This window comes from Micromonospora cabrerizensis, assembly GCF_022230955.1.
GTDB classification, from domain to species: Bacteria; Actinomycetota; Actinomycetes; order Mycobacteriales; family Micromonosporaceae; genus Micromonospora; species Micromonospora cabrerizensis.
Genome location: NZ_JAKKFI010000070.1, coordinates 1 through 41,793 on the forward strand (window position 1 = coordinate 1; position 41,793 = coordinate 41,793).

The following is a 41,793-nucleotide window of genomic DNA, read 5'->3' on the forward strand; positions in this document are numbered from 1 at the left end:
GCCGGCCCGGCCCCGGTCTGCGTAGACCGGCACCCCGGCGGCGGAGAGCGCCAACACGTCCCGGTAGACGGTCCGCTCGGAAACCCCCAGCTCCCGCGCCAGCCCACCCGCCGTCACCGACCCCCGCGCCTGCAACAACAGGAGCAGCGACATCAGTCGGGAGGCCCGCCCCCGCCCATCCTGGCCGCCCCCGCCCCACCGCCCCCCGCCGCCCACCCGCCCCCTGCCGTACGCGGCGCCCCCCCCCGCCCCCCCGGCGTCGGCCCCCCCACCCGCCGCCCGCCGCACCGCCTCCGCGGCGGCCACGCCGGGCGACGACGCCGGGCCCGCCGGCTCGGCGGCGCCCACGCCGGAGGCGTCACTCCAGCTGTCCCAGGCCTGGGCGCCCGAGGTGACCTCGACGCCCTGCACCACAGTGACGAAACCGGCGGTACGCGACAGGGTGTGCCGGGCGGCGCTGAGGTACAGCAGTTTCGCCCCCGCGCCCAGCTCCCCGGTCGACGGGGCGAACGGGGCCGCGAACGAGCCGAGCAGCGCCGCGCCGACACTGCCCAGCGTGGTGGCCTCGTCCACCGCTGGCGGGTCGAAGCGCACCAGGTCACCGGGCTTCAGGTCGGGGCGGCCCTTGAGGGTCAGCGTCCACGCCCGACGCCGCGGCGCGGCCGTGCCGCCGGCCTCGGTGGCCGCGTACGGGTCGGTGTCCTGGCTGCCGTTCTCGGTGCAGGCGAGCAGGCCGGTGGCGAGTGTGAGGGGCTTGGGCTCCCCCTCCGGGTAGGGGATCGGCCGCTTGCCGACGTGCACGGTGCCGTCCCGGATCAGCAGCATTCCGCGCCCGTACGCGTTGAGCGACTGCTGCAACGCGCCGCCGATCCGTTCCAGCGCGGCGCGGTGCAGCAGGCCGGCACCGAAGGTGACCCGCTCGTCGCCGGCCGCCTCGGTGGCGCCCCGGGTCATCGTGCCGTCCGGGTTGGCGCCCCAGGTGGCGATGTCCACTCTGGTGCGGTCGGCGACGGCCCGGATCGCGGCGCTGAAGGTCGCCGCCTCGAACCGCTCGGCGACCCGTTGACCGAGCCGGGCGTACGCCCGCTCGACGAGGGTCAGCTCGGTGTCGTAGGTCCGCTCGCCGGTGAGCCGGCGTACCTTCGTCACCCGCAGCACGGCGACCAGCGCCTGGGTCAGCTCGGCCGGCGTCGGGCCGGCGTTGACGCCCACCAGGTTGGTGAAGAACGCGCCGACGGAGGTGTTGGCGTCACGCCAGTACAGGTGCAGCTTCGCCACCAGCGGCGGTTGCCCCTCGGCGGTGCGCAGCGCGGCGAAGTGCTCGTCGATCAGCCCCTGCACGGTGATCGTGTACGCGCCGGGCCCCAACCCGTCGGGCAGCGCCGCGTCGATGGCCGCGTAGTAGTCGGCGCTGGACAGCGTGAGCGCCGCGTCCTGGCTCAGCCCGGTCGGGGTCTCCCGGTGGAAGGTCAGCGTCCACCCGGCGTCGTTGCCGACCGCGCCCTGGCGGACCTGACCGGTCTGGAACGGCGTGAGCGTCATCGCAGCACCCTCCGCAGCTTCTTGTCGAGCAGGTAGCGGTAGCGCAGCCGGCCGGGGCCCAGCTCGGATTCGACGCGCTGGGCGGGTGGGCGGCGACGCCAGACGAACTCGTTGATCGGCGGCGGCCCGAACTGGTCCGCCGCGCGGTCGGCGCGCCGCCAGGCCAGAGCGATGGACGAGCCGTAGTCGCCGGAGCCGCGTACCGTCCCGGCGTGCAGCAGCCAGCCGAGCACCACCACCTCGACGGCGATCGGGGTGGACCCGGTGGCGACCGACGGGCCGGCGTCGGGGCAGATCCGGCGCAGACCGGCGGCCAGCGGCACCGAGCCGAGGATCCGGGTGCCCTGGCGGACCACCAGTCGCAGCGGCACCCGGCCGACCAGTGCCGGTGGCGGGGGCACGGCCGGGGGCGCGGGTCGGGGTGCCAGGTCGTCGGCGGAGCTGCTGACCACCGCGAGGGGGTCGGTGTTCAGCCACTGCCGGGCCAGGCCGGTGGGCAGGATCAGCACCGCGTGGACACCGGCGCCCAGCTCGACGCGGTGCGGGAGGCCGGCGGTGAGGCCCTGCCGTACCTCGGTGAACCCGTCGGGCACCTCGACGGGTGTGTCCGGCAGCAGGTAGCGGTCGATCGGGAACGGTGGCATCAGTTTCCCAACCCGTCGGCGAGCGCGCCGACTCCGATGCTGGCCACGTCGAGCAGCTTGCCGAGCAGGCTGGGACGGGGCACGTGGACGAGGGTGATGGTGGTGTCCAGGACGTCGCGGCGGGCGGCGGACGCGTTGAAGGTCAGCGTCTGCACCTGCATGTCGGTGCGGATGGTCATCGAGGTGACCAGGATCAGCCCACCGAACTTCCCCCCGGAGTACGCCGCGAGGGCGGTGCCGCGTTTGCTCGCCTCGGCCATGGTCTCCAGGGCGAACTTCCAGGCGTAGCGCTCCGGCCCGACCAGCACCCCGGTCAGCGTGATGGTGTCGTCGTGGGTGGCCACGATGGCCTTGTGCGCGGTGGACCCGATCGGCGGCAGGTGGTAGGTCTGGGCCAGGGAGATGGCGGTGACGGCCCAGATCGGAATGGGCAGGATCCCGTCGCTGATGATCGCGGACGGCACCGTGCCGTACCGCATGAAACTGGTGCTGGCCATGCTCAGCGCCCTCCGGTGGGTGGCAGCGGCACCGGCGGACCGGTGGGTTCGACGGCCAGGCCCAGGTCGCGCAGGGCCTGGGTGATCTCGCGGACCTCGCCGGCGGCGCTGGTGACCCGCAGCCGCAGCCGGCGGTCCTCCAGTGCGCGGCTGATCCGCGCGGGCCGGGTGGACGCCGAGCCCCGCCGGTTGATCCGGTCGATCTCGGCGGCGGCGTCCTCCATCCGGGAGATCGCGTCGACGATCCGCGGGTCCGGGGTGAAACCGGGGTCGTCGCGTTGCAGCCGGGCGATGGCGTCGCGGAAGTCGGCGGCGTCGCGGCGCAGGTTGGTGACGAGGTTGTCGGTGAGCGCGCTGACCCCGCTGACGCTGGAGGCCCGGTGCGACTTGTCGTCGATGAGCCACACCCAGCCGTCGTGGCCGATGCCGACCAGGTCGGTGCCGGCGACCTTGACGTTGGCGTCGGGGCCCTTGAGGAACAGCTCGATGCTGCTCAGCGAGAACGCGGCGCCGTACTCGCCGAGCACGCCCCGGCCGTAGGTGACCATGTCGTGGCGCAGGTACGCCCGGAAGCCGGGGCCGTCGTCGGCGCGGCCGCCCCGGTCGCGGAAGCGCCGCCACAGGGTCGTCAGGGCCTCCGGGTTGTGCAGGGCGAGCTGCTGGGTGAGCCAGACGTCGCCGCCCTCGACCACGGCCCGCAGGTGCGGGTCGGCGATGCGGCCCAGGGCTTCGGCCAGTCGTGCCTCGCTGACCTGCAGGCCGCGCGAGCGGGCCTTGCCGAGGTCGTCGACGGCGGTGCGCAGCCGGGCCAGTTCGTCGGGCGTGAGCCGGCCGCCGAGGCGGGTCTCCAGGTCCGCGATGGCCGCCAGCTTGCTGGCCCCGGACTCGGCGCCCACCGCGTGCCAGAGCGCCGTCGGTTCCAGCGCGGCGGCCCGGCGCAGCGCGGTCTTCTGGTCCTCCGGCAGGGCCCGGAACGCGGCGGCGACGATCTCGGTGGGCTCGGTGTGCCGCCCGGCCGCGCCGCCTCCGCCGGCTGAGTCGAACTCGCGCAGCAGCGAGTCGGCGTACACGGCGGAGTCGTCGGCCAACCGCAGCGGCGCGTCCCCGACGATGCCGTCGCGGGGTCGGCTCAGCTCCCGCATCTCCGTGTTGAGCTGGTCGAAGTACCCGGCGAGGGTGGCGACCCGCTCCCCCTCGGGCAGGGTGCCGCCCTCCAGCACGTGGTCGAGGATGGTGGCGATGTTGTCCCGCAGCACGGCGATGCGCTCCAGCCGGTCGACCGCGTTGTTCAGGTGCAGGTCGGCGACGTCGTCGATCATGCTCCGGACGAGGTGCTCCAGCAGCCGTCGGGAGCGCACCTCGCCGGCCTCGCTGTGCGCGGCGACGGTCCGGATGAAGCGGCGCAGCCGCGGGTTCGCGTCGGCGGCGGCGTGCACGGCGGCGGCGTCCAGGAACCGGCCGGCACGGAACCGGCGTGGCCCGGTCACGGCCGGACCACCGGCACGCGCGGACCGGCGGCAGCGCCACCGGGCTGGGAGTCCAGCACCATGAGGATGAACCGGGCGCCCTCGGGGCCACCGACCGCGCCGCTGAGCATCGCCTCGCGCTCCACGTACGCGAGCACCGGCTCCATCAGCTTCTGCACGACCCGTTCCAGCACCTCGTTGAGCAGGATCTCGGTGAGGAAACCCTGGAGCAGGTCACGGGACGCGGCCTCGATGATCTGCCGGGTGACCCGCCGCACCACGTACCCTCGGGCGGCGCGCAGCCCGGCGCGGACGCCGAAGCGCAGGGCGACCCGGCCTCCGCGCACGGCCGCGCCGCCGATGGTGCCGGCCTCCGGGATGAGCGACAACGCCAGCCCGAGGTACGCGGCGAACAGCTCGACCTCGACCTCGGTGCGGGTGAGCACCAGCTCCGGGTCGAGCATCGCGGAGTAGAGGCGCTCGCGCTGGTGTGCGTGTGCCACGTCGACGGCGGCGACGGCCACCCCGACCACGAAGCCCAGCGGCGGGCAGAGCAGCGACAGCGCGATGATCCCCACCATGATGCCGAACGCGCTCAGCGCCTCCCGGCCCAGCTCGGTGGCGAACAGGTCGTCGACGCCGGTGGCGTAGTAGAGGTTGCCGCCGAAGAACTCGCCGATCTGCTGGTGGGTGACCAGGTGGATGCCCTGCAGAGCGAAGCGTCCACGGGGGATGGTCGCCGACGGGATGTGCTCGCTGATCCGGCTGGAGCGGAACGCGAACCGGGCGTCGGTGCGGGAGCGGCCGAGCATCTCGGTGTTGTTGCGCCGCATGTCCTGCAACACCCGCCACAGCTCGTCGCGGATCGCCGACCGGTTGCCGGCGAAGCGGGCCAGCACGTCGGGCAGGTCGGTGATCTGCTTGACCAGCGGGTCGATGCCCTCGGCCTCGCCGCGTTGGATGACCAGCGCCTGCTCGATCTCCGCGAGGGTCCAGAGCACCGCGTGCGAGTCGCGGATCCGGGTGGTGCCGTCCCGTTCGACGATCTCGCCGGCCGCGCCGGGGCTGCTCAGGGCGGCCTCGGTGGCGAGGAACGCGGTGGAGATGGCGCGGGCGGCCCCGTACCAGGCGGTCGACGGGTTGGCCATGCTCACCGTGGCGAGGGTGCCGCCGCCGACGTCGGTGTGTTCGGCCGTCCACCGAACGGCCTCGTGGCGGCGCAGCCGCTCGCGCAGCCCCTGCAGCTCGGCGTAGTCGCTGAGCTGGGAGACGATCAACCGCTCGAAGATCGGCGCGTACTGGTCGAAGTGGGCGATCCGGGCGTCGATGCCGGTGCGCGAACTGAGCAGCAGTTGCACGAGCATCGCCTGGCTGCCGACGACGAAGAGCTGCCCGACCGCTCCCTTGATCGCACCACTGAGCGCCTGGACGAAGTGCAGGTTCCAGGACGCGGACGTGTCGATCCAGCCGCCCTGGATGCGGGCGAAGTGCTCGGGCTGGCTGTAGCGGCCCATCACCAGCTGGGCGAGGTGATCCAGGCGGGGCACGACCCCGGCCAGGTGGCGCAGGAACTGCACGGCGGGCGAGGCGACCGGCCGGAAGTCCAGCGGGCCGAGCCCTCCGGAGCCCTCCGGCACGGGCCGGGTGAACGCCTCGCGCTCCGAGGCGCCGACCAGCAGGCTGATCGCCGCCGCCCGGCCGCGCAGCATGGCGGCGGCCTGGAGGCAGAAGTTCGCCGGGTAGCGGCAGGCGTCGCCCATCTGGAGCCGGAACGCGATGTCGTCCATCAACCGGCGCAGCTCGTCGCCGTCCGGGCCGAGTGCGGCCAGCTCCGGTTCACCGTTGAACGGGGCGCAGGCCCGCATCTCGGAGTGTTCACCGGCGACGGCCGGAAACCGTCGACCCTCGACGCCGGGCGGGGCGCTGGGGCTGCTCGGGTCGAAGACGAACCCGCCCCGTCGGGCGCCGCCGCCGTCCCCACCGGTGCCACCGCCGCCCGGCCCGGTGCCGGTGCCGGTGGGGCCGCCGGGTCCGCCGCCGGTTCCCGGGCCGGTGCCACCGCCCACACCGGAGCCGCCACCGGTGCCCGTTCCCGGGCCGGTGCCGTCGCCGATGCCGCCGCCGGGGGGCGCGTTCGGGTCCGGTGGGGCCGCCGGGTGCTGCTCGACGCTGATCGGCAGGAGGTTGGCCGTACCGGTCCAGTGCAGGTTCTTGTCGGTCTCCTCGGTGCCCACCAGCAGCAGGGAGACCCCACCGATGCTGATCACGACGAGGCAGGTCGGCACCGCACCGCCCACCGAGGCGAGGATCGCGTCGACCCGACGGGTCACCTCGGCGTCGACGGCCCGCTCGATCTGCGCCTGGTACTCGTCCACACTGGTGGTCTCGCCGCGCGGCTGGGCGGTCCGCAACCGTTGCCGGATGTCGGCGCTGAGCTCCTCGTCCACCATCGCCACCAGGGCGCTCCGGTCGGCGACCAGCCGCCGCGCCACAGTGCCGGGCTGCGGGCTGGGCACCCGCTCCTCCACCTCGAAGTGCGGCTGCGGGGAGGCCCGCAACACCGTCTCGCCGAACCGCTCGAACGTGAGGACCGACCACGGGGTGGTGTTCACCATGACCGCCCAGACCGGGCGCCCGTCCGAGCCGATCACCCGGGCGATCAGACCCTGCGGGGTGCCCGGCGGCAGACCGCCGTGCTGACGTACCGCCTCACGGCCCAGCTCGGCGAGGTGACTGGCCAGGTGGGTGGCCGGGCGCAGCAGCCACTGGTAGGTCACCGAGGGCGGCACGTCGCCGTCCACGGGCACCTCGGCGGCGTCACCACCCTCGTCATAGGACGGCACCCGGTAGACGGCCAGCAGGTGCCGCATCCGCTGCGGGTCCCACACCTCGGCCGCCGGCCGGCTCAGCGGCGCGGCCACCCCGGCCGGTAGCCCCGGGTCCAGCCGCGCCGCAGTGATCACCTCGTCGATGCGCCGGCGCAGCCGGGCCTCGAAGGCCCGCCGGTCGTCCGGGGACACCCGCTCGCCGCCCGCGCCCGTCCAGCGGAACACCGGCGGGTTGGGGCGTACCTCCAGGTAGCCGCCGCGGGGCGCGACCACCTCGCGGCGGGAGCGTTCCAGCGCGCGGGCCAGGGCCGCGCCGAGCGCGGCCGTCACCGCCTCCGGCCGCTCGGTCACCGACCGGGCGTCCAGCCGGATCCGCACCGGCACGTGCACCGAGATGGCCACCGTCAGACCTGCCCGTCCAGGTGCTCGGCGAGGCGGGCCAGCGCGAGGTCGGCGAGCGCGTCGGCGTCGACCGCGCCGCCGGCCACGACCACCTCGATCTCCACCGGGAAGTGGTACGCGATGACCGCGCGGTCGTCCTCGGCCACCTGCGCGGCCTCCGCCTCGCTGCCGGCGGCCGGCAGCACCAACTCACCCGCGTGCACCAGGGCCAGCCCGGTACGGGTGACCCGGGCGGCACGGCCAGCACCGGTCGTCATCTGCTACCTCCGGTTGATCGTCGGCGGGCTGTCGTCCTGCCCGGTCAGGGCAGCACGGACTGGTCGCCGGTCTTCGGGTCGACGGTGGCGGCCAGGCTGAAGCCGCTGAAGGTCGCGGCCGGGGCGCCGGAGATGGTGGCGGTGGTCGGCGTGGCGCTGGTGATCATGCAGTCGCGCAGGACGAAGGACGAGAACGCCCAGTCGTCACCGGTGTGCTCCAGCAGCGCGATGTCGAACAGGTCGCCGTCGAGGGCCAGCTTGGTGAGCCGGCCGGCGACGTCCCCGATCGCCTTGACGGTCATCGTGAAGTTCATCGACACCGGCGCGTGGATGACACCCAGGTGGGTGACCTCGCACGAGTGCAGGGCCTCGACGTTGAGCGAGAAGGACGGGCTGAACGAGTCGATGGGGCTGATCAGCACCGTCTCGGTGCCCTTGGTGTACTGCACCGCGAGGCGGGTCTTCCACTCCATGGTCTGGTTCCTCCGGGTCAGAACTTGGCCACGAGCGTGACCAGCAGGCGGCTCACGGCCGGGCCGTACGTGACGGTGACGACCAGGTCGACGGTGCGGTCGGCCCGGGCGGCGGTGACGATCGAGGTGTCGGTGGCGGTACGCGCGACCTCGGGGATGGCGAGGATGTCCAGCACCGGGATCTCGATGCGGTAGTCGTCGATCACCGCCTGCCGCTTGAGTGGGCCGAGGATGCCGTCGACCTGGGTCTTCAGCAGCGTCATGCCCGGCTTGGTGATCCGTGCGTCGCCGACCAGACCGATCAGGCCGGCGCGCAGCATGAACTCGATCTGGTCGAGGGTGCGCACCAGGTCGACGTGCAGCAGGCTCGCGTCGGAGGTGAACAGCCGCCCGTCGGCGAAGTGCAGGCTCTCCCCGGTGATCAGCGTCGGGTCGATGATCGGCGTGAGGTTGGCCTCGGACAGGCCCTTGATCTCGGCCGGGCTGTACTGCTTGGCCACCGGGACGGCGACCCCGCGGATCTTCTTCAGCACGATGCTGTGGTGCACCGGCAGCCCGGCCACGGCGGCCATCGCGGCGGTGGCCGCGTCACCGTCCGCGCCCCGGGCGGCGATCATCACCATCCGGCTGGTGCTGCTCTTGAGCGGGTTCGCGGCGGTGGTGATGTCCGCGACGTAGGTGGAGCCCTTCTCGGTGGCCGGGTTCACCATGGCGAACCCGAGCCGACGCTGGCCGGCCGCGGACATCGTCTCCACGTGCGCCTTGAGCGCGTGCAACCCGGTGGGGGCACCCGCACCGGCGGGGTTGCCGACGCCCGACTCGTTGGCCAGCGACACCATGGTCACGTCGTCGGCGGCCTCCAGACCGCCGAGCGCGGCGGCGTAGTCGTCGCCGGCGACCTTGACCCCGTACACCTTGGCCGGGCGCGGGTCCTGCAGGAACGCCAGTTCCAGGGAGTTGTAGAGGGCGTTGCGCACCACGTTGCCGGCCTGCCGGCGGGCGAAGTTGGTGACCGCGTCGTCGAGGGTCTCGATCCGGACCGGAGTGTTCGCGGGCGCCGAACCGCCGTCGGCCGTGGCCGGCGCCTTGCCCACCACGGCGATGACGCCCGGTGAGCGCTGGGCCAGCGGCGCCGGTGGTGGCACGATCCGGACCTCGATGAACGGGAATGCTGCTGTCGGTGCCACGGGTCCTCCCGGACGAAGTTGCTGCTGCGGTCGTGTGCGGCTGGCCAGCCGTTGAGGTGGTTGGTGCGGTTGCCGGCCGCTGGGCTGGCGGCGGCCGGGAGTGTCAGGTCGGCACGGCGGCGAGCCCGATGCCGCTGCGGGCGAGCCACTGGCCGGCCCGGGCGAACCGGGCGGCCCGCTTCTGAGCGTCGGTGCCGGTGTCGCCGCCAGGCCAGCCGTCGTCGTCGAACGTCTCGACGGGGACCACCCAGACGGCGACCACCCGGTGTCGTCGCCGGACGTCGTCGGGCGCGGGCACGTCCAGGCCCAGCTCCTCGGCTCGGGCCCGCACCAGGCGGGTCTCGACGAGCAGGTCGGCCAGGGAGAAGCCCTGATCGCGGATCAGCACGGCGGCGGCGAACGGCAGCGGACGCGGGGTGGGCGGGGCGGCTGACGGCGCCGCGTAGCGCAGCTTCACGGTGGCCCCCGCGGCCTGCCCGCGCATCCGCGTCACCAGGTCGCCGGCGTTCGCGGCGCCGACACCCGCCAGCAACCGGTCCAGGTGCGCGTCGGTGAACGCGGCCGGCTGGTGCAGTCCCGCCCGCAGTCGGGCCACCAGCCGGCTCCGGCGCTCGGTCTCCAGTTGCGCCGGGTCGGCCGGCAACGCGCCCAGGTCGGCGACGATCTGCGGGTCCACGTCGAAGGCGGGCACCGCCACGTCGAGGTCCTCGACCCGGTCGCGGGCGGCGCTGGTGCGCACCACCAGGCTGCCCCGCCACAACGCGTCGATACGCAGCGCCGCACCACCGAGCCCGTGCAGGCGTACGCGCAGCTCGGTGCGCGTGGTGCCGCCCGAGCCCAGCCACTCCCCCTCGGCCACCGTGACGGGAGCGGCGGCGAAGCCGAGGGTCAGCTCGTCGAAGACCGCCGCGTACGGCGGCGCGACCGGCATCGCCTCGGTGTCGTACGCGGCCTCGACCAGGTGCGCCAGCGACGCGTCATCGAAGAGCGCGGCGCGGGTGCCCGGATCGGCCAGCCGCACCAGCACCCCGTCGACGAAGTCCACCGCACGGCCTCCCCGCTGCCCGTGCCGGTGCACCCTGCCCCGGCTCGCACGAGGATCGCGAAGGGCCCGTCACCGGACCGTCACCGCCACCGTCACCGTTCCCCGCCACCGCCGACACTGTCGGGAACTGAGCACCCACACCGCTCTCCGCAGCCTTGAAGCGTCCTCGACGGCGGCAGCCCGCGGCGCGGTTGGAGGTGGGCCGTGAGACACCTTCGGCGAGGGCCGACTAACGGTTCGGGGGCGGCGCGTCGTCCAGGACGACGCGGAGAGGGTGCGCGGCGCTGGTGGCGAGGTTGCCGAGCACGGCGAGCAGCAGGGCGTACTGACCGGCCGGCTCGTCGGCCAGCAGCTGACCGGCATCGTTGACCAGCAGGGTGAGCGGGCCGGCGTCCAGCCGGTCACGGAGCACGTCGGAGAGGGCGTCCCAGGTGCTGCCCAGGTGGGCCGGCAGGGCCAGCGCACCGGCAAACGCGGCGAAGAGCGCGGGCCGGGTTCGGGCTGCCGCACCGGACAGCACCGCCGCGCCGGGCACCTCCCGGGGGGCATCGCGGTAGACGGTCAGCCAGTCGGGCAGCCGACCGTCGTCCGTGTCGTCCATCACGTGTCTCCTGGTCTGACCCGGGCGACGACGCCGAGGGCCGACCGGCCGCAGCCGGCCGGCCCCGGGTCGGTCAGAGCCGGTAGAAGTCGGTGTAGTGGTTGGGTGAGAACCAGGTGACCCCCGTGCCGCGATTCACCACGATCCGGTACGCGTCCCGGGCGGCGCCCTGGGTGCGGGGGTACACGTCGTACTCGTGGTAGGTGGCGTTGGTCGGCAGTTGACCCTCGTAGTTGTAGAAACGACCACCGGCGAAGTTGGACAGGCCGCCGCTCCACGAGTACCAGGCTCGGCTGGTCGGGAAACCCTTGGCGGACCAGCCCGATCGGGCGGTACGCGCGTCCGCGCAGCGGCTGACGGTGCAGGAGCTGTAGACCGCCGCCGAGGCAGAGTCGCTCAACCGGGGGGCCACCACGGACGGGCCGACCAGCGCGGCGGCGACCATGGTGAGGAGCAGGGCGAGAGTGGTGGTACGCCGGCGGATCGCGCCGAGCGTGGCCAGCGGGGACACGAGGGTGGACACAGGCTGCCTCCAGACCATCCGAGCCATCGATCCGCATCAGTGTCGGATCGAGCCCAGTCTCACCGTTGTCGGCCGACGACGACAGCCCTCTCGCCCCAACTGCGCCACAATGCTCGGTGAACCCCGGACGACCCTTCCCCTGCTCTCTCCGTACCCGATGCCGGTGGCCCCGGCGGACGAACCCGGCGGGTGCGGTCCCGGCGGTGACGGCGTGGCTCCGGGCAAATCGGTCATCGGTTGTTAGCGTGGAACGCGGATCCGCGACCGTGGAGGGGTGCCATGACGGACGCCCCCGATGGGAGGCCGAGGCCCGCGGACCAGCTTCGGCGTCGGGGCGTTCGGGGGCTGACCATCGCCCGCGACGCGAGCGTCCGCGGTTGGCGGTGGTGGGCGCGGCACTGGGATCGACTGGTCGCCGCCCTCCAGGACGAGGCGCCCGTCGGCTCCGGCGCCGCCCCGTCGCCCGCCGGGCCCCTCGTGGAACAGCGCGACGCTCCCCGGCTGATCGCGGTCCCGGCACGCGGGTACGTGTACTCGTTCCACATTCGCGCCACCTTCGCCTGGTCGTCGCCGACGAGCCTGCGCTCCGAGGTGCTGAGCTGGTACGTGCAGTACTTCCAGCCCAACGCGATCCAGCGGCTGACCCGGATCGCCGCCGACGCCGCCCGGAATCTGCCGCCGCATCGCGCGGCTGACCTGGAGGTGGCGTTGCGACAGGCACTCACCGACGAGCCGGAGTGGTCCTACCAGCGAGGTGACATCGTCATCACCTGCCGCCCCGACGCCGCCGTCCGGCTCGACGAGCGGATCATGCCGGCGCTCCAACCGCACGTCGACCGGCTGCTGCAACTGGAGTACCAGTTCGACGAGCAGGTGCGCAAAGCCCGGTACGCCGAGGAACTGAGCCGCCGGTGGGCGACACTCCTGAGCACCCACGCGGATGACCAGGACGTCGCCGACGCCCGCGACGACATGCTCACCACGCAGCGGGAGGCCGCCCGCTGGATCACCGAGCTCCTGCGCCGCCACGCCGAACACCCGCAGGAAGCGACCGCATCCCCGATCCCACCCCAGAGCCGCCCCTCAGGGTCACGTGATGGTGAGTAGCTGGCCATGCTGAACGGGACGGAGCCTGGCCGGCCGGTTCTCCGTCTAACCGCCGAAGCTCAGCGCCTGCCGCAGATCCACGTCCAGGCTCTCGTTGTACTGCGAATCGGGCTCAGCCCCGCCAGCGCTGAGGACGGTGCTGAAGAAGCATCTGGCGCCAACGGCGAGGATCACGCCGAAGATATCCGTGTCATCGAGACCGTGACCGCGCAGGCCCGCGACGTCGGCCTCCGTGATGGAGTTCGCATCGGCCGCGACCTTTCCGGCGAAGTTGACGACTGCGACCTCCTGCGCGGAGAGACCGGCGTCGCCGTGGTCTGACGCGATGGCGGCGACGGTCGACGCGTCGAAGAACTTGTCACGTAGGACCTTCCCGTGAGCCAGGCCGCAGTAGGAGGATTTCAGGGCCCGGGCCGCGGCGAGGGTCGCCAACTCATAGCGGCGCAGCTCCATCCCGGCCTTCACCGCGCCGTTGAGCTGCTGCCATGCCAGGTACGCCGCCGGGCTGTGGGCGAACAACCTGGTGTAGTTGGGCAGGTACCCCATCGCCTCGGTGTCCGTGTCGAACATCCGCTCGGTGTCCGGCGACTGCTCTGCCTGTTGTAGGAAACTCATCCGACTCCTCCCCCTGCTTGACCCGGACCGTACGCCCGTTGGGACTGCTGACGCTGTCGGGAAACCGGCCATGCACGGGGTGCCCGACGATTAGGGCCAGAGGGCCGAACCATCGGGGACCCACGTGCACAATCAGAGCCGGGAGAGGATTTCCGCCTTCTTGGTCGTCCATTGGCGTCGGCCGTCGTACCGGCACCCTCACCCCGCGGGCACCTCCGGCGTCGCCGTCGACCGGTCGGCCAGAGCCTGCCGCAGCGTCGCGGACTGCTCCACCGAACCCCCGCGCACCGCGAGACTCCGCCGAGCCGCGCGGTAGTACCCGTCACGGGCCTCGTCGACGCGGGTCAGCATCTCCGCCACGTCCGATGGCGCCTCGACAAGTTCCCGGGCCAGCCGTTCGACCTGCCAGATCGCGTCCCGCCAGCTGGCGGCGGCGGCGACCGTCGGTTCGTCGCCGAGCAGCAGCAGGTTCTCCCAGACGATGGTGCGCCGAGCGTCCGCCTCGGCCAACCGGGCCAGCCCTTCCTCACGCTCAATGGGGTGGCTTCGCGAACCCGGCCGGTGGTCGGCCGTCAGTCGCAGCGCCACCGCGTGACTCTCCTTGAGGGCGTGCGCGTAGTCGACGTACGCGTCGAGCCGCCGCTCGTCCCAGCGGACGCTCTGGCTGCGCCGCCAACGGGCACGGTCGGCCAGCGAGGTGGCGAGGATCGTGCCCAGGGTGCCAACGAGGACGCCGAGGAGCGTCGGAAGCTGCGTCAGAAGCGTGCTCACGCCGCCCAGGCTCTCAGCACCAGGCAACCTTCGTCAGCTCTGCCGACCGCATCAGTCCGGCGGGTCGCGAGGATGGCAAGGGTTTCCTGGCGTATCCGGTCGGCCTCGTGCACCAGCCGTCGGTGAGCGAAGCGGACCACCAGGATCCCGATGCTCGCCAATTGGGCATCGCGGCGCAGGTCAATCTCACGCTGACGTGGGTCGCCATGGGTGGTGGCCCCGTCGAGTTCGATGTTGACCCGCTCCCGCTCGGCGAACATATCGAGGTACACCGTGCGCCGCCTAACTCGGACCGGCATCTGTCGGCGGAACGCCGGCATCCCCGGACCGGTGAACACGTGTTCGTGTCCCCAAATTTCCAGCGGGCTTCGGCAGCCGTCGGCGAGCCGCGTCAGCAGTGTCCGGAACGCCGCCCGGTCTGTCAGCTTCGGCGTGCTCTCCAAGGCCACTCCGAGCCGCTCGGGGGTCGTCAGCCATTGGTTGACCGCCCGGATCACCGGTGCCCGCCGCTCAACGGGCGGCATTGTCGGCCAGGAGTCGACGAGCGCCTGCTCCAGGCGGGTGACCGTCAGTCCCTGTCGCACGACCACGTGCGGCGGCTCCATGAGCAGGCCGCGCCGGCGATGCACGACCACCCCGGGTCGGGTGCGCAAATTGGCCGACGCCGGCGTGCTCAGGTGTACGAGGTCGCCCACAGCCGGCGGACGCAGCCCCCAAACGCCGAGCGCGCTGAGGTGACTGAGCGCACCGAAGCCGCCAGCCCAGGCGAGGGCCGCGCGATGACCCAGAGTCGGGTCGAGCCGACTGATGGCAGGAGTGCCGGACCGGCCACCGACGAGATGTGCAGCCACGAACACCTCGGGCAGCACCCGCACCAACTCGCTGTCGCGGCAAGCCGACTGCAACGTCCACGATGGCACCACTTGTCGGGCGGCCCTGAGCGTCACCAGCCCTCCGCCAAGCTCCACCAGCTCCCACAGCACCGAGTTCACACCAAGACCGTTCAGCCGCAGCCCAACCCTTCGCAACCACGCTGTCCCGCCCTCTGTGGACAGCAGGCAGATTGTGGACGACGCCCGGCCGCGCCGACTCTGTGCTAGCCGAGATGATGATCGGTGGCAGTTCAGCAGTTCGGTGCGCGGCGTGTCGAGCTGCTCAGCTGCCAACGATCAAGGCGGGCAGGCTCAGCTGCCAACGATCAGGGCGAGCAGGTCACGACGGCACGTCGCGGCGGCGGAAGCCTGCCACGCCGGCGGCGAGCAGGGCCGCGGCCACCGCCGTCAGCACCACCAGTGGCAGCGCCGCCGGGTCCACGGCGGGCACGGACGGCACATGGGTGTACGGCGAGACGTTGAGCGCGGCCTGGGGCAGCTTGAGCACCGCCCCGAGCTGCCCGAGCAGCAGGAAGACCAGCAGGGCCGTCCAGGACAGCACCACCGACCAGCGGGGCAGCAGCCCGAACAGGGTGGTCACCACCCCGGCGACCACGAGCAGGGCGGGCAGGCGCAGCAGCGCGGCGCCGCCCAGCTCGACGGCCTGGCCGAGCGGGTCGTCGGTGACGAGGCCGTAGCCGAGGCCGGTGGTCACGCCGGCGAGCAGCAGCAACGCGACCGCGCCGAGCGCCGCGGCGAGCACCTGGGTGCCGAGCCACCGGGTACGGCTGACCGCCGTGGCGAGGGCGGCTTCCAGGACGCCGTCGGTTTCGTCGCCGCGGACCCGGAGCAGGGCCTGCACCACGTACGCGCCGATGGTCAGGGCGAAGAGGCCGAGCATCGCGGCCAGGTACGCGTCGAGGAGGTTGGCTCCGCCGCCCATCGCGTTGATCGCCTCGGCGGCGGCCGGGTTCTGGTCGATCATGGCGTTGAACTCGTCGCCGGCGATGCCCATGGAGAAGCCGAGTACGGCCACCCCGACCGCCCAGCCGAGCAGCGTGCCGCGTTGCATACGCCAGGCCAGCCCGGCGGGGCTGAGCAGTTGCGGCGCACCGCTCGCCGGCCCGCGTCGGGGGGCGATCAGCCCGGCGCCCAGGTCGCGGCGCTCGGCGAGGGCGTACGCCAGTGCCACCCCGGCCAGCAGCAGCGCGACGGGTAGGGCGAGGACCCACCAGCGTTCACCGCCGAAGGCCCGCACCTGGTTGCCCCAGCCGAGCGGGGAGATCCATGAGGGCCAGGCGCTCTGCACCCGGGTGCCGTCGGCGCTCTGCTCGCCGAGCACGTCACCTGCGGCGCGCAGCACGAAGGAGAGCCCGACGGCGGCGGCGGCGAGCGCGTTGGCGCCCCGGGAGGTGACGGAGAGCTGGGCGGTGACGGCGGCGATCGCCGTGAAGGCGACCCCGACGCCGCCGATGGCGGCGGCTGCGGCGAGGGAGCCGGCCGGCGGTAGGCCGGCGCCGACCAGCGCGAGCGCGAGCAGCCCGGCGGCCAGCACGTTGGCGGCGACGATGACGAGCAGCGCGGCGGTCAGCGGGGCGTACCGGCCGACCACGGATGCGCCGAGCAGTTCCGCTCGGCCGGTCTCCTCGTTCTGCCGGGTGTGCCGGGTCACCGCGAAGGTGCTCAGCAGGGCGACGATCAGGGCCAGCGTCACGTACGTCTCGGCGACCACCACGGCGCCGAGGTCGGTGCCGGCGATGGGGCCGTTGAAGGCGCGGGCGACCAGGCTGGACGCGGACGTGGTGGCGTACCCCTGGCGGGCCGCCTGGTCCGGGTAGATGCCGGCGACGCTGCCGGCGAGGGCGTAGCCGAGCAGGGGTGTGCCGAGGACCCAGATGGCGAGGCGGATCCGGTCGCGGCGCAGCACGAGCCGGGCCAGCAGCGCGGTGCCGGTCAGCGCTCTCACCGGGCACCGGCCTGCGGGGCACCGGCATCCGAGGCGGCGGGAGCGCTGGCACCGGCGGTGGGGTCGTCGCCGTAGTGGCGCAGGAAGAGCTGTTCCAGGGTCGGTGGGGTGCTGGTGAGGGCGCGGACGCCGAAGCGGATGAGCTGGCCGAGCAGCGCGTCGAGGTGCGCGGGGTCGACCTCCAGGTGGGTACGCCCGTCGACCTCGTGCACGTCGTGCACGCCGGGCAGCGTGTCCAGGCCGGTGACCGGCCGCGCGGTCTCGACGGTCACCGCCGTGCGGGTGAGGTGACGCAGCTCGGCGAGGGTGCCGGACTCGACGGTGCGGCCCTCACGGATGATGCTGACCCGGTCGCAGAGCGCCTCGACCTCGGCGAGCACGTGGCTGGACAGCAGCACGGTGGCGCCGGCCTGCTTGACCCGCCGGACCTCGTCCTGGAACACCGCCTCCATCAGCGGGTCGAGGCCGGAGGTCGGCTCGTCGAGCACGTACAGCTCCACGGTGGAGGCGAAGGCGGCGACGATGGCGACCTTCTGCCGGTTGCCCTTGGAGTACGTGCGGCAGCGGCGGGTCGGGTCGAGGTCGAAGCGTTGCAGCAGCTCGTCGCGACGACGCCGGTCGAGGCCGCCGCGCAGCTTGCCGAGCAGGTCGATGGCCTCCCCGCCGGTGAGGTTGGGCCAGAGGTTGACGTCGCCGGGCACGTACGCCAGTCGGCGGTGCAGGCGGACCGCGTCGCGCCACGGGTCGGCGTCGAGCACCCGCGCGTCGCCGGAGTCACGGTGCAGCAGCCCGAGCAGGATCCGGATGGTGGTGGACTTTCCGGAGCCGTTGGGCCCGAGGAAGCCGTGCACCTCCCCCTGCTCGACCCGCAGATCCAGCCCGTCGAGTGCCCGGATCGCGCCGAACGTCTTGACCAGGTTGCCGATCGAGATGACGGGCATCGCCCCTCCTGCCGTTGGCTGCGTCGACCGATCCCACTGTACTGACCAACGGTCAGTTGAATCAACGGTGATAGTGCCCACCGGTCAGGGCGTCGTTAGGCTGGCCGGCATGACCGCCGATCCCGCGGACGACACCCGCACCCGGATCCTGCGCGCCGCGCTCGACCTGTTCGCCGAGCACGGCTACCAGCGCACGTCACTGCGCCAGATCGGCGAGCGGCTGCGGCTGACCAAGACCGCGATCCTGTACCACTTCCCGGCCAAGGAGAACCTGCTCGCCGCCCTGGTCGAGCCATTGCTGGCCGATCTGGAGAGGCTGCTCGACGCCGCACAGGGACAGCCGACCGAACAGGCCCGGTGGACGGTGCTGGAGGGCTGGGTGGACGTCATACTCGCCCATCGCCGACCGCTCGGCATGCTCTACCACGACATCGCGCTGGTCGGTCGGGGCGACACGTACCACCGGTTGATCACCATCGCGATGCGGGCGAACGACCTCATCGCGGGGCCGGACGCCGGACGTCGCGAGCGGGTCCGGGCGGTGCAGGCGGTCGCCGCGTGCAGCGATCCGGTCGTCTTCTTCACCGACGTGTCCGACGAGGTGCTGCGCGCCGACATGCTCGACGGCGTACGCCGACTGCTGACCGCACCGCCCGCGGACGCCGCAGGCCCGCCAGCGGCGGACCCGGCAGGCACGGCCGCGCGCCGCGCGGTTCCGGCGGACCCGGCCCTGGCCGAGGCGAGCCGGCCGGACGCGGCGCCGGGCAGCGAGGTGGTGACCCGTCGGCGGCGACCGGGCCGGCCGCGCGCGCTGGGTCGGGAGCAGGTCGAGGCGGCCCGGCGGATGCACGCGGCGGGCACCCACTCGGTGGACGCCATCGCCGCCACGCTGGGTGTCTCGCGGGCCACCGTCTACCGCCACCTGGACGAGCAGCAATGAGACGGTTTTAGCGACGGTTTCGAGACGGTTGTGAGGGGGCTCAGGCCGCCAGGGTGGCGTAGCGGCCGTTGCGGTCCAGCAGGCTGTCGTGGGTGCCGGCCTCGACGATCCGGCCGTGGTCGAGCACCGCGATCTGGTCGGCGTCGCGGACGGTGGAGAGCCGGTGCGCGATGGTGATGGTGGTCCGCCCCTCGGCCAGCACGTCGAACGCGCGCTGCACGGCCCGCTCGGTCTCGGTGTCCAGTGCGCTGGTGGCCTCGTCGAGGACGAGGATGCGGGGGTCGCGCAGCAACGTGCGGGCGATGGCGAGCCGCTGCTTCTCGCCGCCGGAGAAGCGGTGGCCGCGGGAGCCGACGGTGGTGTCGTACCCGTCGGGCAGCCCGGCGATCAGGTCGTGGATCTGGGCGGCGCGGGCGGCGTCCTCGATCTCGGTGTCGGTGGCGTCCGGTCGGGCGTAACGCAGGTTCTCCCGAACGGTGGTGTGCAGCAGGTACGTCTCCTGGCTGACCACGCCGACGATCGCGGCCAGGTCGGCCAGTCGTAGGTCACGCAGGTCGACGCCGTCGACGGTGACCCGGCCGGCGGTCGGGTCGTGCAGGCGGCTGACCAGCCCGGCGAGCGTGCTCTTGCCGGAGCCGGTCTCACCGACCAGGGCCAGGCTGGTGCCAGCGGGCACGTCCAGGGTGACCCCGGCGAGTGCCGCGGTGTCGCTGCCCGGGTAGCCGAAGGTAACGTCCTCCAGGCGCAGGTGGCCGCGCACCAGGGCGGGGTCGAGGCGAACCGGCTCGGTGGGGTCGGCCACGTCGACGGGCAGGTCCAGGTATTCGAAGATCCGGGCGAACAGCGCCAGCGACGCGGTGAGCGAGACGCCCACGTTGAGCAGACCCATCAGCGGCCGGAACAGGCCGCCCTGCAGGGCGGTGAACGCGACCAGGGTGCCGATGCTCAGCGTGCCGGCGGTGCCGGGCAGGCCCGCGGCGAGGTAGATGACCGCCGGTACGGCGGCGAAGATGATGCTCATCGAGGCCATCCGCCAGCGGCCGGCCAACTCGCTGCGCAGTTCCAGGTCCACCAGGCGGGCCGACGAGGCGGTGAACCGGTCGACCAGCGCGGGGCCGGTGCCGAGGGTCTTGGCCAGCTGCACGCCGCTGATCGAGAGCCCCTCCTCGACGGTGACGTTGAGGTCGGCCAGCTCGCGTTGCCGTTGGGCGGTGATCTCGCGGCGCATCCGGGCGACCCGCCGGGTCAGCCAGATGGCGGGCGGCAGCACCACGAGCGAGACCAGGGAGAGCTGCCAGGAGAGCGCGACCATCGCGACCACGGTGGCGACCACGGTGGTGAGGTTGGCCGCGACGGCGGTGGCGGTGGAGGTGACCACCGACTGCATGCCGCCGATGTCGTTGGTGATGCGGGACTGCACCTCGCCGGTGCGGGTGCGGGTGAAGAAGCCGAGCGACTGACGCTGGAGGTGGCTGAAGACGTCGGTGCGCAGCCGGTGCATGACCTGCTGCCCGACCTGGGTGGAGATCCAGGTCTGCACGACGCCGAGGGCGGAGGTCACCGCGGCCACGGCCACCATGCCGACGACCAGCCAGACCAGCAGGGTCACGTCGCCCTGCGGCAGCGCGCGGTCGATCACGGCACGCAGCAGGAAGGGGGTGGCCATCGCGATGATCGAGGAGACCACGATGATCGCGGTGACGGCGGCCAGCGCGGGCCGGTGGGGGGTGAACAGGCGGCCGATGCGACGCAGCGACACCTGGCGGGCCTGCGTCTTCTCTTCGGCGGTGACGGTGTGGTGGCCGCGGTCGCGGCCTCTCGGGGTGGGTTCCAAGGGGCACTACCTTTCCTTCGGACATGCTGAGGTTACCTCAACATGAGGGAACAACCGCATCGGCTGCTACGGTATTCCGGTGATCGAGCACACGTCCGACGGCGCGGACGACGAGAGCCTGGCCGAGACGTTCTGGGCCGTGGCGTCCCGTCTGCGCCGGCAGACCCGGGAGTCCTTGGCGCCCTGGGACATCACCCCCAGCCAGTCCCGGGCCCTCGGTGTCCTGGGCCGGCACGGCGAGGTCCGACCCGGCACGCTCGCCGAGCACCTGCACATCGCACCCCGCTCGGCCACCGAGGTCGTCGACGACCTCCAGACCCGAGGGCTCGTCGAGCGCCGGCCCGACCCGGCCGACCGGCGGGCGACGCTGGTCGCGCTCACCGAGGAGGGCAACCGCGTCAGCGCCGCCATCCGGGCCGCCCGCCGCGCCGAGGCCGACCGCTTCTTCGGCCACCTCAACGACACCGACCGCGCCGACCTGGCCCGCATCCTGCGCACCCTGCGCGCCTGACGGGTTTGCCCCCCGCGCCCACGGGTAGCCAGCGCCCCCGTCCGGCCGGCGGGACCGGCCGGCACCGGTCGGGGGCGAGGTGACGGGAGGCCCGGCTGATGTGCGGGATCAGCGGGGAGGCGCGATTCGACGGTCGGTCGCCCGACGCGGCGGCGGTCACCCGGATGACCGAGGCGATGCGCTCACGGGGCCCGGACGACGAGGGCTTGTTCGCCGACGGCTGGGTGACCCTCGGGCACCGCCGGTTGACCATCATCGACCTGTCCGACGCGGGCGGGCAGCCGATGGTCCGCGACGACCTGGGCCTGGCGTTGGTCTTCAACGGCTGCATCTACAACTACCCCGAGCTGCGCGAGGAACTGCGCAACGCCGGGTACGCCTTTCACTCCACCAGCGACACCGAGGTGATCCTGGTGGCGTACGCGCACTGGGGTGAACGGTTCGTCGACCACCTGGTCGGCATGTTTGCCATCGGGCTGGTCGACCGGGTGCGGCGGCGGCTGATCCTGGCCCGCGACCGGCTCGGCATCAAACCGCTCTACCTCGCTGAGACACCCGGGCGGCTGCGGTTCGCCTCCACCCTGCCCGCGCTGTTGCGGGCCGGCGACGTCGACACCGGCATCGACCCGGTGGCGCTGCACCACTACCTGTCCTGGCACTCTATCGTGCCCGCGCCGCGGACGGTACTGCGTGGCGTGCGCAAGCTGCCGCCGGCCACCCTGCGGGTGATCGAGGCGGACGGGCGCAGCCGCGAGGAGGTCTACTGGCGGCCCGACTACGTGCGGGAGCCCACCGACACGGGGATGGACGCCGCCGACTGGAAGGCCGCCATCGGGGACGCGCTGCGCGCGGCGGTACGCCGACGGCTGGTCGCCGACGTGCCGGTCGGCGTGCTGCTCTCCGGCGGACTGGACTCCAGCCTCATCGTGGCGCTACTGGCAGAGGCCGGGCAGCAGCACCTGCGGACGTTCAGCATCGGCTTCGACAGCCGCGACGGCGAGTCCGGCGACGAGTTCCACTACTCCGACCTGGTGGCCCGCGCGTACGACACCGACCACCAGCGGATCCGGCTGGCCGACGACGACCTGGTGCCCGCCGTACGGCAGGCCGTGCTGGCGATGACCGAACCGATGGGCAGTCACGACGTGGTCGCCTTCCACCTGCTCTCCGAGCAGGTGGCGCGGCACGTGAAGGTGGCGCAGTCCGGGCAGGGCGCCGACGAGGTGTTCGCCGGCTACGGCTACCACCAGCCGCTCACCGAGGCGCCTCGGCACAGTGCCGCCGAGACGTTCGCCGCCGCGTTCTTCGACCGCGACCACGACGAGCTGCGCGGCATCGTCGGCCCGGCGTACGCGCTGGAGCACGACGTCAGCCGCGAGCTGCTCACCGAACACCTCGCCGCGCCCGGGGCACAGACCGCGTTGGACGCCGTGCTGCGCCTGGACACCCACCTGATGCTCCCCGACGACCCGGTCAAGCGGGTGGACAGCATGAGCATGGCGTGGGGGTTGGAGGTGCGTACTCCCTTCCTCGACCAGGACCTGGTCACCCTGGCCGCGCACTGCCCACCGGAGCACAAGGTCGCCCAGAGCGGCAAGGGCGTGCTCAAGGAGGTCGCCCGGGAGGTGCTGCCGGCCGAGGTGATCGACCGTCGCAAGGGCTACTTCCCGGTGCCGGCGCTGCGCAACGTGGACGGCCCGGTGCGCCACCTGGTGGCCGAGGCGTTGCAGGCGCCGGCCGCGCGCGAGCGGGGGCTGTTCCGCCCGGAGTACGTGGCTCAGCTGCTGGCCGAGCCGGACCGGGCCGAGGCGGCGGCCGGCAGCAACAAGCTGTGGCAGCTCGGCCTGCTGGAGTTGTGGCTCCAGACCCACGACATCCGCTGAGCGACGCCGGTCAGCCGGCGGTCGTACGGGCGGCCAGGTCGTCGACGACGGCACGCACGTCACCGGTGTGCTCCAGCACCCGGCGCTGCCGGGTCGCGCCGGTGCCGTCGCGGCGCAGCCGGGCCAGTTGCGCCAACACGTACCCCAGGTCGCCGTGGCGCAGCAGGGCCGGGGCGATCACCGCCATCAACTCGTCGACGAGCGCCCAGGCGGGGCGGGTGCCGCCGCCGCGCAGGTCGATCAGCTCGCCGTCGAGGCCGTCGTGGGCGGCCCGCCAGTGGGCGGCGGCGACCAGACAGTCGCGCACGGGCGGTGCGGTCACCCCGGCGCGTACGTCGTCGGCGAGGGTGGCGACCAGTGACCGGGCCAGCGCGGCGACCAGCACCGCGTCGTCCACGTCCGGGCAGACGTCGCCCACCCGGATCTCCACTGTCGGGTAGGCCGACGACGGGCGGGCGTACCAGTAGACCATCGCGGCGTCGAGCATGATGCCGGCGGCGATCAGCTCGTCGACGGTCCGGTCGTAGTCGGCGGCGGAGTCGAAGTACGGCGTCGGGCCGATGCTGGGCCAGCGTTCCAGCTGCATCGACCGCCAGCTGGCGTGGCCGGTGTCGCGCCCGTCGTGCAGCGGCGAGTTGGTGGTGATCGCCTGCACCACCGGCAGCCACACCCGCAGGTGGTTGCAGACCTGCACGGCCAGTTCCCGGTCGGGCAGCCCGATGTGGACGTGGCAGCCGCACACCGCCGGGTCGTGCGCCACCGGGCCGTACCGGCGCGACATCGCGTGGTAGCGCGGCCGGTCGGGCACGGTCAGGTGCGGCTCGGCCACCGGGGTGGCGCCGATCGCCACCAGCCGGGCCCCGGCCGCCGTGGCGGCCTCGGCGGCGGAGTGGCGCAACGCCACCAGGTGCGCGCGCAGCTCGCTGAGGTCGGCACAGACCGGGGTGACCATCTCCACCATGCTGTGCCGGAACTCCTGGCGGCTCTGGTCCCGGGCGGGGCCGCGCAGCGCGGCCAGCACCTCATCGGCCACCGGCAGGTTGCGCCCGCTGTCCGGGTCCAGCAGCAGGAACTCCTCCTCGACGCCGAGCGTGAGGACGGACAGGTCGGGAACGGTGCCGGCGGTCGCCGAGCGGTACTTCATGGTCCCTCGCCCTCCACTGCTGCGGCCGGCGCCTCGGTTTCCCGGCCCAGCCCGACGGCAAACGCCCGCTCAGGAGCTGGCCAGGGCCGCCGCGCGGGCGGCGAGGAAGGCCCGTTCGGCCGCGTTGTCCGTCAGGGCCACCGCTGTCCGGTACGCGTCGACGGCCTCCGCGTCCCGCCCGAGCCGGGCGAGCAGGTCGGCACGGACCGCGTGGTGCACGTGGTAGGTGTCCAGGTCGAGCTGATCCACCTCGGCCAGCCCGGCTGCCGGCCCGGCCACCTCGGCGAGCGCGACGGCCCGGTTCAGCGCGACGACCGGGCCGGGGGCGAGCACCGTCAGGTGGTCGTACAGCTGGAGGATCTGACCCCAGTCGGTGTCGGCGCTTCGCGGCGCGGCGCTGTGCACGGCGGCGATCGCGGCCTGGATCTGGTACGGCCCGGGCCGGTCGCGGCGCAGGCAGCGCCGCACCAGCGCCTGCCCCTCGGTGATCAGCTCGGCGTCCCACCGGGCCCGGTCCTGGCTCGGCAGCGCCACCAGCTCACCGTCGGCGCTGGTCCGCGCGGCGCGGCGGGACTCGGTGAGCAGCATCAACGCCAGCAGACCGAGCGCCTCCGGCTCGTCCGGCATCAGCTCGACCAGCAGCCGGGTCAGCCGAATCGCCTCGGCGCACAGCTCGGCGCGGACCAGTTGGGGCCCGGCGCTGGCCGTGTGCCCCTCGTTGAAGATCAGGTAGAGCACCGCGAGCACCGCGTGCAGGCGGTCGGGCAGGTCGGCGTCGCGGGGCACCCGGTACGGGATCCGCGCGTTCCGGATCTTCGACTTGGCGCGGACCAGACGCTGCGCCATGGTCGCCTCCGGCACCAGGAAGGCGCGGGCGATCTCGGTGGTGCTCAGCCCGCCGAGCAGGCGCAGGGTGAGCGCGACCCGGGCCGCCGGGGCGAGCGCCGGATGGCAGCAGGTGAAGATCAGACGGAGTCGGTCGTCGCGCACAGGCCCCTCCTCGACGGGTCCGTCGGCGGCGAACAGCAGGGCCGCCTGGGTGTGTCGGTCGGCCCGGGACGCGTCGCGGCGCAGCCGGTCGATCGCCCGGTTCCGGGCCGTGGTGATGATCCAACCGGCCGGGCTGGGCGGCGGGCCGGTCGTCGGCCAGCGCGCCACCGCGACGACGAAGGCCTCCTGCACGGCCTCCTCGGCGAGGTCGATGTCGCCGAGGAGGCGAACCAGGACGGCGACCGCGCGCCCGTACTCCGCGCGGAACACCGCCTCCACGTCAGGCACGGTCAGTCTCCGGCCCCGGCCTGGAAGGGGCGCACCTCGATCGGCAGCGTGGTGGCCAATGCGTAGCGGCGGCCGATTTCCAGGGCGGCGTCCAGGTCGGGCACGTCGATGATCGTGATGCCGCCCAGGTACTCCTTACCCTCGACGAACGGGCCGTCGGTGACCAGGACGTCGCCGTCGCGGGCGCGCAGCACGGTGGCGGTTTCCGGGCCGTGCAGTCCGTGGCCGAAGACCCACGAGCCGGTGGAGGTCAGCTCGGCACGCAGCTCACCGAGCTGGCGCATCACCCCGGCCAGAAACTCCGGCTCCGGGGGCAGCTCACCCTGCGGCTGGTGAATGCTGAGCAGGTACAGCGTCATCGTTCCTCCTCGCGGGGGGCCGGTCTGTCGCCGGCCTCTCATCCTCCACACGATCGGCTGCCGCCCGGATCGACAGGCTGGCACGAAATTTTCCGAGGCCGGCACAGCCCCGGGGTCGGCCGGCGGGCCCTTTGCTCTGCACCCACGGATGCGACAGTCGGCGACCGGGCCAGGCGTCGCCTCGGTGGGTGCAGAGCAAAGGACGAAGGACAGGGGGTACGGGTCGCAGGCCCCGGCCCCGGACCGCAGGCCCGGACCGCAGGCCTGCGGCCGCAGGCCTGCGGCCGCGACCGGTGCCCGGTCGTGGCGGTAGCCATGCCGGCGACGGTTGTGGGTAGACACCGGCGTGACCGACGTCATGCGGGTGGTCGTGGTCGGCGCCGGTTTCTCCGGTCTCGCGGCCGCGCTTGCGCTGACCCGTGCCGGTGCCCAGGTGCGGGTGCTGGAGGCCCGCGACCGGGTGGGCGGCCGGGTGTTGACCCGCTGGTTGCCCGAACTCACCCAGGTCGACCTGGGCGCGCAGTGGATCGGTCCGACCCAGGACCGGATGTACGCGCTGATCGCCGAGCACGGGTTGGCCACCTTCGCGTCGGCGGCGGTCGGCGCGCCCACCCTGCTCTGGGCCGGCCAGCGCCGGGCCGAACCGCCGGCGGACGTCGACCGGGTGCTCAGCCTGCTCGACGAGTACGCCGCACGGCTGGACCCGGCAGCACCGTGGCGGGCGCCGGAGGCCGCGCAGTGGGATCGGACGCTCCTCGGCGGCTGGCTACACGCCACGGCCGGGGACGGCGACACCGCCGACTATCTGGGGCGTCTGCTCGCCGGCGGGCTGCTGGCCACCGGCGCGGACGAGCTGTCGCTGTTGCACCTGTTGTTCTACCTGCGCAGCGCCGGCGGGTCCGCGCCCCTGCTGCGGATGGCGGGTGGCGCGCAGCAGGACCGGATCGTGGGCGGGCCGCCCGCGCTGGCCGAGCGGATGGCCACTGCCCTGCCACCGGGGACGCTGACGTTGGCCGCACCGGTGCGGACCATCGAACAGAGCGCCGCCGGGGTGACGGCGTGGACCGACACCGGGCGCGTCGACGGCGACGCCCTGGTGGTCGCGCTGGCACCGGCACTGGCGGGCCGGATCCGGTACGCCCCACCGCTGCCCGCCCTCCGGGACGGCCTGACCCAGCGGATGCCGATGGGTTCGGCGCTGAAGGTGCACGCCGTCTACCCGGAGCCGTTCTGGCGTGCCGACGGGCTGTCCGGGGTGTCCACCAGCTCCGCCGGTCCGCTCACCGAGACGGTCGACAACTCCACCCCGACCTCGCCGCTCGGGGTGCTCACCGGGTTCAGCTACTCCTCCGACGCCGCCGCGCTTCGCGGGATGTCCCCCGCGCAGCGCCGGCGGTGCCTGCTGGACGCGTTCGCCGCCGTGGTCGGGCCACGGGCCGGTGACCCGATGGACCTCGTCGAGTACGACTGGTCGACCGAGGAGTGGACACGGGGCTGCTTCTCCGGTGTGTTCACCCCGGGGACCTGGAGCGTGAACGGCCCGCACCTTCGGGCGCCGGTGGGGCGGGTGCACTGGGCGGGTACCGAGACGGCTACCCACTGGACCGGCTACCTGGAGGGCGCGGTGCGCGCCGGTGAACGGGCCGCGGCCGAGGTGCTGGCGGGCTGAGGCGGGCACGACCGAGCCGGCCCGGTCTCGGCGGGACCGGGCCGGCGACGGCCCTGGGTGCCACCCGGCCGACCCGGCCCCGGAGGACTGGGTCGGCGCGGGCGCCCCGGTCAGGGGTAGGTGGTCAGGTACACCTGCTGGTTGGCCGCGTTCGCGGTGCCACCGGTGTTGTTGATCACCCGGTTGATGGTGCCGACGCCACCGAGCGAGACGGTGACCATGTTGGTGAAGCGCACGTTCGGGTTGTTGGGCACCTCAAAGGCCCGTTCCTCCACCACGGCGGGGTTGACGTTGAAGTAGCTGTAGCTGCCCAGCCCGAACGCCTGGTGACTGGTCACCGAGTCGGCGACCTTGTACGCGGCGTAGCCCCGGGTCGACCCGTTCATCCAGGCCGCCTGGTTGGGCGGGTCGTACGGCAGCTCGTTCTGGTAGAAGTACGTCCGGCCACCGTTGCCGTTCCAGATGGTCTGGTACTTCTGGTAGTGCTCGACGAAGAGGCCGTACATGGTGACGTTGTCGCCGTTGACCGTGAGCCCGGTGTCGGCGGTGTTCAGCGTCCACCCGGTGGGTACGCCGCTGGCGGCGTGGTCGGCCCGCCACAACCACATGTGGTCACCGATCACGTTGTCGCTGTTGACGGTCAGCGTGTTGGTGGCCTTGCCGACGTGTGGCCCGCCGATGCGGAAGAACACGTCGTGCAGCGAGGTCGGGTTGCTGGCGTGGCTCGCGGACGAGCCGGACGGCCCGACCTCCATCAGCACCGGCGAGTTCGTCGTGCCGGCCTCGAACATCAGGCCGGCCACCTTCACACCGTCCACGTCGGCCACCCGCATCCCGACGCTGCCGTTGTCGGCCTGGATGGTGGCCAGGCCGAGGCCGAGCACGACGGTGTCGGCCCGGTTGACCTGGATCGGCTCGGTGACGTGGTGCACGCCCGGGGTGAAGAGCAGGTGCCGACCCTGGGCGAGGGCCGCGTTGATGGTGGCCGCGCTGGTGCCCGGCTGGACGACGTAGAACTGCGACAGCGAGATGGACGAGCCGGCCGGGGTCTTGTTGTACCAGCTGGTGCCGGTGGAGTTGGTGCGCAGCGCCGGCACGAAGACCCGGTACTCACCGGTGCCGTCGACGTAGAGGAACGGCTTCTCGCGTACCTGGGGGGTCTGCGGGATGACGGTGTGCGACGGGTTGGGGAAGCTCGGCGCGGGAGCGCCGTTGACGCCCTGGAAGACCATGTTCCACACCGAGCCGGTCCAGCCGTTGCCGAACTCGCTGTTGCGGGAGTACCACTGCTGCTGCGAGCCGGAGACGACCAGGCCGTCGATGCGGGTGTCGGCCATCAGGCCGCCGCTGGACCAGCCGTCGCCGCCGTTCCAGAGCTGGATCTGGTTCTGCGCGCCGCGCAGGTGCATCCGCCGGTACGGCGCCGCCTGGGACACCGCCCAGCGCTCCACGGTCTGCCCGGCGGGCAGGGTGACCGACAGGTTCTCGGCGGCCCGCCAGAAGTTCTGGGTGGCGTTGCCGCCGAACCAGAACGCCTCGGTGCGGACGTGGCCGTTGAGGTTGACGTCGTCCGGGCTCAGGCCGAGGCCGGCGACCTGGGTGAAGAAGCCGAGGTTGACGTCGGCGGTGTAGTTGCCGGGCTTGAACAGCACCGCGTAGCGCTGCGGGCCGAACTGGTTGGTCTCCTGCTGGGTGAACAGGGTGTTCAGTCGACTCTGGATGGTCGACGTCGGCGTGCTCGGGTCGAAGACGAACGTGTTCGGCCCGAGGTTCGGGTTGCGCGGGTCGGTCGTGTCGACCGGGGGCTCCCCGGTCCCGCCGCCGGTGGTGTTCACCGCCAGCTCCCAGAGTGAGTAGCCGTAGGCGGTGCCCCGGGCGGTGCCGTACATCCGCAGGTAGCGACCGCTGCCGCTGACGGTCAGCGACTGCGTGCCGCCGGTGCCCGTGGTGGTCGAGTAGATCGTGGTCCAGGTGGCACCGTCGGCCGAGGTCTGGAGCTGGAAGGCCCGGGCGTACGCGGCCTCCCAGGTGAGCACCACCCGGCAGATCGTGCGGGTGCTGCCCAGGTCGACGCGCAGCCACTGTGGGTCGCTGGCGGCGCTGGCCCACCGGGTGCCGGTGTTGCCGTCGACGGCGGCGGACGCCGCGAGGCCGGCGTCCTGGGCGGACGAGGCGGTCGCCGGGCTGCCCTGCGCGACGTTGCTGCTGCCGCAGGTGGGCGTGCTGCCGCCGGTCTCGCCGTAGACCTGGAACTCCCAGAGCGAGTAGCCGTAGCCGGTGCCCCGGGCGGTGCCGTTCATCCGCACGTAGCGGCCTGCGCCGGTGACGGTGAGGTTCTGGGTGCCGCCGGTGCCGGTGGTGGTCGAGTAGATCGTGGTCCAGGTGGCGCCGTCGTCGGAGGTCTGGAGCTGGAAGGCCCGCCCGTAGGCGCCCTCCCAGAGCAGGTTCACCTGGGTGATGGTGGCCCGGGCACCCAGGTCGACCTGGAGCCACTGGGGGTCGCTGAACGCGCTGGCCCAGCGGGTGCCGGTGTTGCCGTCCACCGCGGCGGAGGCGGGGGTGCCGGCGTTCTCGGCGGACGACGCGGTGGCGGGGCGGCCCTGGGAGAGCAGGGTGGGTGCGGCCTGCGCGGGTGTGGTGGCACCGGCCGGGGTGAGCGCCGCGACCAGGGCCACGGTGAGCCCGACGATCAGGTGCCGGACGGCCCGTCGGGGACGCGGGCGTACGGATGTTGCACGAGATGTCATGACATCGCCTGTCGATAGGGGGGTACAGATGCCGGACGGGTGGGATCGGTGTTGGGCCCCGTGGCGCCGGGGTGGTGCCCGTGATGGGCGGCGCCGCGACCGGAGAGCGCTCTCGTGTGAGTGTTGCGGCGAGATTGCGACGGCGTCAAGACATCGATCTATAACACAGTTATTTATCCCGACCTTCGGGTTTTGTGTAATTTGCCGTCGGCGCTGCCGTCGGTTGCGCTCAGCGCCGGACGCCGCCCTCGGTGAGGAAGCGGGCGATCGGCAGGGTGGCCGCCCCCAACGCCACGGCGTCCACGCCGAGCCGGCACAGCTCGATCGACGCCTGCCCGTACGGCTGGCGCAGCGCCTGCCGGCCGGCAGCCTCCCGGACGGCCGGCAGCAGGTCACCCAGCGCCATCGCCGCCCAGCCGCCGAGCACCACCCGCTCCGGGTTGAACAGGTTGATCAGGTTGGCCACCCCCGCGCCGAGGTAGCCAGCGGTGTCGTCCAGCACCCGCCGGGCGGTGGCCGAGGTCTCGGCGGCGGCGACCAGCGCGGCGATCTGGGACTCCTCGTCCTCGCCGGGCACCGGCCGACCCCGGCGCGCCTCCCGGTAGCGGTCGATGATCGCCTCGGCGCCCACGTACGCCTCCAGGCAGCCGCGCGCGCCGCACCGGCAGGCCCGGCCGCCGTACACGAGGGTGGTGTGCCCCCACTCCCCCGCGCTGCTGGACGCGCCCCTGTAGGTGGCGCCGTTGGTCACCACGGACGCGCCGACCCCGGAGCCGACCAACGCGAAGACAGCGTGCCGGGCGCCCCGGCCGGCGCCGAACCACATCTCGGCCTGACCGAGGGTCTTGGCGCCGTTGTCGATGTGCAGCGGCAGGTTGGTGCCGACGCCGATCAGACGCTCCAGCGGCACCCGGTCCCAGCCGAGGGCCTGGGCATGCACGACCGCCTCGGTGCCCTGCTCGACCACGCCCGAGACGCCGATGCCGACGCCGAGCACGTCGCCGGGGGCCACCTGCGCCTGGCCGGTCACCGCGTCGATGCCGGCCAGCACGTGCCCAGCGACCAGGTCCGGCTCGGTCCGTGCCGGGTCGAGCGGGTACTCGATGCTGGCCAGCAGGGTCATCGCGAAGTCGAACAGCTCCACCCGGACCCGGGTCTCGCCGACGTCCACGCCGACCACGAAGGCGAATCGGGGCGCGATCCGCAGCAGCATGCTGGGCCGACCGCCGTCGGACTCGGCGGCCCCGGCCTCGGCGACGAGCCCCTCGTCGATCAGGTCGGCCACCACGTTGCTGACCGCCGGCTGGCTCAGCCCCGTGCTGCGCACCAGGTCCTGCCGGGTGAGCGGGCCGTCGAGGAAGAGCTTGGTCAGCAGGGCGGACCGGTTGCGCAGTCGAACACTGCGGTTGGTGGCACGCGCCAGCTCCACTCGTCACCTCGTTCCCGTCGGCCGTTCGAGGCGACTGTAACCGCCTCGTGCTTGACGACCCACCGGCCAGCAACTTTAATGACGACATAATTTAAGCCGTGATGTAACTCCCGGGAAACGCCGACGGACCCCGACGGCGCACCCCCGAACCCTGTCCGCAGCCGGCCACCCGTCGCCCGACCCCTATCGGCGACGAAGGCCGGCGGACCCCCACCACGCACCGGAAGGGCTGACCCGTGTCGAGACGACACCTCGGGATATTCACCGCCGCCGTACTGGCCGCCGCCTCACTGACCGCCTGCGGTGGCTCCGGCGACGACTCCGCCGCATCACCCAAGACCCTCACCTACTGGGCCAGCAACCAGGGCGCCAGCCTCGAGGCCGACAAGACGATCCTCCAGCCCGAGCTGGACAAGTTCGAGAAGCAGACCGGGATCAAGGTCACCGTCGAGGTGGTCCCGTGGTCGGACCTGCTCAACCGCCTGCTCGCGGCCGCCGCCTCCGGCAAGGGCCCGGACGTGGTCAACATCGGCAACACCTGGTCGGCCTCGTTGCAGGCCACCGGCGCGATGGTCGAGTTCGACGACGCCACCCTGCAGGCCGTCGGTGGCAAGGACCGGATCGTGCCGGCCGCGCTCGCCGCCGCCGGTGCCCCCGGCAAGCCGCCGGCCGCCGTGCCGCTCTACAGCATGGCGTACAGCCTGTACTACAACAAGAAGTCGTTCGCCGACGCCGGTCTCACCACGCCGCCGACCACCTGGGAGCAGCTCGCCGAGTACGGCAAGAAGCTCAGCACCGGCGGCAAGTGGGGTCTGGCGATCGAGGGGGCCAACCCGTCGGAGAACGCCCACCACGCGTTCACCTTCAGCCAGCAGTACGGCGGTGAGTGGTTCGACTCGGCCGGCAAGCCGACCTTCGACACCCCGCAGAACGTCTCGGCGATCAAGCGCTACATCGACTTCATGGCCGCCGACAAGATCACCAACCCGAGCAACGCCGAGTACGCGCAGAACCAGTCGGTCTCCGACTTCGCCAACGGCAAGGCCGCCATGCTGCTCTGGCAGTCCGCCGGCTCGAACCTGAAGACGCAGAACATGCCGGCCGACGCGTACGGGGTGGCCCCGGTGCCGTTCCTGGCCAGCCCCCCGGCCGGCGGCAAGAAGGTCAACAGCATGGTCGCCGGGATCAACATGGCGGTCTTCAAGCACACCAAGAACAAGGACGGCGCGCTGAGCTTCGTCAAGTTCATGACCAGCGACGAGGAGCAGACGCTCCTCAACAAGACGTACGGCTCGCTGCCGGCGGTGAAGACCGCGGGCTCCGACCCGGCGTTCAGCGCCACCGAGCAGAAGACCATCCAGGAGACCCTGGTCACCACCGCGGCCCCGCTGCCGCAGGTGCCCGAGGAGAGCACCTTCGAGACCCTGGTCGGCACCGCGATGAAGGAGCTGTTCGCGGACGCGGCCAGCGGCAAGCCGGTCACCGAGGCGTCGGTGAAGGCCAAGCTGACCGACGCGCAGCAGAAGATGCGCTGACCCAGGCGTCACCGGTGGCCGTGGTCGGGCGCTGAGCCCGGCCACGGCCACCGACTCCGAGAGGACCCCGATGGCAACCAGCACCACCGCGCCGGACGCCGACCGGCGCGAACCCCGGGCCGGGTCACCGGCCCGGAGGCCGGCCCGCCGGCCCCGCGGCCCCCGCCGCTCACTCCTGCCGTACCTGCTGCTCGCACCGGCCATCGTGCTGGAACTCGCCATCCACGTCATCCCGATGGTGGTCGGCGTCTGGATGAGCATGCTGGAGCTGACCCAGTTCCACATCCGCGACTGGTCCACCGCGCCCTTCATCGGGTTCGAGAACTACCGGGCGACGCTCGACCTGAACAGCGCCGCCGGCAAGGAACTGCTGCACTCGTTCTGGATCACCCTGGCCTACAGCGTGCTCTCGGTCGGGTTCGCCTGGCTGCTCGGCATCTCGGCGGCGGTCGTGCTGCAACGGCCCTTCCGGGGGCGGGCGATCCTGCGGGCGCTGTTCCTCACCCCGTACGCTCTGCCGGTCTACGCCGCGGTGATCACCTGGAGCTTCCTGCTGCAACGGGACACCGGCCTGGTCAACCACGTCCTCGTCGACCAGCTCGGGCTGCTGGGCGAGCGGCCGTTCTGGTTGATCGGCGACAACAGCTTCTGGTCGCTGCTGGTGGTGTCGGTGTGGCGCAACTGGCCGTTCGCGTTCCTCTGCCTCATGGCGGGCCTGCAGAACGTGCCCGGCGAGATGTACGAGGCCGCCGCCATCGACGGCGCCGGGTTCTGGCGTCGGCTGCGCTCGGTCACCCTGCCGATGCTGCGGCCGGTGAACCTCGTGCTGCTGCTGGTGCTGTTCCTGTGGACGTTCAACGACTTCAACACCCCGTTCGTGCTCTTCGGCGGTTCCGCGCCGGAGCAGGCCGACCTCATCTCCATCCACATCTACCGCAGCTCCTTCAAGACCTGGGACTTCGGCTCCGGTTCGGCGATGTCCGTGGCGCTGCTGCTGTTCCTGCTGGTCGTCTCGGCCGTGTACCTGCTGATCACCAACCGTCGGAGGGACGACCATGCGTGAGACCGCCGGCGAGCGCTGGGGCCGGCGCATCGTGCTGACCCTGCTCACCCTCTTCGTCGTCATCCCGCTCTACGTGATGGTCACCTCCGCCGTGAAGCCGTTGCAGGACGTGCAGAACGGCTTCACCTGGTGGCCCAGCCGCCCGACGCTGCAACCGTTCGTGGACATGTGGAGCACCGTGCCGCTGGCCCGGTACCTGGTGAACAGCCTGGTGGTGTCGACCATCGCGGCGGTCTGCTCGGTGGCGGTGGCCATCTTCGCCGCGTTCGCGGTGAGCCGGTACCGGTTCCGTGGCCGGGGGGTCTTCTCGGTGACGGTGCTGTCCACCCAGATGTTCCCCGGCATCCTGTTCCTGCTGCCGCTGTTCCTCATCTACGTCAACCTGGGCAACGCGACCGGCATCGAGCTGTACGCCAGCCGCACCGGCCTGGTGATCACGTACCTGACCTTCTCGTTGCCGTTCTCGATCTGGATGCTGGTCGGCTACTTCGACTCGATCCCCCGAGGGCTGGACGAGGCGGCGCAGGTCGACGGCGCGGGCCCGCTGCGCATCCTGTTCCAGGTGATCCTGCCGGCCGCCGTGCCCGGCGTCGTCGCGGTCACCGTGTACGCGTTCATGACCGCCTGGGGTGAGGTGCTCTTCGCGTCGGTGATGACCGACGAGGGCAGCCGCACCCTGGCCGTCGGCCTCCAGGGCTACTCCACCCAGTTCAACGTCTACTGGAACCAGATCATGGCCGCCTCGCTGGTGGTCAGCATCCCGGTCGTCGTCGGCTTCCTGGCCCTGCAGCGGTACTTCGTCGCCGGCCTCACCGCCGGCGCGGTCAAGTGAGTCATCCACACCCAGAGGAGATCCGTCCCGTGCCCGACCTGTCCAAGCTGCCACCCGACTTCCTCTGGGGCGTCGCCACGGCGGCGTACCAGATCGAGGGGGCCGTCGACGTCGACGGCCGGGCGCCGTCCATCTGGGACACCTTCTCGGCGACCCCCGGCAAGGTCGACAACGGCGACACCGGCGCGGTGGCCTGCGACCACTACCACCGGTGGCCGGAGGATTTCGCGTTGCTGCGCCGGCTCGGCGTGGACGCGTACCGTTTCTCGGTGGCCTGGCCCCGGGTGATGCCCGACGGCGTCGGGCGGGTCAACCCCGCCGGGCTGGACTTCTACGACCGGCTCGTCGACACGCTGCTGGCCGACGGGATCCGGCCGTTCGTCACGCTCTACCACTGGGATCTGCCGCAGGCGTTGCAGGAGCGGGGCGGTTGGCCGGAGCGCGCCACCGCCGAGGCGTTCGCCGACTACGCGGCGGTGGTGGCCGCCCGCCTGGGTGACCGGGTGGGCGACTGGTGCACCGTCAACGAGCCGCTCTGCGTGTGTTGGATCGGGCACCTGGACGGCAACATGGCCCCCGGCGAGCGGGACCTCACCCGCGCGGTGCACGCCTCGCACCACGTGCTGCTCGGGCACGGGCTGGCCACCCAGGCGATCCGCGCCAACGCGACCCGTCCGGCCTCGGTGGGTCTGGTGGTCAACCTCAGCCCGATCGAGGCGGCCACCGACCGACCCGAGGACGTCGCGGCGGCCCGCCGGGCGGACGGGCACGTCAACCGGTGGTGGCTGGACCCGATCCACGGGCGCGGTTACCCCGCCGACATGATCGCCACCTACGGCGTCGAGCCACCGGTACGCGGTGACGACCTCGCGGTGATCGCCACGCCCACCGACTTCCTCGGGGTGAACTACTACTTCCGCCAACTGGTGGTCGACGACCCGACCGGCGCGGCGCCGTACGCCCGGCAGGTGCCGGTGCCCGGTTCGGTGGAGACCGCGATGGGCTGGGAGATGTACCCGGCGGGGCTGGAGCGGCTGCTGGTCGACGTGCACGAGGAGTACCGGCCCGGCCGGATCATCGTCACCGAGAGCGGCTCGGCGTGGACGGACGAGGTCACCGCGGACGGCCGGGTGGAGGACAAGGAGCGCACCGACCACCTGGAGCAGCACCTGGCGGCGTGCGCGTCGGCGGTGGCCCGGGGTGTGCCGCTGGACGGCTACTTCGTCTGGTCGCTGCTGGACAACTTCGAGTGGGCGTACGGCTACGACAAGCGCTTCGGGCTGGTGCACGTCGACTACCCGACCCAGCGCCGGACAATGAAGGCGAGCGGCCTGCGCTACGCCGAGCTGATTCGCGCCCACCAGACTCTCGCCCGTACCACGGGGACGGCCGCACCGGTGGCCTGATCGGGGGCGGCGCGGCAGGCCGCCCGGGGATGCCGTGCTGGCGACCCCGGGCGGCCATTTTCCGTCTCCGTGCGGACGGCTGCCGCCTCACCCGTCGCTGGGGCCGCGCAGCCGCAGCAGGTCGGCCGGGGTGTCCACGTCCAGCGGTGCGCCGACGTCGTCGCAGGGCACCTCGACCACCAGATCCGGGCGGTCGCGCAGCAGGTCGCGGGCGCCCCGGTCGCCGACGGCGTATCGCTCCAGCAGCGGCCAGGTCTCCCGGCCCAGCAGCACCGGGTGCCCCGGCCGGCCGGCGTAGGTGGCGACCGCGACGAGCGCACCGCCGTCGTACGCGGCCCGCACCCGGCGGACCGCGACCGGGCTGAGCAGCGGCTGGTCGACGAGGACCACCACCGCGGCCGGTACGTGGGCCGGCAGGGAGGCCAGGCCCCGGCGCAGCGACGATCCCAGCCCTTCGGGCCAGCCGTCGTGCCGGACCGGCACCGCGCCGGGCAGCTCGGGCACCTCGTCGGCGCCCGCGCCGAGCACCACGTGCACGGGTGTGCAACCGCCGTCGCCGAGCAGCGTGATCCCTCGCCGCACCAGCGGCACGCCATCCAGCTCGACCAGCGCCTTCGGGCGGCCGTACCGCCGCCCGGCGCCGGCCGCCAGCAGCAGCCCGGCCGTCACCCGCATCACCCCCGTACGAATGGCTTTGCGTTATTCGCCCTCAGATGTACCGACAAAGCTAGTCTGGGCCGGTGCAGGGCGGAGGAGAGAACGCGACGACGACCGACGAGCGGCACTCGTCCCGGGTGACGTTCGAGGTCAACGGTTCGTCGCGTGAGGTGACGCTGGACAACCGCACCACGCTGCTGGACGCGCTGCGCGAGCACCTCGACCTGACCGGGGCGAAGAAGGGCTGCGACCACGGCCAGTGCGGCTCCTGCACGGTGCTGCTGGACGGCCGTCGGGTGAAGAGCTGCCTGGTCTTCGCGGTCACCCTGGAGGGCCGCTCGGTGGTCAGCGTCGAGGGGTTGGCCGGGCCGGACGAGCTGTCGCCGTTGCAGGCCGCGTTCATCGCGCACGACGCGTTCCAGTGCGGCTACTGCACACCCGGGCAGCTCTGCTCCGCCCGCGGGATGCTCGACGAGGTCGCCCGGGGTTGGCCCAGCGCCGTCACCGACGACCTGAGTGCACCGGCCGAGCTGACCGACGCGGAGATCCGCGAACGGATGGCCGGCAACCTGTGCCGGTGTGCCGCGTACCCGCACATCGTCGCGGCCGTGCGCGAGACGGCGGCCGCCTCGTGAGGGCGTTCCGCTACCACCGGCCCGCCGACGTGGCGGACGCGGTCGCCGTGCTGGCGGCCGAGCCGCAGGCCGCGTACCTGGGCGGCGGGACGAACCTGGTGGACCTGATGAAACTCGGGGTGCAACGCCCCGACGTGCTGGTGGACGTGACCCGACTCCCGCTGGACACCGTCGAGGAGGCGCCCGACGGCGGGCTGCGGATCGGCGCGACCGTCCGCAACAGTGACCTCGCGGCCCACCCGACGGTCCGCCGGGACTACCCGGTACTGGCCCGCGCCCTGCTGGCCGCCGCCTCCGGACAACTGCGCAACATGGCCACCACCGGTGGCAACCTGTTGCAGCGCACCCGCTGCGTCTACTTCCAGGACACCGGCAAGGCGTGCAACAAGCGCGAGCCGGGCAGCGGTTGCGCCGCCCTGCACGGGCAGAACCGCGACCTGGCGGTGCTGGACTGGTCCGAGCAGTGCGTGGCCACCCACCCGTCCGACCTGGCCGTGGCGCTGACCGCACTCGACACGGTGGTGGAGGTGCACGAGCCCGACGGCCCCCGCGACGTCCCGATCACCGCCCTGTACCGCTCCCCCGGCACGCACCCGGAACGGGAGACCACCCTGGCCCGGGGCACGCTGATCACCGCCGTCCGGTTGCCACCGCTGCCGGCCGCGCGCCGCTCGACGTACGTCAAGGTGCGCGACCGGGCCTCGTTCGCCTTCGCCGTCGGCTCGGTGGCCGCGGTGCTGGACCTCGACGGCGACGTGGTCCGCGACGTCCGGCTGGCGTACGGGGCGGTGGCGCACCGACCGTGGCGGGCGTACCGGGCCGAGGAGGCGCTGCGGGGTCGACCGTTCAGCCCCGAGCTGGCCGCGCGGGCCGCCGACGCGGAGCTGGCCGAGGCCCGCCCGTTGCGGCACAACGGCTTCAAGGTGCCGCTGACCCGGGCCATCACGGTGCGGGCGCTCAGCGAGCTGGCGTCGTCGTGAGCACCGGCGCGGTCGGCCGCGCGTACCCCCGGTTGGAGGGCCGCGAGAAGGTCACCGGCACGGCCCGCTACGCGGTGGAGTACCCGGTGGACGGGATCACCTACGGCTGGGCGGTGCCCTCGGCGGTGGTACGGGGCCGGATCACGCGGGTCGACACGACGCAGGCGCTCGCGTCGCCGGGCGTGCTGGCCGTCGTGCACCACGGCAACGCGCCGCGCCTCGCGCCCGGCCCCGAGCCGGAGCTGTGGCTGTTGCAGGAGCCGGCGGTGCACTACCGGGGGCAGTACGTCGCCGTGGTGGTGGCCACCAGCCTGGAGGCGGCCCGCGAGGGCGCCCGGCTGGTCCGGATCGACTACGACGCCGGCCCGCACAGCACGGTGCTCACCGACGACCATCCCGGCCTGTACCAGCCGGACCACGTCAACCCCAGCTATCCGACGGACACCGCCGAGGGTGACTTCGACGCCGGGTACGCGGCCGCCCCGGTGCGGGTGGACGTCACGTACCGCACCCCGGCGTACCACAACAACCCGATGGAGCCGCACGCCACGACGGCGCAGTGGCGCGACGGGCGGCTGCTGGTGCACGACTCCAACCAGGGCGCGACGTCGGTACGGGCCACGCTCGCCGAGCTGTTCGAGGTGCCCCCGGAGTCGGTGCGGGTCGTCGCGCAGCACGTCGGCGGCGGCTTCGGCAGCAAGGGGTACGCCAAGGCCGCGGTGGTGCTGACCGCCCTCGCGGCCCGGCACGTGGACCGACCGGTCAAGCTGGCGCTGACCCGCCAGCAGATCTTCGGGCCGATCGGCTACCGCACCCCCACCATCCAGCGGGTCCGCCTCGCCGCCGACGCCGACGGGCGACTCACCGCGATCTGCCACGACGCGATCAGCCAGACCTCGACCATCCGCGAGTTCGCCGAGCAGACCGCCGTCTACACCCGCAGCATGTACGCGGCACCGCACCGCCGCACCACGCACCGGCTGGTCCGCCTCGACGTACCCACGCCGTTCTGGATGCGCGCCCCCGGTGAGTGCCCCGGCGCGTACGCCCTGGAGTCGGCGATGGACGAGCTGGCCCTCGCCGTCGGCATCGACCCGGTGGAGTTGCGCATCCGCAACGACACGGAGGTCGACCCCGACCAGGGGCGGCCGTTCACCAGCCGCAACCTGGTGGCCTGCCTGCGCGAGGGTGCGCAGCGGTTCGGCTGGACGGACCGGGACCCGACGCCCCGCGCCCGGCGCGACGGGCGCTGGCTGATCGGCACGGGGATGGCCGGGTCGAGCTACCCGGCCCGGGCCAGGCCGTCGTCGGCCAGGGCCACCGCCCGACCCGACGGGAGCTTCCTGGTGCAGATCAACGCCACCGACATCGGCACCGGCGCCCGGACGGCGATCTGGCAGGTGGCCGCCGACGCGCTCGGGGTGCCACCGGAGCGGGTGGAGATCCACATCGGCGACACCGCCCTGCCGACCGCTCCGCTGGCCGGAGGCTCGATGGGCACCGCCAGTTGGAGCTGGGCGGTGATCCGGGCCGCTCAGACGCTGCGCGAGAAGCTGCAAGACCTCCCTGGCGGGGTGCCGGCCGACGACGTGTCCGCCGATGCCGACACCACCGACGAGGTGGGCGGGCAGCCCACGCTCCCCCGGTACGCGTACGGGGCGCAGTTCGCCGAGGTGCGGGTGGACGCGGACACCGGCGAGGTACGGCTGAACCGGATGCTCGGCGTCTTCGCGGCCGGCCGGGTGGTGAACCCGACGACGGCGCGCAGCCAACTCATCGGCGGCATGACGATGGGGCTGTCGATGGCCCTGCACGAGGAGGGCCTGCTCGACGAGCGGTACGGCGACTGGGTGAACCACGACCTGGCCACGTATCACATCACCGGCTGCGCGGACGTGGAGTCCGTCGAGGCGTACTGGCTCGACGAGCACGACGACGAGCTGAACCCGGCCGGCGTGAAGGGCATCGGCGAGATCGGCATCGTCGGGGCGGCGGCGGCGATCGCCAACGCGGTGCACCACGCCACCGGCGTGCGGGTGCGCGACCTGCCGATCCGGTTGGACAAGCTGGTCGGCACATCAAGCTTGGCTTAAATAAGCCGGCAGTGATATAAAGGTCGTCGTGCACGCCTTCGACGTGCTGGGCGATCCGGTCCGGCGCCGCATCCTGGAGCTGCTGGCCGACGGCGAGCAGACCGCCGGCGCGGTCAGCGCGGTCATCCGCGACGAGTTCGGCATCTCCCAGCCCGCCGTGTCCCAGCACCTCAAGGTGTTACGGGACAACGGCTTCGCCACCGTGCGGCCGGAGGGCACCCGGCGGCTGTACGCGGTCGACCCGCGCCCGTTGCGCGAGGTCGACGGCTGGCTGGAGCACTTCCGCCGGTTCTGGACCCCACCCCTGGCGGCACTCGCCACCGAGCTGGCCCGGGGCCGACGCGAGCGTCGGTTGCGCGGGCCCGCCGACCCACCCGACGAGAGGAACACCTGATGTTCGACGCAACCGAGCAGATCAACGCCGTGCAGCGCAAGGTCGGCAGCCGCACCCTGGAAGCCGGCGAGGCTCGGGTCACCACGATCAGCCAGACCTACCAGGCGACGGCCGAGGACCTGTGGGACGCCTGCACCAGCGCCGAGCGCATCCCGCGCTGGTTCCTGCCGATCACCGGTGACCTGCGGCTGGGCGGCACGTACCAGCTCCAGGGCAACGCCGGCGGCACCGTCGAGAGCTGCGAGCCGCCGAACCGCTTCACCGCCACCTGGGAGATGGGCGGCGAGGTGAGCTGGATCGAGGTGCGGGTCACCCCGGTCGGCGACGAGCGGGCCCGCCTCGACCTCGACCACATCGCGCACGTCGACCAGGACCGGTGGGCCCAGTTCGGCCCGGGCGCGGTCGGTGTCGGCTGGGATCTGGGGCTGCTCGGCCTCGCCTCGCACCTGGCCGGCGACGGCAGCGGGATCACCCCGGAGCAGGGCGCCGAGTGGACCGCCTCCGACGAGGGACGACGGGCCATGGAGCTGAGCAGCCACCTGTGGGGTGAGGCGAGCATCGCCGCCGGCACCGACGCCGACGAGGCGAAGGCCGCAGCCGAGCGCACCACCGCCTTCTACACCGGCGCGCCGGAGGCCTGAGCGAGGGCGGCGGCGCGGCGGCGGAC

The 41,793-nt window shown here is 72.8% G+C and carries 37 protein-coding genes; 14 read left to right on the forward strand and 23 right to left on the reverse strand.

What is annotated here, in order from left to right; translation table 11 throughout:
* The 11 genes from LADH09A_RS18180 to LADH09A_RS18230 form a co-directional block, all read right to left on the reverse strand.
* Positions 1 to 153: helix-turn-helix transcriptional regulator (locus tag LADH09A_RS18180; protein WP_238646689.1), on the reverse strand; the 153-nt coding region annotated here is incomplete at its 3' end.
* A gap of 1,385 nt (positions 154 to 1,538) precedes the next feature.
* The gene (locus LADH09A_RS18185; protein WP_238646660.1) at positions 1,539 to 2,186 is read right to left on the reverse strand and encodes a hypothetical protein; all 648 of its coding nucleotides are present in this window, start codon (positions 2,184 to 2,186) and stop codon (positions 1,539 to 1,541) included.
* Positions 2,186 to 2,683: a hypothetical protein gene (locus LADH09A_RS18190; RefSeq protein ID WP_238646661.1), complete on the reverse strand. Its 498-nt coding sequence runs from the start codon at positions 2,681 to 2,683 to the stop codon at positions 2,186 to 2,188. The genes LADH09A_RS18185 and LADH09A_RS18190 overlap by 1 nt, the downstream gene beginning before the upstream one ends.
* 2 nt (positions 2,684 to 2,685) lie before the next feature.
* The gene (locus LADH09A_RS18195; protein WP_238646662.1) at positions 2,686 to 4,170 is read right to left on the reverse strand and encodes a hypothetical protein; all 1,485 of its coding nucleotides are present in this window, start codon (positions 4,168 to 4,170) and stop codon (positions 2,686 to 2,688) included.
* Positions 4,167 to 7,379 (reverse strand): hypothetical protein, encoded by a 3,213-nt coding sequence (locus LADH09A_RS18200; RefSeq protein WP_238646663.1) that lies wholly within the window; start codon positions 7,377 to 7,379, stop codon positions 4,167 to 4,169. Before LADH09A_RS18200 ends, LADH09A_RS18195 begins: the two co-directional genes overlap by 4 nt.
* Positions 7,380 to 7,381: 2 nt before the next feature.
* Positions 7,382 to 7,636, reverse strand: a complete 255-nt coding sequence (locus tag LADH09A_RS18205; protein ID WP_238646664.1) for a hypothetical protein — start codon at positions 7,634 to 7,636, stop codon at positions 7,382 to 7,384.
* Between the two features lie 44 nt (positions 7,637 to 7,680).
* On the reverse strand, positions 7,681 to 8,109 hold the full coding sequence (locus LADH09A_RS18210; RefSeq protein ID WP_099854053.1) for a hypothetical protein: 429 nt from the start codon (positions 8,107 to 8,109) through the stop codon (positions 7,681 to 7,683).
* Positions 8,110 to 8,126: 17 nt separating this feature from the next.
* Positions 8,127 to 9,296: a hypothetical protein gene (locus LADH09A_RS18215; protein WP_238646665.1), complete on the reverse strand. Its 1,170-nt coding sequence runs from the start codon at positions 9,294 to 9,296 to the stop codon at positions 8,127 to 8,129.
* Positions 9,297 to 9,399: 103 nt separating this feature from the next.
* On the reverse strand, positions 9,400 to 10,341 hold the full coding sequence (locus LADH09A_RS18220; RefSeq protein WP_238646666.1) for a hypothetical protein: 942 nt from the start codon (positions 10,339 to 10,341) through the stop codon (positions 9,400 to 9,402).
* Positions 10,342 to 10,570: 229 nt separating this feature from the next.
* Positions 10,571 to 10,942: a barstar family protein gene (locus LADH09A_RS18225; RefSeq protein WP_238646667.1), complete on the reverse strand. Its 372-nt coding sequence runs from the start codon at positions 10,940 to 10,942 to the stop codon at positions 10,571 to 10,573.
* Between the two features lie 73 nt (positions 10,943 to 11,015).
* Entirely contained in the window at positions 11,016 to 11,465 is a 450-nt protein-coding gene (locus LADH09A_RS18230; RefSeq protein WP_238646668.1) for a ribonuclease domain-containing protein, read from the reverse strand.
* A gap of 279 nt (positions 11,466 to 11,744) precedes the next feature.
* On the opposite strand from LADH09A_RS18230, the gene LADH09A_RS18235 reads away from it, so the two are divergent.
* Positions 11,745 to 12,572: a hypothetical protein gene (locus LADH09A_RS18235; RefSeq protein WP_238646669.1), complete on the forward strand. Its 828-nt coding sequence runs from the start codon at positions 11,745 to 11,747 to the stop codon at positions 12,570 to 12,572.
* Positions 12,573 to 12,617: 45 nt separating this feature from the next.
* Here LADH09A_RS18235 and LADH09A_RS18240 read toward each other — a convergent pair whose 3' ends face one another.
* From LADH09A_RS18240 to LADH09A_RS18260, 5 genes are all read right to left on the reverse strand, one after another.
* The gene (locus LADH09A_RS18240) at positions 12,618 to 13,187 is read right to left on the reverse strand and encodes a carboxymuconolactone decarboxylase family protein (protein WP_238646670.1); all 570 of its coding nucleotides are present in this window, start codon (positions 13,185 to 13,187) and stop codon (positions 12,618 to 12,620) included.
* A 198-nt stretch (positions 13,188 to 13,385) separates the two neighbouring features.
* Positions 13,386 to 13,958, reverse strand: a complete 573-nt coding sequence (locus LADH09A_RS18245; RefSeq protein ID WP_238646671.1) for a hypothetical protein — start codon at positions 13,956 to 13,958, stop codon at positions 13,386 to 13,388.
* Entirely contained in the window at positions 13,955 to 14,950 is a 996-nt protein-coding gene (locus tag LADH09A_RS18250) for an endonuclease domain-containing protein (RefSeq protein WP_238646672.1), read from the reverse strand. The genes LADH09A_RS18245 and LADH09A_RS18250 overlap by 4 nt, the downstream gene beginning before the upstream one ends.
* Before the next feature lie 220 nt (positions 14,951 to 15,170).
* Positions 15,171 to 16,796, reverse strand: a complete 1,626-nt coding sequence (locus LADH09A_RS18255; RefSeq protein ID WP_238646673.1) for an ABC transporter permease — start codon at positions 16,794 to 16,796, stop codon at positions 15,171 to 15,173.
* Complete coding sequence (locus tag LADH09A_RS18260; protein ID WP_238646674.1) at positions 16,793 to 17,737, reverse strand: ABC transporter ATP-binding protein; 945 nt, start codon at positions 17,735 to 17,737, stop codon at positions 16,793 to 16,795. Before LADH09A_RS18260 ends, LADH09A_RS18255 begins: the two co-directional genes overlap by 4 nt.
* A 109-nt stretch (positions 17,738 to 17,846) precedes the next feature.
* On the opposite strand from LADH09A_RS18260, the gene LADH09A_RS18265 reads away from it, so the two are divergent.
* Positions 17,847 to 18,677, forward strand: coding sequence for a TetR family transcriptional regulator (locus tag LADH09A_RS18265; protein WP_238646675.1), 831 nt, complete (start codon positions 17,847 to 17,849; stop codon positions 18,675 to 18,677).
* A 40-nt stretch (positions 18,678 to 18,717) separates the two neighbouring features.
* Here LADH09A_RS18265 and LADH09A_RS18270 read toward each other — a convergent pair whose 3' ends face one another.
* Positions 18,718 to 20,511: an ABC transporter ATP-binding protein gene (locus LADH09A_RS18270; protein ID WP_274529725.1), complete on the reverse strand. Its 1,794-nt coding sequence runs from the start codon at positions 20,509 to 20,511 to the stop codon at positions 18,718 to 18,720.
* Positions 20,512 to 20,590: 79 nt separating this feature from the next.
* Here LADH09A_RS18270 and LADH09A_RS18275 point away from each other — a divergent pair, with 79 nt between their 5' ends.
* Together LADH09A_RS18275 and LADH09A_RS18280 are read left to right on the forward strand one after the other, a co-directional pair.
* Positions 20,591 to 21,022, forward strand: coding sequence for a MarR family winged helix-turn-helix transcriptional regulator (locus LADH09A_RS18275; RefSeq protein ID WP_238646676.1), 432 nt, complete (start codon positions 20,591 to 20,593; stop codon positions 21,020 to 21,022).
* Positions 21,023 to 21,120: 98 nt separating this feature from the next.
* Positions 21,121 to 22,905: an N-acetylglutaminylglutamine amidotransferase gene (locus LADH09A_RS18280; RefSeq protein ID WP_238646677.1), complete on the forward strand. Its 1,785-nt coding sequence runs from the start codon at positions 21,121 to 21,123 to the stop codon at positions 22,903 to 22,905.
* 10 nt (positions 22,906 to 22,915) lie between these two features.
* On the opposite strand, the gene LADH09A_RS18285 is transcribed toward LADH09A_RS18280, so the two are convergent.
* The 3 genes from LADH09A_RS18285 to LADH09A_RS18295 all read right to left on the reverse strand — a co-directional run bounded on the left by LADH09A_RS18285 (position 22,916) and on the right by LADH09A_RS18295 (position 25,686).
* A complete protein-coding gene (locus tag LADH09A_RS18285) occupies positions 22,916 to 24,049 on the reverse strand; it encodes a carboxylate-amine ligase (protein ID WP_238646678.1) in 1,134 nt (377 codons plus the stop codon).
* A gap of 69 nt (positions 24,050 to 24,118) precedes the next feature.
* Complete coding sequence (locus LADH09A_RS18290; RefSeq protein WP_238646679.1) at positions 24,119 to 25,327, reverse strand: RNA polymerase sigma factor; 1,209 nt, start codon at positions 25,325 to 25,327, stop codon at positions 24,119 to 24,121.
* A gap of 2 nt (positions 25,328 to 25,329) precedes the next feature.
* On the reverse strand, positions 25,330 to 25,686 hold the full coding sequence (locus tag LADH09A_RS18295; RefSeq protein ID WP_238646680.1) for a YciI family protein: 357 nt from the start codon (positions 25,684 to 25,686) through the stop codon (positions 25,330 to 25,332).
* Positions 25,687 to 26,032: 346 nt separating this feature from the next.
* Here LADH09A_RS18295 and LADH09A_RS18300 point away from each other — a divergent pair, with 346 nt between their 5' ends.
* Positions 26,033 to 27,355: a flavin monoamine oxidase family protein gene (locus LADH09A_RS18300; protein ID WP_308194611.1), complete on the forward strand. Its 1,323-nt coding sequence runs from the start codon at positions 26,033 to 26,035 to the stop codon at positions 27,353 to 27,355.
* Positions 27,356 to 27,465: 110 nt separating this feature from the next.
* Here LADH09A_RS18300 and LADH09A_RS18305 read toward each other — a convergent pair whose 3' ends face one another.
* Both LADH09A_RS18305 and LADH09A_RS18310 read right to left on the reverse strand, forming a co-directional pair.
* A complete protein-coding gene (locus tag LADH09A_RS18305) occupies positions 27,466 to 30,102 on the reverse strand; it encodes a discoidin domain-containing protein (protein WP_238646681.1) in 2,637 nt (878 codons plus the stop codon).
* 229 nt (positions 30,103 to 30,331) lie between these two features.
* Positions 30,332 to 31,531, reverse strand: coding sequence for an ROK family transcriptional regulator (locus LADH09A_RS18310; protein ID WP_238646682.1), 1,200 nt, complete (start codon positions 31,529 to 31,531; stop codon positions 30,332 to 30,334).
* Positions 31,532 to 31,767: 236 nt separating this feature from the next.
* Between LADH09A_RS18310 and LADH09A_RS18315 the strand changes: the two genes are divergently transcribed.
* The 4 genes from LADH09A_RS18315 to LADH09A_RS18330 all read left to right on the forward strand — a co-directional run bounded on the left by LADH09A_RS18315 (position 31,768) and on the right by LADH09A_RS18330 (position 36,367).
* Complete coding sequence (locus LADH09A_RS18315; RefSeq protein WP_238646683.1) at positions 31,768 to 33,066, forward strand: sugar ABC transporter substrate-binding protein; 1,299 nt, start codon at positions 31,768 to 31,770, stop codon at positions 33,064 to 33,066.
* A gap of 70 nt (positions 33,067 to 33,136) precedes the next feature.
* Complete coding sequence (locus LADH09A_RS18320) at positions 33,137 to 34,129, forward strand: carbohydrate ABC transporter permease (protein ID WP_238646684.1); 993 nt, start codon at positions 33,137 to 33,139, stop codon at positions 34,127 to 34,129.
* Entirely contained in the window at positions 34,122 to 34,961 is an 840-nt protein-coding gene (locus LADH09A_RS18325) for a carbohydrate ABC transporter permease (RefSeq protein WP_238646685.1), read from the forward strand. Before LADH09A_RS18320 ends, LADH09A_RS18325 begins: the two co-directional genes overlap by 8 nt.
* Positions 34,962 to 34,990: 29 nt before the next feature.
* Entirely contained in the window at positions 34,991 to 36,367 is a 1,377-nt protein-coding gene (locus LADH09A_RS18330; protein WP_238646686.1) for a GH1 family beta-glucosidase, read from the forward strand.
* Between the two features lie 87 nt (positions 36,368 to 36,454).
* On the opposite strand, the gene LADH09A_RS18335 is transcribed toward LADH09A_RS18330, so the two are convergent.
* Positions 36,455 to 37,042: a nucleotidyltransferase family protein gene (locus LADH09A_RS18335; RefSeq protein ID WP_238646692.1), complete on the reverse strand. Its 588-nt coding sequence runs from the start codon at positions 37,040 to 37,042 to the stop codon at positions 36,455 to 36,457.
* 119 nt (positions 37,043 to 37,161) lie between these two features.
* Here LADH09A_RS18335 and LADH09A_RS18340 point away from each other — a divergent pair, with 119 nt between their 5' ends.
* The 5 genes from LADH09A_RS18340 to LADH09A_RS18360 are packed head-to-tail and all read left to right on the forward strand — an operon-like array spanning position 37,162 to position 41,767.
* A complete protein-coding gene (locus LADH09A_RS18340) occupies positions 37,162 to 37,659 on the forward strand; it encodes a 2Fe-2S iron-sulfur cluster-binding protein (RefSeq protein WP_238646693.1) in 498 nt (165 codons plus the stop codon).
* Positions 37,656 to 38,639 carry an FAD binding domain-containing protein gene (locus LADH09A_RS31960; protein ID WP_308194612.1) on the forward strand — a complete coding sequence of 328 codons (984 nt, stop codon included), beginning with the start codon at positions 37,656 to 37,658 and terminating at the stop codon, positions 38,637 to 38,639. The genes LADH09A_RS18340 and LADH09A_RS31960 overlap by 4 nt, the downstream gene beginning before the upstream one ends.
* Entirely contained in the window at positions 38,636 to 40,732 is a 2,097-nt protein-coding gene (locus tag LADH09A_RS18350; protein WP_238646687.1) for a xanthine dehydrogenase family protein molybdopterin-binding subunit, read from the forward strand. The genes LADH09A_RS31960 and LADH09A_RS18350 overlap by 4 nt, the downstream gene beginning before the upstream one ends.
* Positions 40,733 to 40,760: 28 nt before the next feature.
* The gene (locus LADH09A_RS18355; RefSeq protein WP_088948476.1) at positions 40,761 to 41,126 is read left to right on the forward strand and encodes an ArsR/SmtB family transcription factor; all 366 of its coding nucleotides are present in this window, start codon (positions 40,761 to 40,763) and stop codon (positions 41,124 to 41,126) included.
* A complete protein-coding gene (locus tag LADH09A_RS18360; protein WP_238646688.1) occupies positions 41,126 to 41,767 on the forward strand; it encodes an SRPBCC family protein in 642 nt (213 codons plus the stop codon). Before LADH09A_RS18355 ends, LADH09A_RS18360 begins: the two co-directional genes overlap by 1 nt.
* The last annotated feature ends 26 nt before the right edge of the window (positions 41,768 to 41,793 follow it).

Bases quoted from the DNA above. Each gene is read 5' to 3' on its own strand.
- LADH09A_RS18210 (WP_099854053.1), bottom strand. From the start codon at position 8,109: ATGGAGTGGAAGACCCGCCTCGCGGTGCAGTACACCAAGGGCACCGAG.
- LADH09A_RS18335 (WP_238646692.1), bottom strand. From the start codon at position 37,042: ATGCGGGTGACGGCCGGGCTGCTGCTGGCGGCCGGCGCCGGGCGGCGG.
- LADH09A_RS18280 (WP_238646677.1), top strand. From the start codon at position 21,121: ATGTGCGGGATCAGCGGGGAGGCGCGATTCGACGGTCGGTCGCCCGAC.
- LADH09A_RS18235 (WP_238646669.1), top strand. From the start codon at position 11,745: ATGACGGACGCCCCCGATGGGAGGCCGAGGCCCGCGGACCAGCTTCGG.
- LADH09A_RS18260 (WP_238646674.1), bottom strand. From the start codon at position 17,737: ATGCCCGTCATCTCGATCGGCAACCTGGTCAAGACGTTCGGCGCGATC.
- LADH09A_RS18185 (WP_238646660.1), bottom strand. From the start codon at position 2,186: ATGCCACCGTTCCCGATCGACCGCTACCTGCTGCCGGACACACCCGTC.
- LADH09A_RS18205 (WP_238646664.1), bottom strand. From the start codon at position 7,636: ATGACGACCGGTGCTGGCCGTGCCGCCCGGGTCACCCGTACCGGGCTG.
- LADH09A_RS18325 (WP_238646685.1), top strand. From the start codon at position 34,122: ATGCGTGAGACCGCCGGCGAGCGCTGGGGCCGGCGCATCGTGCTGACC.
- LADH09A_RS18190 (WP_238646661.1), bottom strand. From the start codon at position 2,683: ATGGCCAGCACCAGTTTCATGCGGTACGGCACGGTGCCGTCCGCGATC.
- LADH09A_RS18240 (WP_238646670.1), bottom strand. From the start codon at position 13,187: ATGAGTTTCCTACAACAGGCAGAGCAGTCGCCGGACACCGAGCGGATG.
- LADH09A_RS18295 (WP_238646680.1), bottom strand. From the start codon at position 25,686: ATGACGCTGTACCTGCTCAGCATTCACCAGCCGCAGGGTGAGCTGCCC.
- LADH09A_RS18305 (WP_238646681.1), bottom strand. From the start codon at position 30,102: ATGACATCTCGTGCAACATCCGTACGCCCGCGTCCCCGACGGGCCGTC.
- LADH09A_RS18320 (WP_238646684.1), top strand. From the start codon at position 33,137: ATGGCAACCAGCACCACCGCGCCGGACGCCGACCGGCGCGAACCCCGG.
- LADH09A_RS18285 (WP_238646678.1), bottom strand. From the start codon at position 24,049: ATGAAGTACCGCTCGGCGACCGCCGGCACCGTTCCCGACCTGTCCGTC.
- LADH09A_RS18225 (WP_238646667.1), bottom strand. From the start codon at position 10,942: ATGGACGACACGGACGACGGTCGGCTGCCCGACTGGCTGACCGTCTAC.
- LADH09A_RS18360 (WP_238646688.1), top strand. From the start codon at position 41,126: ATGTTCGACGCAACCGAGCAGATCAACGCCGTGCAGCGCAAGGTCGGC.
- LADH09A_RS18265 (WP_238646675.1), top strand. From the start codon at position 17,847: ATGACCGCCGATCCCGCGGACGACACCCGCACCCGGATCCTGCGCGCC.